General features: G+C 66.8%; 46 protein-coding genes (2 of these 46 only partly in view). 16 read left to right on the top strand and 30 right to left on the bottom strand.

What is annotated here, in order from left to right; all coding sequences use genetic code 11:
• Positions 1 to 435 carry the 3' portion of an oligopeptide:H+ symporter gene (locus tag ROV93_RS20580; protein ID WP_180890469.1) on the top strand. 1,320 nt of this gene lie to the left of the window's left edge, so the window shows 435 of its 1,755 coding nt (coding positions 1,321-1,755); its start codon lies off the left edge, out of view; it ends in the stop codon at positions 433 to 435.
• A 56-nt stretch (positions 436 to 491) separates the two neighbouring features.
• On the opposite strand, the gene ROV93_RS20585 is transcribed toward ROV93_RS20580, so the two are convergent.
• Together ROV93_RS20585 and ROV93_RS20590 are read right to left on the bottom strand one after the other, a co-directional pair.
• Positions 492 to 2,480, bottom strand: a complete 1,989-nt coding sequence (locus ROV93_RS20585; RefSeq protein WP_072168686.1) for a prolyl oligopeptidase family serine peptidase — start codon at positions 2,478 to 2,480, stop codon at positions 492 to 494.
• A gap of 163 nt (positions 2,481 to 2,643) precedes the next feature.
• Positions 2,644 to 3,279 (bottom strand): LysE family transporter, encoded by a 636-nt coding sequence (locus ROV93_RS20590; protein ID WP_072168685.1) that lies wholly within the window; start codon positions 3,277 to 3,279, stop codon positions 2,644 to 2,646.
• Positions 3,280 to 3,417: 138 nt separating this feature from the next.
• On the opposite strand from ROV93_RS20590, the gene ROV93_RS20595 reads away from it, so the two are divergent.
• The 5 genes from ROV93_RS20595 (at position 3,418) to ROV93_RS20615 (ending at position 11,015) form a co-directional block, all read left to right on the top strand.
• On the top strand, positions 3,418 to 4,323 hold the full coding sequence (locus ROV93_RS20595; protein ID WP_072168684.1) for a LysR family transcriptional regulator ArgP: 906 nt from the start codon (positions 3,418 to 3,420) through the stop codon (positions 4,321 to 4,323).
• A gap of 166 nt (positions 4,324 to 4,489) precedes the next feature.
• Positions 4,490 to 5,074, top strand: coding sequence for a hypothetical protein (locus ROV93_RS20600; RefSeq protein WP_072168683.1), 585 nt, complete (start codon positions 4,490 to 4,492; stop codon positions 5,072 to 5,074).
• A gap of 257 nt (positions 5,075 to 5,331) precedes the next feature.
• Positions 5,332 to 7,023, top strand: coding sequence for a malate dehydrogenase (quinone) (mqo, locus tag ROV93_RS20605; RefSeq protein ID WP_072168682.1), 1,692 nt, complete (start codon positions 5,332 to 5,334; stop codon positions 7,021 to 7,023).
• Positions 7,024 to 7,353: 330 nt separating this feature from the next.
• The gene (locus ROV93_RS20610; protein ID WP_180890467.1) at positions 7,354 to 9,561 is read left to right on the top strand and encodes a TonB-dependent siderophore receptor; all 2,208 of its coding nucleotides are present in this window, start codon (positions 7,354 to 7,356) and stop codon (positions 9,559 to 9,561) included.
• Positions 9,562 to 9,794: 233 nt separating this feature from the next.
• The gene (locus ROV93_RS20615; RefSeq protein WP_072167162.1) at positions 9,795 to 11,015 is read left to right on the top strand and encodes a multifunctional CCA addition/repair protein; all 1,221 of its coding nucleotides are present in this window, start codon (positions 9,795 to 9,797) and stop codon (positions 11,013 to 11,015) included.
• A gap of 81 nt (positions 11,016 to 11,096) precedes the next feature.
• Here the strand turns inward: ROV93_RS20615 and ROV93_RS20620 are convergent, their stop codons facing one another.
• Positions 11,097 to 11,531 (bottom strand): SseB family protein, encoded by a 435-nt coding sequence (locus tag ROV93_RS20620; protein ID WP_072167163.1) that lies wholly within the window; start codon positions 11,529 to 11,531, stop codon positions 11,097 to 11,099.
• 685 nt (positions 11,532 to 12,216) lie between these two features.
• Between ROV93_RS20620 and ROV93_RS20625 the strand changes: the two genes are divergently transcribed.
• Complete coding sequence (locus ROV93_RS20625; RefSeq protein WP_072167164.1) at positions 12,217 to 12,855, top strand: hypothetical protein; 639 nt, start codon at positions 12,217 to 12,219, stop codon at positions 12,853 to 12,855.
• Entirely contained in the window at positions 12,852 to 14,336 is a 1,485-nt protein-coding gene (locus ROV93_RS20630) for an XVIPCD domain-containing protein (RefSeq protein ID WP_072167165.1), read from the top strand. Before ROV93_RS20625 ends, ROV93_RS20630 begins: the two co-directional genes overlap by 4 nt.
• 91 nt (positions 14,337 to 14,427) lie before the next feature.
• On the opposite strand, the gene ROV93_RS20635 is transcribed toward ROV93_RS20630, so the two are convergent.
• Positions 14,428 to 14,754, bottom strand: coding sequence for a hypothetical protein (locus ROV93_RS20635; RefSeq protein WP_072167166.1), 327 nt, complete (start codon positions 14,752 to 14,754; stop codon positions 14,428 to 14,430).
• A complete protein-coding gene (locus ROV93_RS20640) occupies positions 14,751 to 15,794 on the bottom strand; it encodes a S41 family peptidase (protein WP_072167167.1) in 1,044 nt (347 codons plus the stop codon). The genes ROV93_RS20635 and ROV93_RS20640 overlap by 4 nt, the downstream gene beginning before the upstream one ends.
• A gap of 409 nt (positions 15,795 to 16,203) precedes the next feature.
• Between ROV93_RS20640 and ROV93_RS20645 the strand changes: the two genes are divergently transcribed.
• Positions 16,204 to 16,638, top strand: a complete 435-nt coding sequence (locus tag ROV93_RS20645; protein ID WP_072167168.1) for a hypothetical protein — start codon at positions 16,204 to 16,206, stop codon at positions 16,636 to 16,638.
• A gap of 102 nt (positions 16,639 to 16,740) precedes the next feature.
• On the opposite strand, the gene ROV93_RS20650 is transcribed toward ROV93_RS20645, so the two are convergent.
• The 6 genes from ROV93_RS20650 to ROV93_RS20675 form a co-directional block, all read right to left on the bottom strand.
• The gene (locus ROV93_RS20650; protein WP_072167169.1) at positions 16,741 to 19,767 is read right to left on the bottom strand and encodes an autotransporter outer membrane beta-barrel domain-containing protein; all 3,027 of its coding nucleotides are present in this window, start codon (positions 19,765 to 19,767) and stop codon (positions 16,741 to 16,743) included.
• A 262-nt stretch (positions 19,768 to 20,029) separates the two neighbouring features.
• Entirely contained in the window at positions 20,030 to 21,097 is a 1,068-nt protein-coding gene (locus tag ROV93_RS20655) for a heparan-alpha-glucosaminide N-acetyltransferase domain-containing protein (protein ID WP_072167170.1), read from the bottom strand.
• On the bottom strand, positions 21,097 to 22,245 hold the full coding sequence (nagA, locus tag ROV93_RS20660) for an N-acetylglucosamine-6-phosphate deacetylase (RefSeq protein WP_072167171.1): 1,149 nt from the start codon (positions 22,243 to 22,245) through the stop codon (positions 21,097 to 21,099). Before nagA ends, ROV93_RS20655 begins: the two co-directional genes overlap by 1 nt.
• A complete protein-coding gene (locus tag ROV93_RS20665; RefSeq protein WP_072167172.1) occupies positions 22,245 to 23,273 on the bottom strand; it encodes an SIS domain-containing protein in 1,029 nt (342 codons plus the stop codon). Before ROV93_RS20665 ends, nagA begins: the two co-directional genes overlap by 1 nt.
• Positions 23,274 to 23,280: 7 nt before the next feature.
• Complete coding sequence (locus ROV93_RS20670) at positions 23,281 to 24,348, bottom strand: LacI family DNA-binding transcriptional regulator (protein ID WP_005411045.1); 1,068 nt, start codon at positions 24,346 to 24,348, stop codon at positions 23,281 to 23,283.
• A 39-nt stretch (positions 24,349 to 24,387) separates the two neighbouring features.
• Positions 24,388 to 25,680 carry a sugar MFS transporter gene (locus ROV93_RS20675; RefSeq protein WP_072167173.1) on the bottom strand — a complete coding sequence of 431 codons (1,293 nt, stop codon included), beginning with the start codon at positions 25,678 to 25,680 and terminating at the stop codon, positions 24,388 to 24,390.
• Positions 25,681 to 26,055: 375 nt separating this feature from the next.
• On the opposite strand from ROV93_RS20675, the gene ROV93_RS20680 reads away from it, so the two are divergent.
• From ROV93_RS20680 to ROV93_RS20690, 3 genes are all read left to right on the top strand, one after another.
• The gene (locus ROV93_RS20680) at positions 26,056 to 27,072 is read left to right on the top strand and encodes a glucokinase family protein (RefSeq protein WP_072167174.1); all 1,017 of its coding nucleotides are present in this window, start codon (positions 26,056 to 26,058) and stop codon (positions 27,070 to 27,072) included.
• 143 nt (positions 27,073 to 27,215) lie between these two features.
• Positions 27,216 to 29,879, top strand: coding sequence for a TonB-dependent receptor (locus tag ROV93_RS20685; RefSeq protein ID WP_072167175.1), 2,664 nt, complete (start codon positions 27,216 to 27,218; stop codon positions 29,877 to 29,879).
• A 111-nt stretch (positions 29,880 to 29,990) separates the two neighbouring features.
• The gene (locus ROV93_RS20690; RefSeq protein ID WP_072167176.1) at positions 29,991 to 32,348 is read left to right on the top strand and encodes a family 20 glycosylhydrolase; all 2,358 of its coding nucleotides are present in this window, start codon (positions 29,991 to 29,993) and stop codon (positions 32,346 to 32,348) included.
• A gap of 118 nt (positions 32,349 to 32,466) precedes the next feature.
• On the opposite strand, the gene ROV93_RS20695 is transcribed toward ROV93_RS20690, so the two are convergent.
• Positions 32,467 to 32,859, bottom strand: coding sequence for a hypothetical protein (locus tag ROV93_RS20695; protein ID WP_072167177.1), 393 nt, complete (start codon positions 32,857 to 32,859; stop codon positions 32,467 to 32,469).
• On the bottom strand, positions 32,856 to 34,040 hold the full coding sequence (locus ROV93_RS20700) for an SAM-dependent methyltransferase (protein WP_072167178.1): 1,185 nt from the start codon (positions 34,038 to 34,040) through the stop codon (positions 32,856 to 32,858). The genes ROV93_RS20695 and ROV93_RS20700 overlap by 4 nt, the downstream gene beginning before the upstream one ends.
• 59 nt (positions 34,041 to 34,099) lie before the next feature.
• On the opposite strand from ROV93_RS20700, the gene ROV93_RS20705 reads away from it, so the two are divergent.
• Positions 34,100 to 34,837, top strand: coding sequence for a pteridine reductase (locus ROV93_RS20705; RefSeq protein ID WP_072167179.1), 738 nt, complete (start codon positions 34,100 to 34,102; stop codon positions 34,835 to 34,837).
• Between the two features lie 59 nt (positions 34,838 to 34,896).
• Here the strand turns inward: ROV93_RS20705 and folK are convergent, their stop codons facing one another.
• The gene (folK, locus tag ROV93_RS20710; protein ID WP_312541175.1) at positions 34,897 to 35,382 is read right to left on the bottom strand and encodes a 2-amino-4-hydroxy-6-hydroxymethyldihydropteridine diphosphokinase; all 486 of its coding nucleotides are present in this window, start codon (positions 35,380 to 35,382) and stop codon (positions 34,897 to 34,899) included.
• A gap of 89 nt (positions 35,383 to 35,471) precedes the next feature.
• Between folK and ROV93_RS20715 the strand changes: the two genes are divergently transcribed.
• On the top strand, positions 35,472 to 36,212 hold the full coding sequence (locus tag ROV93_RS20715; protein WP_061479677.1) for a 20S proteasome subunit A/B: 741 nt from the start codon (positions 35,472 to 35,474) through the stop codon (positions 36,210 to 36,212).
• 80 nt (positions 36,213 to 36,292) lie between these two features.
• Here ROV93_RS20715 and ROV93_RS20720 read toward each other — a convergent pair whose 3' ends face one another.
• From ROV93_RS20720 to ROV93_RS20735, 4 genes are all read right to left on the bottom strand, one after another.
• Positions 36,293 to 37,804 (bottom strand): hybrid sensor histidine kinase/response regulator, encoded by a 1,512-nt coding sequence (locus ROV93_RS20720; protein ID WP_005419354.1) that lies wholly within the window; start codon positions 37,802 to 37,804, stop codon positions 36,293 to 36,295.
• A 4-nt stretch (positions 37,805 to 37,808) separates the two neighbouring features.
• Entirely contained in the window at positions 37,809 to 38,249 is a 441-nt protein-coding gene (locus ROV93_RS20725; RefSeq protein ID WP_005411057.1) for a response regulator, read from the bottom strand.
• Positions 38,246 to 40,063 (bottom strand): ATP-binding protein, encoded by a 1,818-nt coding sequence (locus tag ROV93_RS20730; protein WP_072167180.1) that lies wholly within the window; start codon positions 40,061 to 40,063, stop codon positions 38,246 to 38,248. The genes ROV93_RS20725 and ROV93_RS20730 overlap by 4 nt, the downstream gene beginning before the upstream one ends.
• A gap of 231 nt (positions 40,064 to 40,294) precedes the next feature.
• Complete coding sequence (locus ROV93_RS20735) at positions 40,295 to 40,681, bottom strand: BON domain-containing protein (RefSeq protein ID WP_072167181.1); 387 nt, start codon at positions 40,679 to 40,681, stop codon at positions 40,295 to 40,297.
• 172 nt (positions 40,682 to 40,853) lie between these two features.
• Here ROV93_RS20735 and ROV93_RS20740 point away from each other — a divergent pair, with 172 nt between their 5' ends.
• On the top strand, positions 40,854 to 41,897 hold the full coding sequence (locus ROV93_RS20740; protein WP_072167182.1) for an oxidoreductase: 1,044 nt from the start codon (positions 40,854 to 40,856) through the stop codon (positions 41,895 to 41,897).
• A gap of 184 nt (positions 41,898 to 42,081) precedes the next feature.
• Here ROV93_RS20740 and gnd read toward each other — a convergent pair whose 3' ends face one another.
• The 7 genes from gnd to ROV93_RS20775 all read right to left on the bottom strand — a co-directional run bounded on the left by gnd (position 42,082) and on the right by ROV93_RS20775 (position 49,529).
• On the bottom strand, positions 42,082 to 42,987 hold the full coding sequence (gnd, locus tag ROV93_RS20745) for a phosphogluconate dehydrogenase (NAD(+)-dependent, decarboxylating) (protein ID WP_072167183.1): 906 nt from the start codon (positions 42,985 to 42,987) through the stop codon (positions 42,082 to 42,084).
• A 10-nt stretch (positions 42,988 to 42,997) separates the two neighbouring features.
• On the bottom strand, positions 42,998 to 44,248 hold the full coding sequence (locus ROV93_RS20750; RefSeq protein WP_072167184.1) for a hypothetical protein: 1,251 nt from the start codon (positions 44,246 to 44,248) through the stop codon (positions 42,998 to 43,000).
• 2 nt (positions 44,249 to 44,250) lie between these two features.
• Positions 44,251 to 44,841, bottom strand: coding sequence for a DUF2242 domain-containing protein (locus tag ROV93_RS20755; RefSeq protein ID WP_072167185.1), 591 nt, complete (start codon positions 44,839 to 44,841; stop codon positions 44,251 to 44,253).
• A gap of 234 nt (positions 44,842 to 45,075) precedes the next feature.
• Positions 45,076 to 47,253, bottom strand: coding sequence for a carboxy terminal-processing peptidase (locus tag ROV93_RS20760; RefSeq protein WP_072167186.1), 2,178 nt, complete (start codon positions 47,251 to 47,253; stop codon positions 45,076 to 45,078).
• Positions 47,254 to 47,523: 270 nt separating this feature from the next.
• Positions 47,524 to 48,534 carry a lipoyl synthase gene (gene lipA, locus ROV93_RS20765; RefSeq protein WP_072167187.1) on the bottom strand — a complete coding sequence of 337 codons (1,011 nt, stop codon included), beginning with the start codon at positions 48,532 to 48,534 and terminating at the stop codon, positions 47,524 to 47,526.
• Between the two features lie 18 nt (positions 48,535 to 48,552).
• Positions 48,553 to 49,263, bottom strand: a complete 711-nt coding sequence (gene lipB / locus ROV93_RS20770) for a lipoyl(octanoyl) transferase LipB (protein WP_072167188.1) — start codon at positions 49,261 to 49,263, stop codon at positions 48,553 to 48,555.
• On the bottom strand, positions 49,251 to 49,529 hold the full coding sequence (locus tag ROV93_RS20775) for a YbeD family protein (RefSeq protein ID WP_065196483.1): 279 nt from the start codon (positions 49,527 to 49,529) through the stop codon (positions 49,251 to 49,253). The genes lipB and ROV93_RS20775 overlap by 13 nt, the downstream gene beginning before the upstream one ends.
• Before the next feature lie 351 nt (positions 49,530 to 49,880).
• Between ROV93_RS20775 and ROV93_RS20780 the strand changes: the two genes are divergently transcribed.
• A complete protein-coding gene (locus tag ROV93_RS20780; RefSeq protein WP_080376906.1) occupies positions 49,881 to 50,939 on the top strand; it encodes a lipid A deacylase LpxR family protein in 1,059 nt (352 codons plus the stop codon).
• Positions 50,940 to 51,183: 244 nt separating this feature from the next.
• Here ROV93_RS20780 and ROV93_RS20785 read toward each other — a convergent pair whose 3' ends face one another.
• The 5 genes from ROV93_RS20785 to rodA (ROV93_RS20805) form a co-directional block, all read right to left on the bottom strand.
• Complete coding sequence (locus ROV93_RS20785; protein WP_061479685.1) at positions 51,184 to 52,404, bottom strand: D-alanyl-D-alanine carboxypeptidase family protein; 1,221 nt, start codon at positions 52,402 to 52,404, stop codon at positions 51,184 to 51,186.
• 100 nt (positions 52,405 to 52,504) lie between these two features.
• Positions 52,505 to 53,776 (bottom strand): septal ring lytic transglycosylase RlpA family protein, encoded by a 1,272-nt coding sequence (locus tag ROV93_RS20790; protein ID WP_053498246.1) that lies wholly within the window; start codon positions 53,774 to 53,776, stop codon positions 52,505 to 52,507.
• Entirely contained in the window at positions 53,773 to 54,918 is a 1,146-nt protein-coding gene (gene mltB / locus ROV93_RS20795; protein ID WP_061479687.1) for a lytic murein transglycosylase B, read from the bottom strand. The genes ROV93_RS20790 and mltB overlap by 4 nt, the downstream gene beginning before the upstream one ends.
• Before the next feature lie 1,094 nt (positions 54,919 to 56,012).
• Entirely contained in the window at positions 56,013 to 57,107 is a 1,095-nt protein-coding gene (gene rodA / locus ROV93_RS20800; RefSeq protein WP_072167190.1) for a rod shape-determining protein RodA, read from the bottom strand.
• Between the two features lie 130 nt (positions 57,108 to 57,237).
• Positions 57,238 to 57,671, bottom strand: partial view of a rod shape-determining protein RodA gene (gene rodA / locus ROV93_RS20805; protein WP_005419392.1) — the 3' portion only. 679 nt of this gene lie beyond the right edge of the window; the window shows 434 of its 1,113 coding nt (coding positions 680-1,113); its start codon lies beyond the right edge, outside the window; the stop codon is at positions 57,238 to 57,240.

The raw sequence follows: 57,671 nt of genomic DNA on the forward strand, positions 1-57,671 counted from the left end.
GTGAAGTCGGCCTGGGGCCTGGTGATCGGCGCACTGTCGTTCTTGCCGCTGGCACTGGCGGCGCAGCAGGTGGGCGCCACCGGCGAGATGGCCAGCGTGTGGTGGCTGGTGCTGGCCTACTTCCTGCTCGCCAGCGGCGAGATGTGCCTGTCGCCGGTCGGCCTGTCGGCAGTGACCCAGCTGGCCGTGCCGCGGGTGATGAGCCTGATGATGGGCACCTGGTTCCTCGCCACCGCATTCTCGGAGACGCTGGCCGCGCTGTTCGGCAAACTGGCCGCGATCGAGGTGCCGGAAGGCGAATCGCTGGACATGGTGGCCGCAGCCGGCGCCTACGCGCACCTGTTCTGGCTGCTGATGTGGATCGGCCTGGGTTGCGCACTGGCGGCCTTCATCGCCGCACCGCTGCTGAAGAAGATGATGCACGGGGTGAAGTAAACCCCGCGCTTGCGGAAAACCAGGGCGGCGGAACGTTCATCCGCCGCCCTGTCAGCTCAGGGCGCCTTGTCCTTGCCGGTCGCAGGCGCGGCCGTCGCGGTCTTGCCACCCAGGCTGCGCGCCAGGAAGGCCAGCAACTTGTCGTAGTACTCGCTGCGATGGGCCTCGGTGTAGAAGCCGTGGCCTTCGGTCTTGTAGTACAGGCTTTCCACCGGCGTGCCGGCGCGCTTGAGCGCCGCTTCCATGCGTTCGGTGTGCTGGATCGGCGCGCGCTTGTCCTCGCCACCGGCGGCCAGGAACACCGGCACCTTGATCCGTTCGGCCAGGTTCACCGGCGACACCGCACCCAGCTTGGCCGGATCCCCCAGCCATTCGCGCAGATAGGTCACGCCTGAACCCCGGTCCTGGATGTCGCCGCGGGTGTACATCATCGGCAGGTCGTAGACCCCGACATAGCCCGCCGCGCACTGATACAACCCGGGTTCGCGGGCGGCACCCATCATCGCCGAGTAGGCCCCGTAGCTGGCGCCGTAGATACAGATGCGACGGCCGTCGGCGATGCCTTCGCTGATTGCCCAGCGGGTGGCATCAGTGACATCGTCCTGCATTGCCGCGCCCCACTGCTGCGCACCGGCCTGGGTGTGGGCCCGGCCGTAGTTGCCCGAACCACGGAAGTTGACCTGCAGCACGGCATAACCGGCCGCGGCCAGCATCTGCGTTTCGCGGTCGTACTGGCCGGAATCGAAGATGTCGAACGGGCCGCCATGCGGCATCACCACCATCGGCAGGTTGCGCCCGTCGCTGCCGGCCGGCAGGGTCAGGAAGCCATGCAGCGGCAGGCCATCGCGGGCCTTCAGTGCAATCGGCTTCACGCTGGCACTACGGTCAACGTCGATCCAGTCGCTGCGGCTGATCAGGTGATCAGCCTTGCGCGCCACCGTGTCGTACACGTAGAAATCGCCCGGGTTCGAGCCCGACCAGGTTTCCACCAGCACGACACGGCCATCGCGGGTGCTGGAGGTGATGTAGACGGGCCCTCCGAAGGCGGCTTCCAGGCTGCGGTACAGGCGCGCCTCCGGCGACTTCTCGTCGAAGAACCGGGTACGCGGCGTATCGCCCAGATACAGCGCGCCCACCGGCACGTGGGTGCCGGGCCGATGGATGATGCGATACGGATTGACCACCTCGTCGCGCAGCAGCGTGGCACGCTCGCCGGTCTGCGGGTTCCAGCTGACGATCGCATCCGGGCCCTGGGCCTGCTCGACGTTGAGGTAGGCCAGGCTGTCATCGGCCGAGAAGCCGAGGGCGGTTTCGATGCGCTTGCTGACCGCCTCGTCGTTGATCAGCTTCCAGGTGTCGCCGCTGCGTTCGCGGAAATACAGCTTGTTGATGTTGTCGCTGCCCGAGCCGTGCACGAAGCGGACCTCGCCGGCGCCATCGGTGGTGAATTCGCCGCGCCGTACCGGCGAAGATGCCACCCGCGCACGGCGGCCGGTGGTCACATCCATGCGATCGACGCGGGTGAACGGATCCTCGGCCAGCGGCCATACGGTCACCAGCACGTTGCGCTCGTCGCCCGGCAGGTCGTCGGCCAGGAAGGCGGCCACTGCTTCGACTTTCTTCGGCTGGATGCGGGTCCCCGGGCCCTTGCTTTCGACGCGATAGCCGACCAGCAGCTCGCCACGGTTGCCGTTGGCGTCGACGGCATAGAGTTCGCCGGTGGGATTGGGTTGGTCGAGCGAGCCCCACTTCTGGGCCAGGCCGATCAACAGGCGTTCGTTGCTGACCCAGTCGAATTCCTGCGCGTGGTTGCGGCTGGGTGGCCAGAAACTGCCGACCAGCTGCTTGTCCTTCAACCGCAGGATCGCGATCGCGGTGCTGTCCTCCTTCGGCACCGTTGCCGCTACGTACTCGCCCCCCGGCGAAATCTTGATGTCGGTGAAGGTCTCCCGGCGCAGGTACTGCGTCAGATCCACCGCCCCCGCGCTGCCTGCGGCAACGCCCCCGATGACGGCCAGTGCGACCGCCAGAATCGTCTTGTGCATCCTTCCCCTGCTCCTGTGGACACCTTGTCCTGGTGGCCGATTCTAGGCAGGGCCATGCCTTTCCCGCCAGAGCCGGAAAAGACGACGGCACCGTTGCCGGTGCCGTCGTTGCCACTACCTTGGAGAGAGAGTCAGGACGTGGGTTCGGGGGGCGTGCGCCGGGTCAGTGGACCCCGCGCACCGCCAACATGAGGGCCAGGATGCTGAGGATCACGGCGATGGTGCCGTCGAGCACGCGCCAGGTGCTGGGCTTGGTGAACAGCGGCGCCAGCAGGCGTGCGCCGAGGCCCTGCGCGGTCAGCCACAGGCAGCTGGCGGTGACCACGCCGGCGGCGAAGGCCATGCGGGCGTTACCGAAGTTCTCGGCGATCGAGCCGATCACCATCATGTCCAGCCAGAAGTGCGGATTGATCAGCGAGAAGCCGACCGCGGCCATCAGCACCGCGCGGCGGCTGCCGTCGTCGCTGTCAGCCTCGCCCATGCCACCGCCCCCCGCGATTGCACGGCGTGCCGACTTCATCGCATACCAGGCCAGGAAGGCGACGCCGGTCCACAGCACGGCGCTGGTCAGCCACGGCAGCGCCGAGGTGAGCGTGCGCAGGCCGGCCACGCTGGCGAAGATGAAGATGGCATCGATGGCCGCGCAGGTGGCGACCACCGGCACGATGTGCTTGCGCAGGATGCCCTGGCGCAGAATGAAGGCGCTCTGGGCGCCGACCACGGCGAACAGGCCGATGCCGGTGGCTGCACCAGAGAACCAGGCACCGAGGCCGGTGCTGGCGGAGATGACCGAGAACATGGGATTCACTGCCTTGTATTGCTTGGGGGGACGGTGCCTCGCGAAGGCGGACAGCACCGGAACGGGCGCTATTGTCGCGCCGCAACATGAAAAAGACGAGCTAAACTTCCTAAATCAACATTAGCGGAGCTTAATTCGATGCGTATCGATCATGCCCAGCTGCGCGCCCTGGCCGCGGTGATCCGCGAAGGCAGCTTCGACCGCGCCGCGCAGTCGCTGAATGTCACGCCCTCGGCCATCTCGCAGCGGGTCAAGGCACTGGAGGACCGGATCGGCCGCCTGCTGGTCAAGCGCGGCACGCCGGCCACCGCCACCGCCGAGGGGCAGCTGCTGGTGCAGCTGGCCGAGCAGACCGCCCTGCTCGAACACGATGCGCTGCACCGGATGGGCCTGGCCGATGAGGATCTGCCCCAGGCCAGCATCCCGGTGGCGGTGAACCACGACAGCCTGGAAACCTGGTTTCCGCAGGCGGCCCACCAGTTCGCGCAGAGCACCGGCACCACCTTGGACCTGCGTGTGGAAGACCAGGACCACACGGTGGAGCTGCTGCGCCAGGGCACGGTGCTGGGCGCGGTGACCACCCTGGACGAGCCGGTGCAGGGCTGCCAGATCCATGCGCTGGGCAGCATCCGCTATGCAGCGACCTGCACCCCCGAATTCCGCGAACGCCACTTCGCCAAGGGCGTGACCGCGCAGGCGCTGGCGCAGGCCCCGGTGCTGGTGTTCAACCGCAAGGACGAAATGCAGTCGCGCTTCGCCCGGCGCATGGCCGGCGACGACCTGCCCAGCACCGCACCGACCTGGTGGATTCCCTCCACCCGGGCCTTCGTGCAGGCCAACCTCGGCGGACTGGGCTGGACCATGAACCCGCTGCCGCTGGTCAAGCGCCACCTGGACGCAGGCCGCCTGGTCTACGTGCGCCAGCGCGCGTGGGAAGACGTGCCGCTGTACTGGCAACACTGGAAAGGCGACGTGCAGACCATGGCTCTTCTGACCCGCGCGGTGCTGGATGCGTCCTCGGCGCTGATCCGGCGCAAGCGCTGAGCTGCACAGCGACAAGGGCGTGGAGGGATCAAGTCGCTTCCGCCGTGCAGGCCGTATGGCCTGATACGACTTGATCCCCGGCGTCCCTTTTTTCGGCGCGTGACCGGGGTCCGTTCCGGGGCGCCCGGTTGTGCCAGCATCGCAGCACCCGACACGGAGCGCCGCGATGCAGACCGATCCGCTGTTCCTGCACATCCGGGTGGTGATGGGCATCATCCTCGGCCTGTCGATTACCACCGTGCTCAAGGGCCTGGCGCAGATCATCGAGCATCCGCAGCGCCGCGGCTGCTCGGCCCTGCACCTGGGCTGGGTGGCGTGGACGCTGATATCGCTGGTGACCTTCTGGTGGTGGGAGTTCCGCCTCATCGAGGTGCACCGCTGGACGTTTGAAACCTACCTGTTCGTGATCGTGTACTGCGCGACCTGGTTCCTGCTGTGCGCGCTGCTGTTTCCCGACGACCTGCGCGAATACGGCAGCTACGGGAACTATCTCATGCAGCGCCGGCGCTGGATCTTCAGCGTGATTGCTGCACTGACCCTGCTCGACCTGGTCGATACCGCCATCAAGGGCAGCAGCCGCTGGAAGCTGCTGGGAGCCGCGTACCCGTTGCATGCCGTGTTGATGCTGGCGGTGGCGGTGCTCGGCTGGCGACTGCGCAGCCAACGCACACAGCTGCGCCTGGTGCTGGCAACGCTGGCGTACCAGATCGGCTATTTCGCCGTGGAATACTTCACCGTCGGCAGTGACTGACCCGGCTGCCTGCACTCCCGGGAAACGCCTTCGACGCCCCGCGGCCGGGCGGCATCGGCATCCGCAGGGACGGCCGCGTCGCCGGGCATGGCCTGGCGCTATGGTAGAGGACCGCCGACCGGATGCTGCGTTGCATCAAAAACGGACCGGATCCGGTTAGAATCGCACCTGGATGCGGCAAGGCGTTGTTTCTTCACGCCCTTTCCCTGCCCCACGCGCATCCTGACCCCTTCCCCTCCGCCAACGATCCCGCCCCCATGAAGAAATTTGGCAAGGCTCTTCTCGCCCTGCTCGTGCTGCTGTTGCTGGCCGCCGCGCTGTTCCTGTACTGGCCGCTGACCCAGCGCTCGGTGCCCGCCGCCAGCAACGACAAGCCCGTCGATGTGGTGCTGGTCGGCGCCGGCATCATGAGCATTACCCTGGCCACCTACCTGCAGGAACTGCAGCCGGACTGGAACATCCAGGTCTACGAACGCCTCGACGGCGTCGCCGGTGAAAGCTCCGACGGCTGGAACAACGCCGGCACCGGCCATTCGGCGTTCGCCGAACTGAACTACACCCCGGAACTGCCCGATGGCAGCATCGAGACCAAGCGCGCGGTCGGCATCGCCGAATCGTTCGAGGTCTCGCGCCAGTTCTGGTCGCACCAGGTGAAGGAAGGCCGGCTGAGCCAGCCCAGCGACTTCATCAACCCGACGCCGCACATGAGCTTCGTCTGGGGCGATGACAACATCGCCTACCTGCACAAGCGCCAGCAGGCGCTGGTGAAGAACCCGCTGTTCTACGGCATGCAGTACTCGGAAGATCCGGCACAGATCAAGCAGTGGGCGCCGCTGCTGATGGAAGGCCGCGACCCGAAGCAGAAGGTGGCGGCGACCTGGATGCCGCTCGGTACCGACGTCAACTTCGGTGTGATCACCCGCCAGCTGACCGCCGGCCTGCAGCGCAGCCCGAACTTCAGCCTGCACCTGAACCATGAAGTGACCGCGCTGCGACAGAACGCCGACAAGAGCTGGAACGTCACGGTGAAGGATCTCAAGGCTGGCACCGAAACCACCACCCACACCCGCTTCGTGTTCATCGGTGCCGGCGGCGCCGCGCTGAAGCTGCTGCAGATGTCCGGCATTCCGGAGTCGAAGGACTATGCCGGCTTCCCGGTCGGTGGCCAGTTCCTCGCCTTCCAGGGCCAGGACGTGACCTCGCGCCATGGCGTGAAAGCCTACGGCATGGCCGAGACCGGTTCGCCGCCGATGTCGGTGCCGCACCTGGATGCGCGCAAGCTGGACGGCAAACCGGTGGTCCTGTTCGGGCCGTTTGCGCTGTACAGCACCAAGTTCCTCAAGCACGGCTCGTGGTGGGACCTGTATTCCTCGGTGACCCACAACAACGTTGGCCCGATGCTGGAAGTGGGCAAGGACAACCTGGACCTGGTGCAGTACCTGATGGGCCAGGCGCGCCTGAACGATGCCGACCGCCAGGCCGAACTGGTCAAGTACTTCCCCAATGCCAAGCCGGGTGACTGGAAGCTGGTCACCGCCGGCCAGCGCGTGCAGATCATCAAGCGCGATCCGCTGAAGGGCCCGGTGCTGCAGTTCGGTACCGAGATCGTGACCGACAAGGACCACACCATCGCCGCACTGCTCGGCGCGTCGCCGGGCGCGTCGACCTCGCCGCCGATCATGCTGGACCTGATGGCCAAGGCCTTCCCGGACCAGATGAAGGCCGGTTGGGAAACCCGCCTGCGCGAGATCGTGCCGTCGTATGGGCGCAAGCTCAACGACAGCCCGGCGCTGGTGAACGAGATCCGTACGCTGACCAGCCAGACCCTGCACCTGCCGTACCTGGAGGTGCCGGTGGATGCGAACGCGGCGGTGCCGGCTCCGGCCGCTGCGGCTCCGGCTCCGGCGAAGGAAAAGCGCAATGCCAATGAGGAACTGCAGGCGCTGTAAGCCCGCGCGTTCCTTCGATGCAGACGGACGGCCACCTTCGGGTGGCCGTTCTCGTCTGGGCGGGCCACCGCCTGTAGAGCCGAGCCTGCGCTCGGCTGCTCTTCGCGGCTGCCAACAGCCGAGCATGGGCTCGGCTCAACAGGAAGCCTGCTGGATGCCGGAAAGCCTCTACGCAATGACGCGAATTGTAATCTTGTTAAGAATTATTTACATTTGCGTACTGCGCAGTGATCGCGCCTCTCCAGAAGGACCTGACCGTGCCCGAAGCCGCCGCCCCGGGTGCTGGACGACTGTTGCCGCCCTTCCCCGTTTCCAAGCCTCGAGCCCACCATGCCCCTGCCTGTCCGTAACCGCCTGCCCCGCCGCGCGCTGCTGCCGGCTGCCCTGCTTTCGTCGCTGACCCTGCTGGTCACGCCCGCCGCGTTCGCCGCCACCGATGCCGCCGCCGATGCCAAGACCCTGGACCGGGTCAGCGTCCGGGCCGAGCGGTCCGCTCCGCCGGCCAGTACCACGCGCCTGCCGATCACCCTGCAGGAAACCCCGCAGTCGGCCACCGCGATCAGCCTGCAGCGCCTGCAGGACGAATCACTGTTCAGCATCAACGATGTGATGCGCAACGTGACCGGCGTCAGCGTGTCCTTCTATGACACGCAGCGCCCGCTGTACTACGCGCGTGGCTTCGCCATCACCGACTTCCAGGTCGACGGCATTCCCACCTACAGCGGCTCCACCAACCAGGAATACGACACCGCCTTCTACGACCGCATCGAAGTGATCCGCGGTGCCAACGGCCTGCTCAGCGGCGCCGGCGTGCCGTCGGCCACGGTCAACCTGCTGCGCAAGCGCCCCGGCAAGGAATTCGACGCGTCGTTCGCGGTCAGCGCCGGCAGCTGGGACTACCGCCGCATGGAAGCCGATGTCACCGCGCCGCTGACCGATGACGGCCGTTTCCGCAGCCGCGTGGTCGCCGCCTACACCGATCGTGGCCTGTATTACGACCGTTACGACGAGAACAAGATGGCCGGCATGGCGGTGCTGGAAGGCGATGTCACCGACAGCACCACGCTCACCGTCGGCTACCAGACCCAGGACAACAACCCGACCGGTTCGACCTGGGGCACCGTGCCGTTCTTCGACAGCCAGGGCAATTTCGCCCATCTGCCGCGCTCGACCAACCTGTCGCCGAAGTGGAGCTACTGGAAGCGCGAGAGCAACACCGCCTTCGCCAACCTGGAACAGCGCTTCGGCGACAACTGGCTGCTGAAGATCAACACCGCCTACACCCGCGGCAACGTGCAGAACGTGCGCCTGTACGGCACCGGCAACCCGGACCCGGTGACCGGCTCGGGCATCTTCCTGCGTGCGGCCGCCGGTGATTCGAAAGACACCCGCCGCAATGTCGATGCTTACCTGACCGGCAGCTTCCCGCTGTTCGGCCGCGACCACGACCTCACGGTCGGTGCCCAGTGGTCGGATCTGGAAGGGACCACGAACACCGTGGCGCTGAACTTCCCGAGCGACTGGGCAACGTGTGTCAGCGCCACGGGTGCACGCGAGCGCTGCTACTACATCCCCAACGTATACAGCTGGAACGGCGATATCTCCGAGGTGACCTACCGCCGCACCGGCGCGCGCCGCGTGGCCAAGACCACGCAGAGTGGCGTCTATCTGGCCACGCGCCTGCACCTGGCCGATCCGCTGTCGCTGATCGCCGGTGCACGCCTGAGCCGGTGGGAAACCCTCACCCGCTCCTACAACGCCGCCGGCGCCTATACCGGCACCAGCGGTGCGTACAAGGTGAGCGATGAAGTCACTCCGTACGTGGGCCTGGTCTACGAGATCACCCCGAACGTGTCGGCCTATGCCAGCTACACCGAGATCTTCAATCCGCAGAACTACAAGGACCGCAACGAGAACCTGCTGGCACCGGTGCAGGGCTCGAACCTGGAAGCGGGCCTCAAGACGCAGTGGTTCGATGGCCGCCTGACCGCAAATGTCGCTGTGTTCGAGGCCAAGCAGGACAACTACGCGGTGCGTGACATGGGCGTGCCGGAGGGTTCGCTCAGCGACGGCAGCTCGGCCTACATCGGCGTCAACGGTACCAAGGCGCGTGGCTGGGAGATGGATATCAACGGCGAAATCCTGCCGGGCTGGACGGTCAATGCCGGCTACACCCACGTCAAGGTCACCCGCGCCGCCACCGACCTGCTGTACGCCAACCCGCCCAAGGACCTGCTGCAGCTCAACACGCAACTGCAGCTGCGCGGTGCGCTGGAACGCCTGAGCATCGGCGGTGGCCTGCAGTGGCAGAGCAAGGTGCAGGGCTACAACATCGCCTACCCGCTGGGCGGCACGGTGACCGTGAACCAGCCGGCGTACATGCTGGTGCAATTCAATGCCAACTACCGCATCAGCGACAGCTGGACTGCAACGCTGAGCGTGCGCAACGCGCTGGACAAGACTTACTGGGCCAACCTGGACTACAACAACTACGGCGAGCCGCGCTTCGTATCGGCCAGCCTGCGCTGGAAGTTCTGAGCCACCTGCGAACCGGTGGGGGGGGGCCCCGTGGGGGGGCCCCCCCCCCCCCCCCCCCCCCCAACCCCCCCCCCCCCCCCCCCCCCCCCCCCCCCCCCCCCCCCCCCCCCCCCCCCCCCCCCCCCCCCCCCCCCCCCCCCCCCCCCCCCCCCCGCCCGCCCCCCCCCCCCCCCCCCCCCCCCCCCCCCCCCCCACTACCGGAACATCTGCGCCTACCGTGCGATCATTCCCCCATGAAGATCTATCTTGTCGGCGGCGCCGTGCGCGACCGCCTGCTGCAGCGCCCTGCCGGCGACCGCGACTGGGTGGTGGTTGGCGCCACGCCTGCGCAGATGGAAGCGCAGGGCTACACAGCGGTTGGCCGCGATTTCCCGGTGTTCCTGCACCCGAAGACCGGCGAGGAATACGCACTGGCGCGCACCGAGCGCAAATCCGGCCGCGGCTATCGCGGCTTCGTGGTCGATGCTGATCCGGCGGTGACGCTGGACGAAGACCTGCAGCGCCGCGACTTCACCATCAACGCGATTGCCTGTGACGAAGACACCGGCACGCTGGTGGATCCCTATGGCGGTGTGCGCGATATCGAGCAACGCGTGCTGCGCCACGTTGGCCCGGCCTTCGTTGAGGATCCGCTACGCGTGCTGCGCGCGGCCCGGTTCATGGCGCGCTTTGCGCCGCTGGGCTTTACCGTCGCCGAAGAGACCATGGCGCTGATGCGCGAGGTCGCCGCCAGTGGCGAGCTGGACGCGCTGGTGCCCGAGCGCGTCTGGCAGGAACTGCGCAAGGCGCTGGTCAGTGAGCGGCCCTCCGCCTTCCTGCGCACACTGCACGATGCGCATGCCCTGGGCCCGATCCTGCCCGAACTGGAAGCGCTGTACGGCGTGCCGCAGCGTGCTGAGTTCCACCCGGAAGTCGATACCGGCATCCACCAGGAAATGGTCAGCGACATGGCCGCGAAGCTGGCCCCCGGCGATGACCTGGTCGGCTTCGCCGCGCTCACCCACGACCTCGGCAAGGGCCTGACCCCGCCGGAGGAATGGCCGCGCCACATCATGCACGAGCAGCGCGGCATCAAGCCGCTGAAGGCACTGTGTGCGCGGTTGAAGATTCCAGCCGAGCACCAGCAGCTGGCTGAAGCGGTGTGTCGCGAGCACTTGAACGTGCACCGCATCGACGAACTGCGCGATGCCACCGTGCTGGAACTGCTGGGCCGCTGTGATGCGCTGCGCCGGCCGGAGCGCGTGGCGCGCATCGCACTGTGCTGCGAAGCCGACAAGCGTGGCCGTCTCGGCTTCGAGGACGCCGACTACCCGCAGGGCGAAACGCTCAAGCGACTGCACCAGGCGGCGTTGTCAGTGCAGGCGCGGGATCTGGATACCACCCATCTGAAGGGCCCGGCCATCGGTGAAGCGCTGGCCAAGGCGCGGGTGAAGGCGATTGCCGCCGCCCGCTGAAGCACCTGGTAGTGGGGGGGGGGGGGGGGGGGGGGGGGGGGGGGGGGGGGGCGGGGGGCCGCCACCCCTATATCACTGGCTTCAATGCGCCATCCCACGGGTAATCGCCGCCGCACGCTGCTTCAGCTGGGCCACGGCATCGGGAATCATCTCCATGCCCACGTCCAGGCCCGGGTTCAGCACCAGGCCGACGCCCTCGCCGATGCCGGCCAGCAGCGCGTGCACCGCGATCGGCATGGCATGCGCGAACTGCGGCAGCTGCTCGTGCCACAGGCCCGCGCGCTCGGGGGCAGTGAACACCGCGAACATCGGCTCACCGCTCTCGCTGGTCAGCACCAGCGGCGAGATGCTCTCGTCCCAGGCGCCATCTTCGCCGATGGCCTTGTCCAGCAGCACGAACGCCGTCGAGGTCAGCAGGCCGTCGAGGAACTGCGCTGCGGTCAGCGTACCGTCCTGGGCCTGCAGCAGGCGCACCTCGAGGTCGTTGAGGGGTTCGAACGGGGTGTCGTGGTCCATGGTCGGTTCCGGTACGTGGTTGCAGGGCAGACTTTAACAGGCCTAGGGTGAGGCACGACAGCGCATTGGCAGGGACACGCAGGGCGTCGGCGACCGTTATTCCAAAGCGCCCAGCGCTCACCGGTCTGGATCCAGCCAAAGGGAATCGGGGCCGCGGAAATCTTGATGGCCTTGGGAGGAAAGCACGGCGGGCAGGATACGGCCGGCCGCTGATTCTGCGAACGCTGCTCCCCCCTGAGCCGTTCGACGAGGTAATTGTTAAGACCCTGCTCCAACAGTTTGACGAAATCGTCAATGTGTCCGATTCGCTTCTGACCCTGTGCCGGCGTCGCTTCACTCAATCCTGGAAGGACGTTGAGACTGGCATGACCGAGAGCTTTGAGCACGGCTGGAGCGGATCGTATAGTCGGATGACGTAGAGCAACGGAACGCCGATGAACGCTACCTCGCAAGGCCTCGCGCCACAGGCATGCATGGATGAAGGCCAAGGAAGCTGGCAGCACGAGCAGCGCAACCTGTCAGATGTGCACCGTAGCGCGGTACATGGCGCCGTCTTCCTCGGCCTTCCCTCCTGTCCAGCCGATCAAGGATCAGGGCAATCCTGCCGGTATCGTCACGCGCAGAGAACCGTGCCCCGTAGTAACCCTGAAGAGGCGCCTACCTCAATCAGCGACATGGACCGCTCATGCTGAAACCCTCCCCCCCCCTCACTCACGTGGCGTTGATCGCCTTGATCACACTGGCCGTTACTGGATGCAACAAGGAACGCTCATACCCGGTCTATCGCGAGAATCCTGCACCCAAGGATGCACTACCGATTGTGATCCGGGTCCACGATGCGCCTGTGGAGCTCACCCTCCCGAAGGTTTTCGTCTCCTACGAGATAGATCCGCTCTGCCTCCCACCGATCAACAACTACGAGGGTGTGCAGTACGCCCCCCAACGGCAGTCAGTAGAGTTCCCAGTACAACGCGTCAGTGCAACCGAGTTCAGCAGCACCGTGTTCGAGGACGGCATGGCAGTCGCTGACTATTACGGGCGTGGGCCATGCGAATGGAAACCCAGCATCATTCGAGCTTCATTCCCAGTCATTTCCGAGGGACGCGAAGGCTTCATATCAGTTGCCGTCCACCATCTCGAACTGAAGAAACTACTCACATCGATTTCGTACGCAGACAGTCAAATGACCCTGCAAACAAAGAGTTCGACGCCTGGGTGGGTGCGAACGCAGTCCCAGTATAGCTACAACAGATTGTCTGATATCGAGAAGCAGAAGTACTTTGCCATAGAGATATCGTCTCCTTCGAAAGGAATCGTCCCATGAGACCTCTAACCAATGCAGCCCTGGCCAATGCAGCCTACTCCCCACCGTCACATCCAGCTCCAGGCGATAAGGAATCGCTGCGCGTTGATGGTGAAGACTTCGAAGTTCTAGGGCGACGTGACGCAGTCAGCGGCTATCAAGGCGTTGTGTACCGGAACATCAAGACCAACGAGATCATCATCGCCCACCGAGGCACCGAGTTTGATCGCCAGGCCATACTTGATGGCGGCGTCGACGCAGCGATGGTCAGCGCCAGAGTCAACGCACAGATTAATGATGCCCTCGTACTGACCAAGCAGGCAATCAAGCAAGCTGAGGAAAACGGATATGGCCCGGTGTACGTCACTGGACATTCCCTAGGCGGCGCACTCGCGCAGATCACTGCCCACCACTACAATCTTCCTGGCGACGCCTTCAACCCCTACGGCGCTGCCGGGCTGGCGTATCGCCTGCCTGAAGGCCAGCCGGCCAATGCGGCGCCCTTCACCAACCATGTGATGGCGGGCGACCTGGTTAGTGCGGCCGGCCCTCATTACGGCAAGGTTGAGATGTACGCACTCCCCAAGGAACTGGGAGTCTTGCGCGATGCCGAGCAGGGCCAGCGCATCGCCTCGCTCGTATCGCTTGGGATGAAAAGCGGCCATGTCATGTCCGCTGCGGTTGCGGTCCAGTTGGGTGATTCCCATCGAATGGTTCACTTCATTGACCGTATGACCGACAAGGGCCCAGTGCAGTCCGTACTGGACGACCCCGAGGCGCGGATCACTGATGCCGAGGACCTACGCCGGATAGCGGAGTATCGCAAAGACATCCACCAGTTGCGGCTGGGGGCGACCGTACTTGTCGGCGGTGGCCCTGGACTCCTGCGCGACGGGGTCAATCACCTTCGCGGCACTGAGGAAGCCGGAGCGTACGCCCGTCGCGAAGCCGAAGCCGTGCAGCGCGCAGAAAGTGCATTGAAACCTGGGGAGCGTCTGGTCCATGAGACAACCGAAAAGGGCTCGCCCTCTCTAAGCCACCCAGGCTTTGCTCCCAAGAGTCCATTGCAGGAAAGCATCGAATCAACCTTGGACAAGGCAGGCCTGGATCCCCGAACGGACGGCCACCCCGACCATGCGCTCTACCGGCAGATTCGCGACGGTGTATCTGCCGTGGATGCCAAGCACGGGCGCAGCTTCGATGAAACCAGCGAGCGAATGACGGCCAGCCTGCTTGCAAAGGCCAAGCACAGCGGCCTGGAACGCGTCGATCATGTTGTCTTGGGCGATCCTCCCAGCGATGGTTCAGGCCCTCGCATGTTCGTCGTGCAGGGAGCGCTCGACAATCCGGCACACTTGCGGGCGTCGATCGCGGTCAGCGAGGCCGTCAATACACCCGTAGAACAGTCGCTCGCCAAGGCCGAGCAGACTTCGCAGGCACAGCAGGTCGCCCAGCACGAGCAAACCCAAGAGCAGATTCGAACCGCGATGCGCATGGGCTAGGCCAGCGTGATTGCTTGGCCCTACTTGAGGCCGGCGCCCGTTGGAACGACCTGCTGAGGCCATGTCGGCCCGCCCTCTCTCTCTAGGAGGCCTACAGGTGCCGCCACATCCATCCGGCCACCGCCAGCCCCGCCACCACCACCAGCATCAACGGCAGGCCGAAGCGGTGCCGCCACGGGATCGGCACCCCACCCAGCTGCTGGTCCATGGTCTCGGTATCCAGCACCCAGCCGTGCTCGCAACGGGTACAGGCCAGTTCGTAGCGGCGCTGGTAGGTGAAGCCGAACAGCAGGTCGATGCGCGCCATTTTGTAGCGCAGCTGCGGGGCGAATTCGGTTTCGGTCTGGCAGCGCAGGCAGTGGTGGGCTTCGGTGGGGCCGACGATCAGCACCCGTTCCTGTTGACCGATCAGGATCATGACCGGGTGCCTTGGCAGGCGGGCTGGGCCAGCAGCCAGGCTTGGGCGGCGGCCACGGTGGCGGCGTCCCCGTCGACGCGCTGGTCGGGCTCGATCTTCAAGCCATCACCACGATCATTGCGGTCCCGCATCACGCTGGTGGTCAGCAGCAGGCGACTGCCATCGGCAAGCGTGTGCACGACATTGCCAGTGGAGACACCCGCAGTAGGCTGACCGAAACTCCGCGTCTGCGGACGACCACGCCACGCCAGCACCGAGGCCTCGCCCGAACTGCCGGTGCGCGGCCCGAACAGCACCGCCACCGGCGCGCCGGGCTGCCGCAGCACATAGCCGGACTGGCCGAAGTCCAGCACCGACTTGCCTGCACGCTGTACAGCGGTCGCGGTCAACGTCCAGCGCTCCGGCCCCTGTGCGGCTTCGAACGCTCCCACATCTTCGTTGTTCACCACCGAGGTGCGCAGCAACGGTGCCATGCCCAGCAGCATCGGCCACATGTTGCCACCGCTGTTGTCACGCAGGTCGACGATCCAGCCACAGCGCATGCCGTCGTCCTTGCTACGGATTACCTGCTGCCACCGCGCGGCGCGCTGGATGTCCTGGCGGAATTTCTCCTGCGGCGTCGCGCCGGGCATAGGGGCATAGCCCTCGATGACCACCCAGCCGATGCGCGCATCCACCGCATCGACGGCCTTGGCCTGGTCCACGGCGGCGGCACCGGCCTGCTGCGCGCGCGCAAGGGATTCACGCTGGCGCTGGGTCGTGGTCCATGCACCATGGTGGCCGGTGCTGAGCGCAATGGCTTCGCGCAGAACGGCCAGCCGTTGCGCGGGGTCGCCCTGCGCCGATTGCAGGCGGATGCGGATGGCGGGCCAGTCCACCCGATCGCAATACAGCGCCTGGCGTTCAAGCAGGCTGAGGATCTCGGCCAGGGCCTCCGGCGAGGGCACCTCGACCGTGCTTGGCGTATCGGCCATGGCGCCGGTCGCCAGCAACACGAACATCAGCGCGCCGATGCGACGCACTCCCTTGCGAACCTGCATGCGACGCTTCCTTGTCGTTGAGTCAGGACCGCAGCATAACCGGGGCATGATCGCTTGCGCCACGCGCGAACCGTCGTATCCGGCCCGGTCGCTGGTTGCAGCAAGGCGGCTTGCGTGCAGTCACCACATTGCAACTTTGCCCATGTCATCGCGGCGCACAACGCGCCAAGGTGGCCCCCGTCGGCGCTTCCTGCGCTGACCGGGATTGGCGTCCCGAATCAAACATCGAAGCGATCGATTTGCCGCATCAGCGGCAGTCGCGACAATGCACCGGCTTGCCCATGGTGGGCGGTGCGTGGGGATCCTCGTGATCCGTCGGCTTTTTCGCTTTGATTTTGACCGGCACGCCAACCCGCACCGCCCGCCACCTTGCATCCCGCAGGTGGCCTTGCCTTGTGAGGTTGCTGCCATGAACACGCCCTACCCCACCTATCCGCGCCTGCAAGCACTGCTCGGTGCTGCATTGCCCGACCTGCAGCTGTCCACTACGGCAGCCGAAGCGCTGGAAGATGCGCTCACCGAAGCCGACGAACAGGCGCCGCAGTCGGCGTTCTTCGCCCGGTTGCGCGGCATCGCACACAGCCACGGAGCCGACGGCCAGGCGTGGCGCGAGCGGCAACTCAGCGAGGCGCGCGGCCGGGAACTGGCCGAGGCGACGCGCTGTCTTGCCGCATTGTCCGCCTGCGGCGGTGTGTTGCTGGCGGCGCAGTCGGCGCGCGAGATGGATGATGCGCAGGTGCAGTGTCCGCCACAGGTGGAGGAAGGGTTGCTGCATGCGGTGGTGGTGTTGGCCGATCATGCCGGGGCGTTGGTGGAGCCGGATGCGTGCGCGCCGTTGTCGTAGAGCCGAGCCTATGCTCGGCTGCACTGTGCTCGTGGCGTCGGTAGGTTCAGTGCCGACCAAGGTCGGCACCTACCAGAGCAGGGTCCCCCGAGCGCAAGGGCGCTACCAGTCCGCGCGCAGCCCGATGTTGCCTTCGATGATGCGGCGCTTCTCGTTGCGGTCGCCGCCCAGCTCGCGCGTGTAGTCGGCCACGGCGTACGCACTGATGGTGCGGTTGAAGCGCCCGACCACACCCACGCCGGCTTCCAGCGCGCGTGAACGCTGCGAATTGATGATCACGTCGTCGTCGAAGCGGATGCGATCCTCGCCGGAACGACCATGCCAGTAATTCAGCTTGAAATACGGTTGCCAGCCGTTGTCGGCCAGCTGGTAATCGCCGGCCAAACGCAGGCCCACACGGCCGGTCCAGGCGTTGTCGTTGTCGAAGCGCACGCTCGATATTTCATCGCGACGGTCATCCAGCGAAGTGCGTTGCCAGATCACCTGCACCTGCGGTTCCAGCCACCATGCGGACTGCCCGAAGTGCAGCAGCGGCTTGCCAGCCTCCACCGACACACTGGTGCCGTCGCCGCTCAGGCCGAAGCCGAGCCCGCGCGAGGAACGCGCGCGGCCGTCGTAGCGGCTCTGCATCGCCACGGCGTCGATGTAGGCACCGCTGCTGTCGGTGAACGTCCAGTACAGGCCCACGTGCTTGTCGTCCAGGCGGTTCTGGCCCACCTGTACGTTCTCCCAGCCCAGTGCCAGGCCGGTGGTCTTGCCCTGCGCGCGGGTGCGGCCGACGAACACGCCGATCTGGTTGCGGTGGTTGTCCGACGCCGCAGCCCATACGTCGAGGCCGGCCTGCAGGCCCATCACGTCGCCATCAAAGCCGGGCTGTGCATCGCCCTTCCAATGGATCTCGCTGCTCTGCCCCACCAGGCGACCCCAGGCGGTGCGGAATGCGCCCTGGTTGTACAGCAGGCGCTGTTCGCCCTGCCGCTCGTGGAAGGTACCGAGGCTGGCCAGCGAGGTCTCGCGCAGCAGCGGCGGCACCACCGCGTAGGCGGCGGTCTCCACGCGGTACAGCGGTACCACCGCGCCTTCGGCCGGGCGTGCACCCGGCGTCGGCGGCGCGCCGGTACCGGGCAATGCACCGCCGGCCACGGGCACGTCCGGCACCGCCGGATCGCTGGGCGGTGCCACCGGCGCCGGTTCCGGCGGCGGTGGTGGTGGTGCGGTCTCGCCTGCGGTCAGGTCCGGATCGGTGGCGCCTTCCGGCGGCGGCGGAGGTGCCGGGGCAATGGGGGGCGGGGGTGCCACCGGCGGCGTCAGCGGCGGCGGGGCGGCACTACCACCACCGTTGGGTGCCGGCGTCGGGCCGGTCACCAGCGTCGAACGCAGGTACCAGTTCTCGCTGGTACCGGCACTGACACCGCCCTTGAACAGGAAGTACTCGTAGGCGCCGGCCGCGACCGGTGCGAACAGCGAGAACGCGCCCGGCGAGGTGCGGCCACCATTCAAGGCCTGCACCACCAGGATGCCATCGGCCAGCGTGGCCGCGCCGCTGCCGCCGGCATTCAGCACGCCGATGCCGGTGGTTCCGGTGGCGGTACCGCCATCGATCACCAAGCGATCGCTGGGGGAGTTGTCCGCGCCCAGCACGGTGCGCAGGTACAGGCCACCACCGTCACCGCGATAGTTGCCGCGCACGGTGAACACGTCGCCGGCGCCGGTACCGGTCAGGTCGATGCGCCCGGCATTGACCATCTCCACCAGTGCAGCACTGTTGAATGGGCGGATGGCATGGCCGCCACTGCCCGCGTAGACGGTGCTGGTGTCGTCCACCGTGAGCGTACCGGTGCCGGTTGCGCTGTCGCCCAGCACCAGGTCGCCATCGAAGCTCAGCTCCGTGCTGTTGGCCAGGCTGATCGCCTCCCAGTTCTGGAAGCGGCCCACGCCTGCGGTCTTGACGTTGCTCAGGTTGAGCTGGTCGATGCCACTGCCCCCGTCGAACAGCGGCACCGCACCCAGGTTGCCCTGGTTGAGGTTGCTGAGGTTGGCCACGTCGTTGTCCGGGCCCATGTCGATCGCACCGTAGACGATGCCGCCGCCGTCCCAGTTGAAGGTGTCATCGCCGGTGCTGAGCAGTACCTGCCCGCGCACGGTGCCGTCGGTGATGGTCACGCTGTCGTTGCCGCCGCTGACGCTGATGTTGCCGCCGATGTAGGCCGTGCCCGAAATGATGATGGTGTCGGTGTCGAAGCCGGTCACCACGTTGCCATCCACGGTGCCGCCGGACTGGTCCCACAGGTTCTTGTCCAGCTTCATGTTGACGCGGCCGATGCGGCCAGCGGTCATCCAGGCCTGGTCGCCATCCTCGAACGCGCCGATGATGCGACCACCGCTCATGCGGAAGGTATCGATGTTGTCGCCCTGCTGCAGCGCGCCGATCGTGCCGCCACTCATGACGAAATCATCGCGGCCACTGTCCTGCGCTACCAGGCCGGTGACGGTGCCGCCGGTGACGGTCATCCGGTCATCGCCACTGCCCTGGTCGACGCTGTCGATGGTGCCATTGCCCAGCAGCAGCACGTCGTTGCCATCCCCTTGCAGGACACCGCCGCTGATGCTGCCGGCCTGCATGTCCAGGCGGTCGTTGCCTGAATCGAACTGTACGCCGGTACGCCCACTGATCGTTCCGCGGTTGACCAGCACGCTGTCGCCCGCACCGACGAACTGCAGCGCGGTGTTGTTGCCGGTGCTGATGCTGCCCGCATTTTCGACGCGGCTGCCACCACCGAGCTGGACCGCCACACCCCCCACCGAACTGATCGTGCCTTGGTTGGTCAACAGGTGACCACTTGCACCGACCAGGGTAACGGCCGACGCCCCACCGCTCTGCTGCAACTGGGCACCGCTGGCGACGTTGACGGTGATGCCCGCTTCGCCGCTGGCCGAGATGGGCACCGTCTGCGGATTCGGCGCGTTGGCGTCACAGGTGACCGTCTGGCCGGCGACCGGAGCGACGGTGCTGCAGCCGGCCCAGGCGGCGCTGGCGGTCAACAGCACCATGGACGGGACTGCCAGTGCCTGAAGCACGGAAACGGTGAGGCGGCGCGGACGGAAAGCGCGCGGGACGGCACGGGTCATACAGTCCTCCTGGACAGAGAATCAGGAACTGCAAATGCACGCTGCTGCGTATGCAGTCTGCCGTGATGTGAATCGTTTCGATAGATGAACTTGCGTGCGGAAAATCACATTTCGGATGTGAAATCGCCGGGCCCTCACGCCAATGTGATGTGGCTGAAATCGTTCATTTTTTCTGGGCGTTGGGAGCCGCACATGCGTGGATGCCGTTGGCGGATCGGGTCAGGGCCTTTTCCTGCGGAAAAGGGTCCGACCCCGGGACTGCTCAGATCTTCAGGTAGATCTTGCGACGGTCCAGCCACCAGGCCACGCCCCACCACAGCGCGACGAACACCAGTGCCTGCAGCATCGATGCCAGCTCGAGCGCCTGCGGCATCGCGTTGGCCAGCTGCTGCCAGATCCAGCCCCAGGCACCGCTGGCCATCAACGCCACCGACATCACCGAGGCCCCCAGATACGCGGTGATCGCGTTGACCCCGAAACGCCGGCCCAGCGGCGGCCATCCCTTCTTGTCGATCAGCACGTGGCCCAGCCACAGCGCCAGCGCGGCCAGGCCGCCGGTCCACAGCACGTAGCTGGGCGTCCACAGCGGCTTGTTCAACGGCAACACCCCGGCCAGCAACAGGCCCAGCACGGCGGTCGCCACGCCCAGCCCGGCCAGTGCCGTCGAACGCCCGCTGCGCAGCAGGCCACCGGCCAACAGGCCGAGCACGGTACTGGCCAGTGCACCCAGCGTGCTCAGCAATCCTTCCGGGTCATGGCCGAGGCCGGTATCGGCATGCCATTGATAGATCCACGGCGCGAACAGCGCGGTGTCCAAGCGGCTGGCCGGGTTGATCCACGGCGCCAGGTCACCCATGCCGAGCAGCAACATCGTGTATCCCACCAGCAATCCAACAAGCACGCCGGCCTGCATGCGCGGCTGTGCATACACCGCCAGCACGCCCACCAATGCCGCGCACACGGCGATCCGTTGCAGCACGCCCCAGATGCGGAAGTGGTGCGTATGCAGCGCCCACCAGATCAGCAGATGCAACAGCACGCCGGCCACCAGGATGCGCAGTGCGCGCTCCAGCACGCCGCGCGCCAACACCGGGCGTGCGGCGGCATCCAACGCGCGCGGTGCCACGCTGAAGGCCATCGACACACCCACCAGGAACAGGAAGAACGGGAACACCAGGTCGGTGGGCGTGCAGCCATGCCATTCCGAATGGCGCAGCGGTGCGAACACTGCACTCCAGTCGCCTGGGTTGTTGACCAGCAGCATCGCCGCCACGGTGATGCCGCGCAGGGCATCGATCGAGCCCAGACGGCGCGGCGGCGTACTGTTCATCAGGCGGCCTCGTACTGTCCTGCAATCCAGGTGCCACGCACCTGCAGGGCGTCATCCAGCAGCACCAGGTCGGCCTGGTAGCCCTCGGCGATGTGGCCCAGGCGGTCGTCGACGTTGAGGAACTGCGCCGGGTAGGTCGAGGCCATGCGCGCGGCCTCGGCCAGCGGCTGGCCCAGCAGCTGCACGGTGTTGCGCACCGCCGTGGCCATGTCCAGCGCAGAACCGGCCAGCGAACCAGCGGCATTGCGCACCACGCCATCGATGGCGGTGATGGTTTCGCCATACAGCACGTAGCTGGGATCGTCGGCACCGACCGGCGGCATCGCATCGGTCACCAGCAGCAGGCGACCGCGCGGCTTGGCCGCCAGCGCCACGCGCAGGCTGGCCGGATGCACATGCACGCCATCGACGATGATGCCGATCCAGCTGTCGCGGTCTTCCAGCGCAGCGCCCACTGCGCCAGGCTCACGGCCCTGCAGCGGCGACATCGCGTTGTACAGGTGGGTGAAGCCGCGTATGCCGGCATCCAGGCCGGCGCGGACCTCTTCGTACGTGCCTGCGGTATGGCCGGCGGCCACGATCACGCCACGTTCGACCAGCGCACGGATGGTTTCCAGTGGCACGCGCTCCGGCGCCAGCGTCAGCAGCGTCACGCCGTTGTCCAGCGACGCGGCCAGCGTGATCTCTTCTTCGTCAGGCACGCGGAACTTGCTGGCATCGTGCGTGCCCTTGCGCGCCGGCGCGATGTAGGGCCCTTCCAGATGGATGCCGATCACGCCCGGCACGCCCTGCGCGATGGCCTCGCGCATCGCACCGATGGCTTCGCGCATCACCGCCACGTCATCGCTGATCAGCGTGGGCAGCATCGCGGTGGTACCGAAGCGGCGGTGTGCCTGCGCGATGGTACGCAGCGAGGCAACATCGGGCGTGTTGTTGAACAACGCACCGCCACCCCCATTGACCTGCACGTCGATGAAGCCGGGCAGCAGCCAGCCGCCGCCCAGGTCCACCTGCTCGGCAGCGTGGCCCAGCTGCGGTGCGGCGTCGGGCAACAGCGCGCTGATGCGACCCTCTTCGATCACCACAGCCAGATCGTCGCGGAATTCATCGCCTGCCAGGATGCGGGCATTGCGCAGCACGGTTGCCATCACACCGTCTCCGTGACCTTGTTCAGGTGCGGCGGCAGGTCCGGGTTGAAGCCACGGCGCAGCGCCAGCGCGTTGATCGCGCGATAGAAGCTCTGCACGGTCAGCAGCGGTGCGCACAGCGGGTGTGGCGCGGGCGCCACCGGCAGGTTGCCGCCGGCACCGGCCAGCCACACCTGCGCGCCGCGTGCAGAAAATTCCTCGACCACCGCGCGGGTGCCGGCGCCGGTTTCATCGGGCTGCGCGAAGGCCAGCACCGGGAAGCCACGGTCGACCAGTGCCATCGGGCCGTGCTTGACCTCGGCCGAGCTGTAGGCTTCGGCGTGCAGGCTGCAGGTTTCCTTGAACTTCAGCGCCGCTTCCTGCGCCGCACCCAGGCCCAGGCCACGGCCGAGCACGAACAGGTTGGTGGCCTCGACCAGGCCTTCGGTCACCGCGCTCCAGTCGCACTGCCAGGCTTCACGCATCGCGTCCGGCAGCAGGTCCAGCGCGTTGCGCAGGCTGCTGTCCTGCTTCCAGTAGGCGGCCAGCTGCAGCAGTGCAGCCAGCGAGGCCAGGTAGCTCTTGGTTGCCGCCACGCTCTTTTCGGCACCGGCATGCAGCGGAATGACCGTGTCGGCCAGCTGCGCCAGCGGCGAATCCTCGACGTTGACCAGCGCGATCACGCGTGCGCCAGCGGCCTTGGCCGCCTCGGCGTTGCGCAGCAAATCCGGGCTCTTGCCCGACTGCGAAATGACGATGAACAGCGCACCGCGCAGCTGCAGTGGTGCGGCGTAGACCGAGCCTACCGACGGCGACGCGGAGGCGACCACCAGGCCCAGCTGGGTTTCCAGCAGGTACTTGCCGTAGGTGGCGGCATGGTCGGAGCTGCCGCGTGCACAGGTGACCACGAACGGCGGCGGCGCGGCGCGCAGGCTGGCGGCCAGGGTTTCCATGGTGGCGTGGTTGCGCGAGAACTGGCGGGCAACCACGTCTGCCGCTTCAGCGGCCTCGGCGAACATCAGGGTGGCGGTGGGGTCTGACAGCGACATGGCAGGCTCAGGCAGGATCGGAAGGAAGGGGGCGTGCGCCGGCCGGGCGCATCGGCGCGGTCGAACCGCGCACCACCAGTTGCGGCACGAAGCCCTGGTTGTGCAGCGGTGCCGGCGCATCGTCGTAGGCGTCGCTGCGCAGTTGTGCGATCAGCAGGCGCGCGGCGTGGCGGGCGATGTCCTCGGTGGCCTGCTTGGCGGTGGTCAGCGGTGGCCACGACTGGCGCGAGAACGGGCTGTCCTCGAAACCGGCGATGGACAGGTCGTACGGCACGTTCATGCCGGCCGACTTGGCGGCGGCCAGCACGCCGGCAGCGATTTCGTCGTTGGAACCGAAGATGGCGGTGGGCGGTTCGCGCAGCGCCAGCAGGCGGCGCGCCCCACGGAAACCATCGTCGAAGGTGTAATCGCCCTGCACCACCAGGTGCTTGTCCACGGTCATGCCGTAGTCCTTCAGCGCGGCTTCGTAACCGGCGTAGCGTTCGCCCGAGGAGCGGTGCGAGCTGCCGCCCCAGAGGAAGCCGATGCGCTGGTGGCCCAGCTGGATCAGGTGCTCGGTGATCTCGTAGGCCGCCTCGCGGTCGTCGACGAACACGCAGGCGCCGTCGGCCGGGTCTTCAGTGGCGGCGATGATGCGCACCAGCTTGATGCCACGCGCGGTCAGCGCCTGGATCAGGTCGCGGCGCTCGGACATCGGCGCGGTCAGCACCAGCCCCGCCAGCCGCGAGCGCTGCACCCAGTCGGCCAGTTCATCGGCCAGCAACGGCGAGCTCGAATCACAGGGATGGATCTGCAGGCCGAAACCGGTCTCGCGGCACGCGGCCAGCACGCCGTTCTGCACGCCGATGATGTGGTACGGGTTCGGGTTGTCGTAGACCAGCCCGATCACGAAGGTAGTGCCGCTGCGCAGGTTGCGCGCGGACGGATCGGGCTCGTAGTCGAGCTCGGCGATGGCACGCAGCACCCGCGCACGGGTGGCCTGCATCACCGAGGGCTCGTTGTTGATCACCCGCGAGACCGTCTTCAGCGAGACCTTGGCCTTCTCCGCAACGTCCTTGATGGTCGCTCTGCGCATGGGTTTTCCCTGGGGTTGGCTGCCGTCCATCATCGCCGATCAGGCCTTGTCCTGCGGCAGGCCGGCACGATGGCCGATCACCGAGTAGAACAGGATGTACAGGTAGCACGGCACCATCAGCAGCACGAACACCAGCTGGAAGTCGATGTGCTGCTTGAGCACGGCGAACAGCTGCGGAATGATCGCGCCGCCGGCGATGCCCATCACCAGCAGGGCCGAGCCGGTCTCGGTGAAGCGGCCCAGGCCGCGGATCGCCAGCGGGAAGATGGCCGGCCACATCATGGCGTTGGCAAAGCCCAGCAGCGCCACGAAAGCCACCGAGACGTAGCCGTGCGTAGCCCAGGCGCCCAGGCAGAACACCACGCCCATCACTGCCGAAATGGTCAGGTAGCGCGACTGCGAGACCAGGCCAGGGATCGCCAGCAGGCCGACCACGTAGCCGGCCAACATCGCACCCAGCGTCAGCGAGGTGAACATCTTGGTCTGGTCCAGCGGCAAGCCGAAACCGTGGCCGTAGGTGCCGATCGCATCACCGGCCATGACTTCCACGCCTACGTACACGAACAGGCACAGCACGCCCAGCCACAGATGCGGGAACTGGAAGATGCTGCGGCGCTCGGCCGTTCCCGGTGCCCCTGACGGCGTTGCATTGGCTTCGGAGGACTTGATCTCGGGCAGAGGCGAGAACAGCACGGCCACCGCCAGCACCACCAGCAGCGCGGCCATCGCCAGGTACGGCGCATGGATCTTGGCGGCGAATTCGTTGAGCAGCGCGGCCTTGGTGACCGCGTCGGCAGCCTGCACCTGCTTGTCCAGATCGCCGATGCCATGCAGCACCAGAGTGCCGATCAGCACCGGCGCCAGCATGCCGGCAATCTTGTTGCAGATGCCCATCAGCGCGATGCGGCGTGCCGCGGTTTCAATCGGACCAAGGATGGAGATGTAGGGATTGATCGCGGTCTGCAGCAGCGCCAGGCCGCTGCCGATCACGAACAGGCCGCCGAGTGCGCCCGGGTACCAGCGCTGGGTGGCGAATTCACCGAACAGCGCGGCACCACCGGCCATCACCAGCAGGCTCAGGCTCAGGCCCTTCTTCATGCCGGTGCGGCGCAGGATCCAGGACGCCGGCAGGGCCAGGAAGAAATAGGACAGGTAGAACACCATCAGCACCAGGAAGGCGCCGACCTCGCTGAGTTCGAAGGCCAACTTGACGAAGGTGATCAGCGGGCCGTTGAGCCAGGTGAAGAAGCCGATCAGGAAGAACAACACGCCAACGATGGCGATGGAGGTGGCCACGTTCGGGCGCGCGCTTGCAGCGGGGACGGCGGACATCAGGAGGGCTCCTGCGGCGACGGCCGCAGAACGCGGCGTCGGAGAGTGGCTGGGAACAACGTTGTCACATTCTTTCGATGGACAACGGCGGTTTGTCAACTTCCATGCACGCCTGCCTGAACCTTGTGCTGCACTGCGCAAGTCCGCCGCGGTACGCCCCGCTGAATGCGCGGCAGGCCTAGAGCCCCGTGCGCCAATGGTTCCCATGTGAAACCCGCACTCACACCGTGTAAACGTTTACTGCGCGCCGCATTCGTTGCGACGCAGCAACGAAAGTGTCACGAACTCGTTGACATCGTTGTCAGCGCGGTTACAGACTCCGCCCCAATCGCCGCCCCCGATCCCCGGGCCGGCCCACCTGCAGCAGGAGCCCGCGTGACCGCCAGCCACCCCGCCCCGTCGCATGTCCTGTCCCGCGTCGCGCCCTCGTTCCTGGCCGCCGACGTCGGTGGCACCCATGTGCGCGTGGCCCGGGTCCAGGCCAGCGGTGACGCCGCCCATCCGGTGCAGGTGCTGGAGTACCGCAAGTACCGCAATGCCGACCATGCCGGCCTCAGCGCGATCCTGTCCGACTTCCTGGGCGAAGGCCCGCGGCCCACGCATTGCGTGGTCGCCAGCGCCGGCTATGCCCGCGAAGACGGCACGGTGATCACCGCCAACCTGCCGTGGCCGCTGTCGGCGCGCCAGGTGGAGGCCGATGTCGGCCTGCAGCGGGTCTACATCGTCAACGACTTCGAAGCGGTGGCCTATGCCGCTGCGCAGGTCGACGCCAGCGGCGTGCTGCACCTGTGCGGGCCGGAGACCGCCGCGCGTGGCCCGACCCTCGTGGTCGGCCCCGGCACCGGTCTGGGCGCCGCGCTGTGGATCCCCACCGCGCACGGCCCGGTGGTGCTGCCCACCGAAGCCGGCCAGCCGACCCTGGCGGCCAGCACCGAACTGGAAATGGCCATCGTCCGCCACATGCAGCGCGACCGCGCGCACGTGTCGATCGAGCATGCGATCTCCGGCCCCGGCCTGATGAACCTGTACCGTGCGGTGTGTGCACTGCAGGGGCAGGCGCCGACCCTGGCAAGCCCCGACGCAGTCACCGCCGCCGCCATGGCCGATACCGATGCACATGCGCGCCAGGCGCTGGACGTGTTCTGTGGCCTGCTCGGCAGCACCATCGGCGACATGGCGCTGTTCTACGGCGCCCACGGTGGCGTCTACCTGGCCGGCGGCATCCTGCCGCAGATCCGCGAATACCTGCACGCCAGCACCTTCGTCGAACGCTACCTGCAGAAGGGGCCGATGGGCGAAGCGCTGGCACGCATCCCGGTGAAGGTCGTCGAACACGGCCAGCTGGGCGTGGTCGGCGCTGCCAGCTGGTACCTGCAGCAATCGGCCGCCTGACACCGCAACAGGCTTCAACGCAATCGCAGCACGCAGTACGTGGCACGCCAACGCAGGGGACTTCGCCGCCGCCCCGCGCATGTCATCGCAACCGTAACCGAACACCGCCGCCGGCACCCAATCGAGTGATGAGGAGAGACATCATGAACACCCGCAAGACCCTGCTTTCGGCCGCCATCGTAAGCTGCATCGCCTTCAGTGCGCACGCACAGCAGGCGGCCCCGACCGCCACCGATCTGGACACCGTGACCGTTACCGGCATCCGTGGCTCGATGGAAAAGTCGCTGGACACCAAGCGCGAAGCCAATGCGCGCGTGGAAGTGGTCACCGCCGAAGACGTGGGCAAGCTGCCCGCGCACAACGTTGCCGATACCCTGCAGCGCCTGCCGGGCGTGAACATCAGCTCGTCCAGCGCCGACGAAGGTGGCTTCGATGAAGCCGACCGTGTCAGCCTGCGCGGCACCAGCCCGAGCCTGACCCAGACCCTGATCAACGGCCACACCGTCGGCTCGGCCGACTGGTTCGTGCTCAGCCAGGGCAACAACGTCGGCCGCAGCGTCAGCTACTCGCTGCTGCCGTCGGAACTGGTCAGCTCGGTGGAAGTGAACAAGTCCTCGCAGGCCAAGCTGCAGGACGGCGGCACCACCGGTACCGTCAACATCATCACCCGCAAGCCGCTGGAATTCTCCAAGCCGTTCACCGCGGAAGGCTCCATCGGTGCGGTGCGTTCGGACCTGGCCAAATCGACCGATCCGCAGTACTCGGCATTGTTCAATTACAAGAACGACGAAGGCACCTTCGGCGTGATGGTGCAGGGCTTCAGCCAGAAGCGCGAACTGCGCCGTGAAGCGCAGGAAATCCCGGGCGGCTTCTTCAAGATCGGCGCCGGCGACCCGGTCGCCAGGACCAATCCGGACCTGATCGGCGTCAACGTGCCGGGCCTGCTGGGTTCGACCCTGTTCGAACAGACCCGCGAACGCAAGGGCGGCCTGGTCTCGCTGCAGTTCAAGCCGAGCGACAGCCTCACCCTGGGCCTGAATGGTTTCAGCTCCGAGCTGAAGGCCAACAACTACAACCGCAACTTCATGATGTTCGGCAACAGCTTCGCCAAGTCGCAGGCGCCGGATCCGGGCTATGTGGTCAAGGACGGCGTGCTGACCAACGCCACCTACAGGGGCGTGCCGGGCACCGACTATGCGGTGTACGACATGATCTACCGCGAGTCGAAGGCCAAGTCGAGCTATGTCACCTTCGATGCCGACTGGCAGATCAGCGACAGCCTGACCGCCACGTTCCAGGCCGGCAGCACCAAGGGCACCGGCGAGACGCCGCGCCAGTACATCGCCGAGGTCACCCTCGCCAACGGCGGCGGCGCCAGCTGGGCCACCCACGGCAATGGCTCGCCGATCGACTGGAACGTCGGCGGCGACCTCTCGCCCAACGGCGTGACCGGCTTCGGCACCTGGGGCAACCAGCAGGTCACCGCTGAAGACAAGGAGAAGTGGGCCACGCTCGACTTCAACCAGTACTTCAATGATGGCGGCGTACTGAGCTCGATCGACTTCGGCCTGCGTTTCGCCGACCACAAGCGCGAAGCGCTGTCGCCGGAAGGTGCAACCCCGGGTGACATCTGGAGCGCGCTGAAGAACGGTGCCACGGCCAACTATCCCAGCGGCTTTGCCGGTGACATCGGCGGCACTTTCCCGCGCAACCTGTGGTACTTCACCCCGGGCGCGCTGAAGGACGCGGTGACCAACAACTCCACCTGGCTGGCCGGCAATGACGGCCCGACCGGTCGCCACAACTATGGCGCCGAGTGGAAGGTGAAGGAAAAGAACTTCGCCGGCTACGTGCAGGCCAACTTCCGCGGCGACTGGTGGAGCGGCAACGTCGGCCTGCGCTACGTCAACATCAAGCAGGACATCGACACCTACAACGCCGTCAGCAAGGCCGCAGATGCCGATGTCAGCAGCCTGTTCGGCATGTGGGAGCGCCTGGCCTTCCAGAACAAGCGCAACCGTGTCCTGCCCAGCGCCAACATCAAGTTCGACCTGGACGACTCGCTGGTGCTGCGTGTCGCCGCCTCGCAGACCCAGACCCTGCCGGACTACTCGGCACTGGGCGCGTCCTCGTACGGCTCGGACCTGAACCGCACCGGCGGCGGCGGCAATCCGAACCTCAAGCCGACCCTGTCGACCAACCTGGATGCCAACCTGGAGTGGTACTTCATGCCGCGCGGCCTGCTGTCGGTGGGTGCGTACCACATGAAGCTGAAGGACTACATCGCCTTCGACGTGGTCTCGCGCCAGCTCTACAGCGAACTGACCAACCAGCTTGAGACCTACCAGATCTCCACCCCGATCAATGCCGACGGCAAGGTCACCGGCGTGGAAGTGGCCTACGAGCAGCCGATCGGCGAGTACTTCGGCATCAACGCCAACTACACCTACGCCAACGGCACCACCTCGCACACCTGGTCGGATGGTTCGCACAACCTGCTGGGCACCTCGAAGAACACCTACAACGTGGGTGCCTACTTCGAGAACGAGCGTTTTGGCGCCCGGGTCAGCTACACCCGCCGTTCCTCGTTCCTGATCAGCCTGTCGGGCACCAACCCGTACTACCAGGATGATTTCGGCACGCTGTCGGCATCGCTGAGCTACAAGGCCACCGATTGGCTGAGCATCAGCCTGGATGGCCTGAACCTCAACAACCCGACCTACAAGTACTACCAGACCGCGGCCATCCCGACCTCGTTCTACAGCAACGGTCGCCAGTACTACCTCAACTTCCGCTTCAAGTACTGATCCAGCGGCAGCAACATCGCCGAGTCGTGCACGCACGCCGGGCCTGGGTCATTCCGGGCCCGGCGTTTTTCATGTATAGCGTTCATCGCACCGTTCCAAGGAGTCGTTCCGATGGTCAAACCTTCCCGCGCCCGGATGCGCAGCGCAGTGCTGCTGGGCAGCCTGCTCGCCCTGTTGCCGGCACTGCCCGCACTCGCCGCCGATCCCACGCCGGCCGCTGAAGCACCGGGTCCGCAGCTGCGTGCCGGCAGCCTGATGCTGATTCCCGCGCCCGCTACCGTGCAGCACGGCCAGGGCAGCGGCATCACCGTACGCGCCGATACCGCGCTGCACGCCGAAGGCGAAGCCGCGCAGCGCGTCGCCACCCAGTTCGCCGACCTGCTGGCCCGCAGTGGCGGTCCGCGACTCATACCGGCCAAGGGCAAGGCGGCAGGCACGTCGGGCAGCATCCGCTTCCAGATCGTTCCGACCTTCCGCGACAGCGGTGAGAGCTACACGCTGGAAAGCACCGCGCAGGGCGTACTGGTGCAGGCCGGCAACGAAACCGGCCTGTTCTACGGCGCAACCACGCTTGCCCAGCTGGCCACGGGTGGCAGCAACGGCGTGCTGCCGGCGGTGCAGATCCAGGACGCGCCGCGCTTCGGCTGGCGCGGTTTCATGCTCGACTCGGCGCGGCACTTCCAGAGCCTGGATGAGATCAAGCGCGTGCTCGATGCGATGGCCGCGCACAAGCTCAATACCTTCCATTGGCACCTCACCGATGACCAGGGCTGGCGCATGGAGATCAAGCGCTACCCGAAGCTGACCGAGGTGGGCAGCTGCCGCCTGCCGGCCGGCGACGGCGGCATCGACCCGGCCAGTGGCCAGCAGCATCCGTACTGCGGCTTCTACACGCAGGAGCAGATCCGCGAAGTGATCGCCTATGCCGCCAGGCTGCATATCCAGGTGATTCCAGAAATCGATGTGCCCGGCCATGCCACCGCGGCGATCGCCGCGTACCCGGAACTGGGTTCGATCAACACCCCGCTGAAGCCGATCAGCGAATGGGGCGTGTTCCCGAACCTGTTCAACGTGGAGGACAGCACCGTCACCTTCCTCGAGAACGTCCTGGAAGAAGTGATCGCGCTGTTCCCTGCGAAGTACGTGCACGTCGGCGGCGACGAGGCGGTCAAGGACCAGTGGGAAGCCTCGAAACAGGTGCAGCAGCGCATGCGTGCGCTGGGCATCAAGGATGAAATGGCCATGCAGAGCCACATCATCAAGCGCCTGGAGACCTTCCTGGAGCAGCACGACCGGCGCCTGATCGGCTGGGACGAAATCCTCGAAGGCGGCCTACCACCGCAGGCCACGGTGATGTCGTGGCAGGGCACCGAAGGTGGCCTGGCTGCAGCCGGTGCCGGCCATGACGTGGTCATGTCCCCGGTGGGATACCTGTACCTGGATTACCTGCAGACCGCCTCGCCGAACGAGCCACCGGGTCGCCCGGCCCAGGTCAACCTCGGCAAGCTGTACAACTTCGAGCCGGTGCCGGCCGAGCTGGCGGCCGACAAGCGCCAGCACATTCTCGGCCTGCAGGCCAACATGTTCACCGAGCACACGCGCACCTACGCGCGCCTGCAGCACAACCTGTTCCCGCGCCTGGCCGCCGTGGCCGAGACCGGCTGGAGTACGCCGGAACATCGCGACTTCCGCGATTTCCTAGCGCGCCTGCCCGCGCAGCTGCAGCGCTACCGTGCCTGGGGCCTGGCCTACGCGCAGACCCCGTTCGAAGTGGGCGTGGACTACACCGATGATCGCGCGAAAAACTCCGTGACCCTATCGCTGGCCAATCCGCTGGGCTATGAAGTGCGCTACAGCACCGATGGCCAGCCGGTGACCGGGCAGTCGCCGTTGTACCAGCAGCCGCTGACCGCGACGCTGCCGACCACCGTGCAGGCCGCCGCGTTCTACCAGGGCCAGATGCTGGCCGCGAAGCCGACCATCGCCACGTTCACCGCGCAGTCGCTGCTCAGCCGCCGCAGCGATGCGCTGCTCAGCTGCGTGGGCAAGAAGGGGCTGGTGCTGCGCCTGGAAGACGACGGCCCGCGCGAGGGAACGCGTGCGGTGTTCAACGTCGACATCTTCCAGCCATGCTGGCGCTGGCCGCAGGCGCAGCTGGACGGCATCGGCAGCGTGGAGGTCCGCGCGGGCCGCATTCCGTACTACTTCCAGCTGGCCCACGATGAACCCAAGCGTCGCTTCGAAAAGGCCCGGAGCGCACACGGCGAAATGCTGATCCGCCGCGGTGATTGCACGGGCAAGGTGCTGGCTCAGGTACCGCTGCCGGCCACGCCCGATGCCGATGGCTTCGTGACCCTGCGTGCGGCGCTGCCGAAGGGCACGCAGGGCACGGGTGACCTGTGCATCAACTTCACCGGCGATACGCGCCCGGCGATGTGGGTGCTGGATGAGGTCACGCTGAAGAAGTAACCGCAAGCCTGTCCTGGCGCAATCCATCCACGCATGGCGTGGATCTACTGTACAGCCGAGCCCATGCTCGGCTGCCTTTCGGGAGGGAGCCGAGCACGGGCTCGGCGCTACAGGAACCTCAGCCCCGCCAGCGCATCAGCAGATCGCGCAACGGGGTCAGTGCCGTGGCCATGCCGGCCAGCACGCCGATCGTGTTGGCCAGCGCATCCATCGGGTCAGCAGTGCGGTTGCTGGTCAGCGTACCCTGCGCGAACTCGATGCCGACGCCCATCAGCACCAGCCCCACGCCCACCCACAGCAGCGGGCGCCCCGGCCGGAACAGCTGCACCGCGCTGCCGGCCAGGAGGAAGTAGGCGAGGAAGTGCTCGCCCTTGTCGCTGTTTTCCGGCAGCGGGATCGGCGGTGGTGGGATCAGGCAGACCACGATCACCAGCAACACCGCCAATGTCCAAAGCGCGGTCCAAAGCCGCGGCCGCCGCAGCGGCTTGATCAGCGGCAACGCATTGCTCACAGGCGCCAGCTCAGGTCGCCCAGTTCGAACGCCGGCTCGAAATCGACACCACGCTGCAGGCCGATGGCCTGGAAGCGCTCGCCCATCTCGGTCGGCAGGGTCAGCTTCTTCACCTGGTCACGCAGCTGGATGCGGCCGACCTCATCCGTACGCTCTTCGGCCAGCAGCAGCACCTGGTCCAGGCCGTTGCCGAGCAGGAAACTGGCCTGGCTGCAGTACCCCGCCAATTCGAAACCACCGTGCATGCCCGCCTCGGCCATCGCGGTGAAATCCACCGACGCGGTGATGTCCTGCAGGCCGGGCCAACGATGCACGTCGTTGTGCACGTGGTGGCGGTAGAACGCGCGGACCGTGCCATCGTCGCGGTCGTGCTGGTAGAACTCGCTGCGGCTGTAACCGTAATCGACAAACAGCATCGCACCACGCTGCAGGCCGCCAGCCACTGCCTGCAGCCAGTACGGCAGCTGCGGCAGCACCTCGGAGCGGTAACCGTCGGCAAAGGGCTTTTCCAGGTAGCGCTCGATGTGGCGCACCGCACCGTTGAGCAGGATGTCAGCCGGCTGCGCGCCACGGATGAAGTTGCCTTCGCCATCAAGCTCGACGGTTTCCTCATAGACCTCGCCGTCCCGGATCAGGAAACGCGGGGTCGGCAGCGCGTCGATCACCTCGTTGGCGAACACCACGCCCTCCCAGTCCTCCTCGAACGGGCGGTCGATCCAGCCCACGCGCGCGGCCAACTCGGCCGGCAGGTTCTGCTGCAGGCGCTGCTGCTGGCGCTCGCGCAGGTCGGCGCTGGGTTCGAGGATGGCGTAGCGCGATGGCAGCGCGTCCAGTTCGGCCAGGCGCAGCAGCACGGCCTCGGCGAAGGCGCCGGTACCGCCGCCCAGTTCCAGCATGCGGGCCTGCGCGCCCAGCTGGGCGAACACTGGCGCCAGCGCATTGGCCACGCTGCCGGCGAACAGGCTGCCGAGCTCGGGTGCGGTGGTGAAGTCGCCGCTGCCTCCGAACTTGCTGGCGCCGGCGCTGTAGTAGCCCCAGCCTGGGGTGTACAGGCACAGCTCCATGAAGCGCGAGAACGGCATCGCCCCGCCCTGCGCAAGGATTTCGGCGCGCAGGGCGGCCGCCAGCTGGTCGCTGTGGGCCAGGGCATCGGCGTCGGGCAGGGGGAAGGTGGGCTGCATGGCGTCTTCGAATGCGGTGACAATGGTGCACAGGATAGCCGAGCCTTGGAGGACCCTCGATGAGCGATACCCACCCCGTGGTCCTGATCACCGGCAGCGCGCGCCGGATCGGTGCGGCCATCGCCCGCCAGTTCCACGCCTGTGGCTGGTCGGTGGTACTGCATGCCAACACCTCCAGCGCCGAACTGCAGCAGGCCGCGTTCGATTTCGACAACGTGCGCCCCGGCAGCGTGCTGGCCCTTCAGGCCGACCTGCGTGACGCCGACGCCCTGCCCGACCTGGTGGAACAGGCCGTTACCCACTTCGGCCGCCTGGACGCTCTGGTCAACAACGCCTCCAACTTCTATGCCACCCCGCTCGGCCAGATCACCGCCGAGGCGATGGACGAGCTGTATGCAGTCAATGCGCGCGCGCCACTGCTGTTGTCACAGGCGGCCGCGCCCTACCTGCGCCGCCAGCAGGGCTGCATCGTCAACCTGACCGACCTGCACGGCACCGACCCGATGCGCGACCACATCGCCTACACCATGGCCAAGGCCGCGCTGGAGATGGCCACCCGTTCGCTGGCGCTGGAGCTGGCGCCCAAGGTGCGGGTCAATGCGGTGGCGCCCGGCGCGATCCTGTGGCCGGAACAGGGCAAGGACGATTTCGCCCGCGAGGCCCTGCTGGCGCGCACGCCTTTGGCGCGGATCGGTACGGTCGAGGAGATCGCCGAAGCGGTGTACTGGCTGGTGGCCGAAGCCAGCTTCGTCACCGGCCACACGCTGCGCGTGGATGGCGGGCGCACGGTCAGCTGAGAGGTTGCCGGCCAGCGGCCGGCGCTACCGGTCATGCCGGCCGCTGCCGGCAACCTCCATCAATCCAGGTCAACCACCTCGAACGCCTCCCCAAACTGCGCGTGCGCGCGCCACAGCGTGGCCAGGTCCAGCCCGCTGACCGGATCGATGAAGTCGGGCGCGATGTCGGCCAGCGGCTTCAGCACGAAGGCATGCTTCAGTTCGGGACGGGGAATGCGCAGGTGGCCGGGACCTTCCACCACCAGGTCGCCGTAGAACACCACGTCGATATCCAGGGTCCGGTCGGAGAAGCGCGGCCCACTACGGTCGCGGCCGTGCGCGTCTTCCAGCGCATGCAGCCAGTCGTCCAGTTCCTGCAGCGGCAAGTCCGTCTCGATCGCCACCGCGTTGTTGAGGAAGGCCGGGCCGTCGAAGCCGACCGCGGCGGTACGGTAGGCCGGCGAGACCTGCAGCGCGCCTAAGCGCTCGCGCAGGGCCGCCACCGCGGCGTGGAGGTAGCGGCGGGGCTGGACATTGCTGCCCAGGCTCAGGAGCACGGTCGTCATGCGGTTCAGGTGGCAGCGAGGGGGGCGTGGACATGCCGTCGTCACGGCGGCCTGCCTACAATCCGGGACGCACATGATAGGGCACCGACATGACCTATTGCGTTGGAATCGAGGTGGACGAGGGCCTGGTCTTCGCTGCCGACACCCGGACCAATGCCTCGCTGGACGATGTACGCGTGCATCGCAAGCTGCACGTGTTCGAATATCCCGGCCAGGCAGCCTACGTGCTGATGGCGGCTGGCAACCTGGCCACCACCCAGCTGCTGGTGTCGCGCCTGGGCCGCGACGCCGCAGAGCGGCGCGTGCCCAACCTGCGCGACATGACCCACCTGTTCGAAGCCGCCGCGTATGTGGGGCAGCTGCTGGTGGACAGCCAGGTGCACAGCAGCCACAGCGAACACGGCCATGACGGGGTCAACACCCAGGCCACGCTGATCTTCGGCGGCCAGATCGCCGGCGAGCGGCCCGGGCTGTACATGATCTACCCGCTCGGCAACGCCATAGCCGCCTCGCCGGAGACGCCCTACCTGCAGATCGGTGAATCCAAGTACGGCAAGCCGATCCTCGACCGCATCCTCAGCCCCGCCACGCGCCTGGAGGATGCCGCCCGCACGGCGATCGTCTCGTTGGACTCCACCATCCGTTCCAACCTGTCGGTAGGCCTGCCGATCGACCTGGCGCTGCTGCGCGACGGTGAACTGCGCATCGGCCAGCAGCTGCGGCTGGGCGCGGATTCCACGCTGTATGCCGACATCCACCAGAACTGGTCGCGGCGGCTGGAACAGGCGGTGGACGCGCTGCCGCGGTTCCCCTGGGAAACCGCCCTGTAGAGCCGAGCCCATGCTCGGCTGTCGAGGTCAATGCGAACAGCAGCCGAGCATAGGCTCGGCTCCACAGAACCCCAGCGGCATCAGCCCAGCGCCTCGGCCACTGCCCGGAACACCTGCTGCATCTGCAGCGGCTTGCGCAGTACATGGACGTCCACGCCGGCCGGGAAGGCATCGGCAGGCACCGCCACCGCCGCGTCCTCCAGCACCAGCGCCGGGCCGCGATAGCCCAGCGCAGCCATCTCGCCCAGCAGCTGGCTGGCCGGCAGCAGCTTTGAGCCGGCGTCTGCAATCACCAGCGCCGGCATCGCCTCCTGCTGCATCCAGCGCAGCGCCGCCGGGCCATCGGAGGCCAGCTGCAGCTGATACCCCTGGCTGGACAGCGCGTTGCCGAGCAGCGACAGGCGCGTGGCTTCGCCGTCGACCACCAGGATCGACTGGCCACTGCCCAGGGCCACCAGCTGCTCGATCGGCTCGCTGCCGTCGCTGGCTTCGTGCATCGGCAAGCGCAGCTCGAAGCAGGTGCCCTGCCCTGGTTGGCTGCTGACATGGATGCTGCCGCCGGCGCCTTCGACGATGCGCTTGCAGGAAATCAGGCCCAGGCCGGTGCCATCGGCCTTGGTGGTGAAGAACGGATTGAACAGGTGCGACAGCGTGTCCGCATCCATGCCGATGCCTTCGTCGGACACGCAGATCTGCATCCAGTCCACGCCATCGCGCTGGCCGGCATGGCTGGCGGTCAGGCTCAGGCGGCCACCGTTGGGCATCGCCTGGATCGCGTTGAGCGCCAGGTTCAGCATTACCTGCTGCAGTTCGGTGTAGTTGGCGTCGACTACCAGGCCTTCATCCAGCACCTGCAGTTCCAGGCGCACGGCATCGGGCACGTTGCTGCGCAACAGCAGCGCCACCGCATCGAACAGGCCATCGATCTCGATGCGCTCGCTCGGCTTGCGCGAACCACGCACGAACGACAGCATCGACTCGGCCATCTCATGGCCGCGGCGGCCACACTCGGCGATGACGTCGGCCAGGTGGTGCAGCTGCGGATCCTCGGTGCGGGCCTTCAGCAGGTCCGGCATGATCAGCAACGGCTGCAGGATGTTGCGCAGGTCGTGGCTGAGCCCGGCGGCAAGCAGAGACAGGCTTTCCAGCCGCTGCGCACGCATCAGTTCGGTTTCCACGCGTGCGCGCTCGACAGCACTGCGTGCATCGCGGATCGCACGCGCGACCGCCGAAGGCAGGCGCGCAGGCTGGTGCTTGATGATGTAGTCGTTGGCGCCCTTCTGCAGCGCCGCCACCGCATTCTCCTCACCCATCGTGCCGGAGACGAAGATGAAGGGCACCTCCGGCGAGGTCTCGCGCACGATGCGCAGCGCGTCGTCACCGGAGAACCCCGGCATGCTCAGGTCGGACAGCACGATGTCCGGCTGGAACACCGCCAGTGCCTGGCGCAGTTCCGCCTCGCTCTCGACACGCTCGAAGCGGGCCTCCAGGCCCGCGTCGAGCATCTGTTCGGACATCAGCTCGGCATCTTCCGGTGAGTCTTCCACCAGCAGGATGCGCAGCGCCCCCAGGGCGGGACCGGTCAGGGGCATGGGCTCACTCGAGTTCCGGTGCCTGGTTGATCAACGCCCAGAACTTGCCCAGGGTCTGCACTGCGCCGAAGAACTGGTCCACGTCCACCGGCTTGACCACGTAGGCGTTCACGCCCATGTCCCAGCTGCGGGCCAGGTCGCTTTCCTCGCGCGAGGACGACAGGATCACCACCGGCAGCCGCTTGAGTTCTTCGTGCTCGCGGATCTGCCGCAGCACTTCCAGGCCATCCATGCGCGGCATCTTGATGTCCAGCAGCAGCACCGCCGGCAAGCCTTCCTCGCGGTTGGCGAAGGCACCGCGGCGCAGCAGGTAGTCCATCACTTCCACGCCGTCCTCGACGTGCACGATGGGATTGGCCAGACGCGCTTCTTCCAGGGCGTCGATCGCCATTTCGGCGTCCGCCGGGCTGTCTTCGGCGAGAAGAATGGTGCGCAGAGTCGTCATGCAGAGGGACCTTGTTTGTCCGCGTCGGTCGCGGGAGGCAGGTAGAAGTGGAAAGTGGCGCCGACGTCCGGTTCGGCCTCGGCCCAGATACGGCCACCATGGCGGGTCAGCACGCGGCGCACGCTGGCCAGGCCGATGCCGGTCCCCGGATAGTCGCTGGCCTTGTGCAGGCGCTGGAACACACCGAACAGCTTGCCGGCGTAGGCCATGTCAAAGCCTGCACCATTGTCGCTGACCGTGAACTGATGGCCGCCGTCGGGCTGCTGCTGGTAGTCAACGCGGATCTTCGCCGGCTCGCGGTTGCCCGAGTACTTCACTGCGTTGCCGAGCAGGTTGAGCCAGACCTGGCGGATCATGTTCTCGTCGCCCACCACGATCGGCAGCGGCGCGATGTTCCACTCCACCTGGTGCACATGGCCGCTGTTCTCGGCCTCGGCCTGCAGGTTGGAATCGAGCATGGCCCGGGTGTCGGCCACCAGCGACTGCATGTCCACCGCCTGCTGCCGCATCGCCGCACGGCCAAGGCGCGAGTAGACCAGCAGGTCGTCGATCAACGCTGCCATGCGCCGGGCCGAACTGGAAATCACGTCCAGATAGTGGCGGCTCTTGTCATCGGCCTGATCGCCGAGGTGGCGCGACAGCTTGTCGGAGAATCCGGCCACGTGGCGCAGCGGTGCACGCAGGTCATGCGAGACCGAATAGCTGAAGGCCTCCAGCTCGCGGTTGACCTCGGATACCTGCGCAACCTTGCCTTCCAGCTGGCGGTTCAGCTCTTCCACGCGCAGCTGCACTGCGCGCTGCATGGTGACGTCGCTGATGGTCAGCAGCACTACCTCGTCATCGCTGTCGGGCAGCGGCATGCGCCGCGCGTTGAGCAGCATGTAGCGCACCACGCCGTCAGCGGTGCGCTGCTCGTGCTCGAAGTCCCACAGTTCGCGACCGCGCGACAGTACGTCGGCCAGGCGCTGCCGGACCACCGGGTCCTGCCATGCATTGTCGCCAACGTTTTCCAGCAGCAGGCCGTCGGCACGCTCGTCCTGCAGGCCGTACAGCTCAGCGAATGCTGGATTGTGCAGCTGCACGCGCAGGTCGCGGTCGAGCAGCACGATCGGTTCGCGCACGGTCTGCAGCACCGACGCCGCACGTGCAGCCGAGCGCAGCGATTGCCGCTCCGCATGCAGGCGACGGCCGATCTGCCGCTGCAGCAGCCACAGCACCAGGCCGAGCAGCGCCAGCTGGATCATCAGCGAACTCCACGACACCAGTTCGGTCTGCTTGCGTTGGCGCGCCGCCTGCTCGGCGCGCAGCGCCAGCAGCTTCTGCTCGCTGGCCTGCAGTTCTTCCACCAGCCCGCGGATGGGATAGCGCGTACTCAGGTCCTGCACCAGCTCGCGCTGGTCGCTGTTCGGCTCGGACCTGGCCAGCTCGCGGGCGAGTGTCATGCGGCCTTCCAGCATCGATTCGATCCGACCGATGCGGATCAGCTGGTCGGGATTGTCGCGGGTCATCCGGCCCAGTTCGGCCAGGCGCCCGGGAATTTCATCGGCGCGGGCCATGCGCTCGCGCAGGCCGGGGGCATCCACGCCCTTGGACAGGGTCAACGCGGCCGATTCAACGTCGCGCACATCTGCCTGCAGTTGCTGCAGTGCCACGCCCACGGCCTGGGTGTGGTTGACCCAGGCCATCGCTTGTTCGCTGTCCTGCTGCAGTTTACGCAGGGTCAACCACGGCACCACGATGATCGCGGCGGCGGCCAGCGCCAAAGCCGGCAACCGCCAGCGGTCCCAGATGTCGTCACTGAAAACCAGCGCCATAGTTCCTCTTCAGCTCTGCCGCGACGCATTGGCCGGGCCGAACCCGGTTGCGGCGGAACCGGCAATATAGCGCAGGCGGTCACAACTCTGGAATTTCCAGCGCGGTCGGCTGAACGGGTTGGCAATCAGACCTGTAGGGCCAAGCCCATGCTCGGCTGCCTTGGAGTTCCAGCCGAGCGTGGCTCGGCTCTACAGGTCAGCGGGCGCCCCACGCGGGGGCGCCCAACCGGTTCAGCGCTTGGCGGCAGCGCTGACCTTCAATGCGGCGGCATCGACGCGGGTCACGCCCTTGATGCCCTTGGCGGTGGTGACCGCCTTGTCCTTCTCGGCCTGGGTGGCCACGGTGCCGCTCAGGCTGACCACGCCGTTCACCGTTTCCACCTTGATCTCGGTGCCGGGGACGTTGCTGCTGGTCAGCAGGTCCGCCTTCACCTTGGTGGTGATCCAGCTGTCGGTCACCGGTTCGTTGGAATCATGGCGATCCGCATGGGTAGCCGGATGTGCGCTGGTGGCCGGCGGGCTCTTCGCGGCCGGGTCCTTGGCGAAGGCGGCCGAGGAGGACAGTGCCAGGCCCAGCGTCAGGGCAGAAGCAATCAGCGTGCGAGTGGTATTGCTCATCGTGTCGTTCTCCTTCGGGATGTGCTGCCAGTCTGGACAAGCGCACGTAGAGCAGGCGTGGCGTCGCGGTCATGCCGCCGTGAATCGAAGCGTTTCCAACGGCAACGGTTCAGTTTTGGGCTGTCCGCATCCGTCGTTTACCCTGCCCTTCCCCCCCAGCCGGAGCTCTGCCATGCGCCCCGACCTGCACCTGGCCCTGATCGGCTACGGCCTCGCCGGCCGCGTCTTCCATGCCCCTCTGATCCAGCACACGCCCGGCCTGGTCCTGCACAGCATCGTCAGCTCGCAGCGCGACACGTTGCTGCGCACGTTCAGCAACGTACACGTGCGTGCAACGCCACAGGACGTGTTCGACGATCCAGCGGTGGATGCGGTGGTGATCGCCACGCCGAACGAACAGCACGTGCCACTGGCGATGGCCGCGCTGGCCGCCGGCAAGCACGTGCTGGTCGACAAACCCTTTGCGCTGGATGTAGCCGAAGCGGAAACAGTACTGGCCGCAGCACGCGACGCCGGCCGCATCGCCACCGTGTTCCAGAACCGGCGCTTCGATGCCGACTTCCTCACGCTGCAGGCGCTGCTGTCAGAAGGCACGCTGGGCGAGGTGGCCGAATGCCATGCGCATTTCGACCGCTACCGGCCGCAGGTGCGCGACCGTTGGCGCGAACAGGACGGGCCAGGCAGTGGCCTGTGGTACGACCTCGGCCCGCACCTGCTGGACCAGATGCTGGTGCTGTTCGGCTGGCCCGACGCCATCGATGCGGATCTGGCCGTGCAGCGCCAAGGTGGCGCCGGCATCGACTACTTCCACGCCGTACTGCACTACCCGCGGCATCGCGCCATCGTGCATGCCGGTTCGCTGGTGGCTGCCCCTGCCCCGCACTTCAGCGTGCATGGCAGCAAGGCCAGCTGGATCAAGTACGGCCTGGATGTGCAGGAGGCCCAGCTGCGCCGCGGCGTAGCGCCGGGTGCGCCCGGTTGGGGCATCGATCCCCGGCATGGCGAACTGGTGCGCTGTGATGCAGAAGACAATGTTCTGCGCAGCACCGTCGACAACCTGCCCGGCGACTATCGTCGGTTGTATGCGCAGTTCGCAGCGGCGATGCACGGCGACGGCGAAGCGACGGTCAGCCCGATGCAGGCATTGCAGTTGATGCGGCTGCTGCAGGCCGGCATGGACAGCGCGCGCGAAGGGCGGCGGATCGCGTTGGACTGACCAGTAGATCCACGCCATGCGTGGATGACGTGGCAACGATCAGAGACGGCTTTTGTAGAGTCGAGCCATGCTCGACTGGCTGCATGGGGTCAGAGCCCTTTCCTGCGGAAAGGGATCCGACCCCGATCTGCCCGGGGTCGGATCCCTTCGGCAACGCCGAAGGACTCTGACCCCACCGCAGTGCTTACGACTTCTTGATGGCGTGGCCGCCGAATTCATTGCGCATCGCCGACAGCAGGCGATCGGTGAACGAATTCGATTCGCGCGAACGCAGGCGCTCCAGCAGCGACAACGTGATCACCGGTGCCGGCACGTCCAGCGCGATGGCTTCGGCCACGGTCCAGCGGCCTTCGCCGGAATCCTCCACGTATGGCGCGATGCCATCCAGCGACGGATTGCGCTTGAGTGCTTCGGTACTCAGGTCCAGCAGCCACGAACGCACCACGCTGCCGTGGCGCCAGACTTCGGCCACCTGGGCCAGGTCCAGTTCCATTTCCTGCTTGCGCTCCATCAGCGCGAAGCCTTCGGCATAGGCCTGCATCATTCCGTATTCGATGCCGTTGTGGACCATCTTGGTGAAATGGCCGGCGCCGGATGGACCAACACGCGCCCAGCCGCGATCCTCCGCCGGAGCCAGCGTGCGCAGCAGCGGTGCGATCTGCTCCACCACCGGCGCTTCGCCACCGACCATCAGGCTGTAGCCTTCCTGCAGGCCCCACACGCCGCCGCTGGTGCCGCAGTCGACGTAGCCCAGATCGTCCTCCGCCAGCGCCTTGGCGCGACGGATCGAGTCCTGGTAGTTGGAGTTGCCGCCGTCGATGACGATGTCACCCTCGGCCAGGTGCGGGGTCAGCTGTCCCAGCGTCTGGTCGACGGTTTCACCCGCCGGCACCATCAGCCACACCACGCGTGGCACCGGCAGCGCGGCCACGGCGGCGGCCAGCGAATCAACCACTTCCAGGCCGGCCTCTGCAGCGCGCTGGCGCGCACTTTCGCCCGGGTCGTAGCCGACCACGCGGTGGCCGCCGCGATGCAGGCGCTGGGCCATGTTGGCGCCCATGCGGCCGAGGCCGATCATTGCAATATCCATTGTTTCACCTTCAGTTGGGGTCTAGGGTCAGGCTGCCTGGCCTGCCGGTAGCCGCGCAGTGGCGCAGTTGCGCCTCGCGCCAACGCCGGTAGAGCGTGGTATGCAGATTGTGCACCGCCAGGTCGATCGAAAACGGCGTTCTCGGGTTGCGATCGAGCAGGCGGACGATGTGGTAGCCGATAGGACGTATACCGCGCGGATGCACGTAGATCACGAACTGCTGGTAGAACGGATCGTCCAGCAGCTGATCCATGCGCACCAGAGCCGCGTGGTAGCGCGGTGCCAGGCGTGCGCGCAGCTGTGGATCGCGCTCGAACAGCAGGCGCTCGAAATAGCGCTGGCCGGCGCGCGGAATGTCCTGCGCCAGTTTCCAGAGCTCGGCATTGCGCTGGTCGTACCAGGCCAGGCCGGCGTGCAGCGCCAGCGCCTGCGCAGCGCCCTCGCCCACCTCGACCACCACGAAGTTCTCGGCCTGGTTGCTCAGGTCGTCCAGCGTGCCTTTGTCGTACACATGTTCGATGAAACCGGGCACGCCCACGAACGCCTGCCGCCCCATCGCCGAGGTGCGCACCGCCTTGCCATCGGCGAAGAGGTCGCCCGCATGCGCGCCGAGCAGGATGCTGTCGGTGTCGTGCAGCGCGAGGAAGGTGCCGATCGACAGTTCCTCCGCTGCGAACCCGGTGTCGAACGCAGCATCGCCATACAGCTCGCGCTGGGTGGCCAGCTGTGCGACCTGGCGGCCGACACCGCATTCGGCACGCACGGCACCGCTGTAGAACGCCTGCAGCGCATGGCTGTTGCCCGCGCGGGGCACGAAGCCACGACCGAAACTGCGCGTACGCTGCCAACCCTGTGCCGGTGCGCCCTGCAATCCGAAGCCGATCCATCCCAGCTGCGGGCCGGAGAAGCGGAACGTGGGATTGCCCTGCAATGCCGAAGTCGCGCGCCGCGTGGCCGCCCCCAGCTCGAAGGCATAGGCGCAGACGGTGGCGGGGTCATCCAGCAGCTGCTGCAGCAGTGCCTGCCGAGCGGCAGCGGGCAGCGCCGCCGGCCACCGCACCTGCAGGTCGCCGGCCGCCTGTGAATCAGCCAGCGAGGCACGCGTACATACGGGACCACCGCGCACCTGCGGCGCGGTGAGGGACGCTTCTTCGAAGCGCCACCCCAACCGCTGCAGCAGGCCCTGCGTACAGTCCGGGGATGGCGCTGCCACGACCCACGCGGGCGCCAGCAGGGCTGCAATCAGCCACCTGCCGCGCACACTCAGCCCTGGTCCGTGACCGCCGGTGCGGGTTCCGGCGCCGCTGCCGGCGATGGCGATGGCGTGCCAGCCGCGGCCGGCAGATACTGCTGCAGGCGCTGGAAGAAGCGACGATAGAACTCGGCATCCGTGACCGTGCTGCTGGCCACCTTCACCAGCGAGTCGTCGTTGCTGCCGAACGGCAGCGACACCGAGCCCAGCGCACCCACACCGACGCTGGCCGAGGTCGGGCTCTTCTTCAGCGCGTAGCGGTCCTGCACGGCACTGACGAACACCAGCGTCTGGCTGCCGCGCGGGGCGCAGGAGATGCGCAGCACCAGCTGCTCATGGTCATCCTCGCGCGGCTGGAAGTTCTTGTTGCCCTCCACCTGTGCGTCATCGGAGCGGGCGATGGCATAGCCTTGGCTGAGCAGCGTGCGGCGCGCGGCCTCGCAGGCTTCGCCGGGGCGTCCCTCAACGGTGCGCGAGAAGGTATCGCCGGAATCGAAAGACTCGCGCAGCACGGTGCTGTCGGCGGCGCGGCCACCACAGGCCGAAAGGATCAAGGCGCTGGCGCAGGCCATGGCAGCGCGGGAAAGACGGGAGGCCCGCATGGGTACTCCTGCGAGGACGGAAGCACCAAGGGTAGTCCCGCCCCCGTGTGCGGCAGGTCGATATGCCCCCCCACGTTGCTCCCGGTTCATGCACGTAAAAGGGGACGGAGGGGATCAAGTCGTTTGCGGCACTTCATTGGCCCGGGCATGGCCCGGCGCGACCGGGAATGGGCTTCCCAAACAGATAGGGGCCGGCAATGCCGGCCCCTGCGGATGTCGTGCGCCGCCTCCGGCTCAGTCCGCCCAACGCCCCGCGCCGGTGGACTGCGGCAGCACCTGGGCCGACAGCGGACGGTCATTGGCCAGCAGGTTCACCGCGTCGGCCAGGATCGAGGCCGACTCGCGCAGCAGCGGGTCCGGACGCTTTTCGGCGGCCTTCTCGCGGGCGGCATCCTTCACGATGTCGCGTTCGTTGCCGGTCAGGCCATCATCACTGCTGTCATCGGCCAGCGGGTCCAGGGCCAGGCCCAGCTCCTTGCGCTGCAGCTGGCGTTCCTTGCGCTGGGCGTCCTGGCGCTCGCGTTCGGCGCGACGGGTGGCCTCGTTGAGCGAGATGTACTTCTTCGCCGCCTCGGTCCGGAACTGCTGCACGTCCTCGTTCCACCACTGGAATTCCTTGTCGGTGGCGATTCGCGCGTCGTGGCGGACCTCCAGCTTCGGCAGCAGCGGCGCGAAGTTGCCGTACTGGGTGTGCGGCACGGCGGCGATGCGGGTCCACGGCAGGGCGTTATCGTAGGTGCTCTCGCCGAACTCGGTGGCATCGACGCTGGCCGGGAAGGCCAGGTCCGGCACCACGCCCTTGTGCTGGGTGCTGCTGCCGCTGATGCGGAAGAACTGGGCGATGGTCAGCTTGACCTGGCCGAAGCGCTGGGTCTCGCCACTCGGCCAACGGTCGAGGTCGACGATGTTCTGCACGGTGCCCTTGCCGAAGCTGGTTTCACCGATCACCAGGCCACGACCATAATCCTGGATCGCACCGGCGAAGATCTCCGAGGCCGAGGCCGAACCGCGGTTGATCAGCACCGCCAGCGGGCCATCCCACGCCACACCCTGGTTGCGGTCGCTGTTGACGGTGACGCGGCCACCAGACTCACGCACCTGCACCACCGGGCCCTGCTCGATGAACAGGCCGGTCAGTTCGATGGCTTCATCCAGCGAACCGCCGCCATTGTTGCGTAGGTCCAGCACCACGCCGTCCAGCTTGTCGTTCTTGAAACCAGCCAGCAGCTTGGCCACGTCGCGGGTGGCCGAAGCATAGTCGGCGGCGTTGCGGCGACGGCCTTCGAAGTCCTGGTAGAAAGTCGGCAGCTTGATCACGCCGATCTTCCGTGCCGGCTCGCCGTTGGCGGCCGGAATGGTCATGGTCTCGCCCTTGGCGGCCTGTTCGGCCAGGCGCACCTTCTGCCGGGTCAGTACCAGGGTGTGGTGCTTGCCGTCGGCACCTTCGGCAGCCGGAATGAACTCCAGCTTGACCTGGGTGTCCTTGGCGCCGCGGATCTTGGCCACCACATCGTCGATGCGCCAGCCGATCACGTCCTCGACCTGGCCAGACTTGCCCTGGCCAACGCCGACGATGCGGTCACCCGGCTTCAGCGTGCCGTCCACCGCAGCCGGGCCGCCGGCGATGATCTCGCGGATCACCACCACGTCGTCCTGGCGCTGCAGCTGCGCACCGATGCCTTCCAGCGACAGCGACATCGCTTGGTTGAAGTTCTCGGCCGTGCGCGGGGTGAAGTAATCGGTGTGCGGATCAACCGCGCTGGTGTACGAATTCATGAAGAACTGGAAGACGTCTTCGCCCTTCAGCTCATTGACCGACTTCTCCAGCGTCGCGTAGCGCTTGTCCAGCGTCTTGCGGATATCGTCCGGCTTCTTGCCTGCGAGCTTCAGGCGCAGCCAGTCGTTCTTCACCGACTTGCGCCACAGCTCATCCAGCTCGGCGCTGCTGGCCGCCCACGGCACCTTCTTGCGGTCGTACTCGAAGCGCTCGTCGGTGGTGAAGTCCGGCTCCTGCTTGAGCAGCTTGCGCGCAAAGGCCACACGTTCGCCGACACGCTGCTTGTAGACCGCGAACACCTGGAACGCCGGTTCCAGTTCGCCGCCACGGATGGCCGAGGAGATGTTGGCTTCGAAGGGCGCGAAGCGCGCCACGTCGGCCTGGGTGAAATACTGCTTGGCGCCGTCCAGCGTCTCCAGATAGCGCTTGAACACGTCCTTGGAGGTGGCCTCGTCCAGCGCACGCGGGCGGTAGGCGTAACGACTGTCGGACAACAGGCCATATACCAGCTTGGAGGTGGTCACCTGATCGGCAGTTGCCGCAGCGGGCAATGCAGGCGAGTCGGCCTTGGCCGCCAGCGCCAGCGGCGCGACCAGCGCCAGGGCCATCAGGAATGCGGGGGCTTTGAATTTCATTGACGTGCTCGAAGGCGCCTTGCCAAGGGGGAGACTGCAGGGTGTTCAGACACCCCGACAGTGCCGAAAGTTGCCGGGTTTGTCACCCGGCCGCGCTCGGTGGAAAACCAGCCTAGCCGGGCCGGTGTAGCAAATTGTGAATGCATGTAGAGGCCGGGGCCCCGGGGGGGGGGGGGGGCCCCGCCCCCCCTCGGCTCTACCGCAGGCAGAGGTGTGCGGACCAACGGTCCGCACCCACAGGAGAAGCAGCTCCCACCCACCGGGAGGGTGTCAGGAAACCCCTGCGCCCTTGGCCTGCACGTCGGCGTGGTACGAGGAGCGCACCATCGGGCCGGACGCCACATGGCTGAAGCCCAGCTCGTAACCGTAGTCTTCCAGCGCCTTGTAGTCCTCGGGGGTCCAGTACTTCAGCACCGGGTGGTGGTGCGCGGTCGGCTGCAGGTACTGGCCGATGGTGATCATGTCCACGTCGTGCGCGCGCAGGTCACGCATCGTGGCCTTGATCTGTTCGAAGTCCTCGCCCAGGCCCAGCATGATGCCGCTCTTGGTCGGCACGTCCGGGTGCTGCGCCTTGAAGTTCTTCAGCAGGTTCAGCGACCACTGGTAGTCCGCACCCGGGCGCACGTTGCGGTACAGGTCCGGCACGGTCTCGATGTTGTGGTTGAACACATCCGGCGGGTTCTGCGCCAGGATCTCCAGCGCACGTTCCATGCGGCCTTTGCCGCGGAAGTCCGGGGTCAGCACCTCGATGCGGGTACCCGGCGACTTCTCGCGGATGGCGGTGATGCAGTCAACGAAGTGCTGGGCACCCCCGTCGCGCAGGTCATCGCGGTCGACGCTGGTCACCACCACGTACTTCAGGCCCATGTCGGCCACGGTCTGGCCGAGGCTGGCCGGCTCGTTGGCATCCGGCGGCTTCGGGCGACCATGGGCCACGTCGCAGAACGAGCAGCGCCGGGTGCAGACCTCACCGAGGATCATGAAGGTGGCGGTGCCATGACCGAAGCACTCGTGGATGTTCGGGCAGCTGGCTTCCTCGCATACGGTCACCAGGCGGTTCTCGCGCAGCTTGGCCTTCAGGTTCTGCACGGCATTGCCCGAAGGAATGCGCACGCGGATCCAGGACGGCTTGCGCAGTACCGGCGCGTCGGCGAACTGCACCGGCGAACGGTTGATCTTGTCACCGCCCAGCTGCTTGACCCCGGCCTGCAACGGCGCGGTGGACGGAGAATCGCCCTGCACGATCTGCAGGGGAATGGAACGGGCGGTGGTTTCAGTCATGGCAGTTCCGGGGGGCGGTCAGGCGGCCGCAGAAAGATCGGGCCGTTCGGGCGTGTGCTGCAGCAGCAGGCCAAACTGGCGGGCCAGGTGGTCCAGCAGCACTGGCTTGACGGCGTCCATCCCGGAGGGGCCGCCCAAGTCCAGCACCGAGGTCACCTGCAACCCCTGATAGCCACAGGGATTGATGCGGTGGAAGGGTTCCAGGTCCATGGCCACGTTGAAGGCCAGCCCATGGAAGGTGCAGCCGCGGCGCACGCGGATGCCGAGTGCGGCAATCTTGGCACCACCGACGTAGACGCCCGGGGCGCCCTCGCGGCGTTCGGCGCCGATGTTCCACTCGGCCAGGGTATCGATGAGCGCCTGCTCGATGCGGCACACGTAATCGCGTACACCGATGCCCAGCCGTGGCAGGCGCAGCAACGGATAGATCACGATCTGGCCGGGACCGTGATAGGTCACCTGGCCGCCGCGGTCCACGTGCAGCACGGGGATGTCGCCCGGCGCCAGCACATGCTCGTCCTTGCCGGCCTGGCCCAGGGTGAACACCGGATCGTGCTCGACCACCCACAGCTCGTCGGCATCGGCGTCGCTTCGCTGGTCGGTGAAGCGCTGCATGGCGCGCCACACCGGTTCATACGGCTGGCGGCCGAGGTCACGGACCAGCGCCGGACGCGGCGCACGGTCCTCCGGGGCGGCTTCGGCCGGGCAGGAGTCGGCTACAGCGTCCACTTCACTTCCGGGTGGTCACGCAGCGCCTGGTGCGCCAGGTCGTACTGTTCGCGGCTCCCGGCCTTGAACACGATGCGGACGGACACGTACTTGCCGTTGGAGGAGTGCTTCCAGCTGATGCGTTCGTTCACCACATCGATGCCGGCGGCCAGCAACAGGCGGGGAAGCTCATGCTCCAGGCCGCGGTTGGCCGGGCCCATGGCGCTGAGCTCGAACTGGCCGGGGAACTGGAAGCCGTGGTCGGGGTTGTCGGACTTGATTTCCATGGCCCCATTATCGGGCCGCAGGGCAACAAACCCAAGAGTATTCATCAACGCCAGGACCGCACCGGCGGTCTGCTGCGTTGCAGGCGGCCCAAAGGGACGGGCCTGAGGCCCAACGGCAGCTGACTGCAATCTCCTGACCGTCACCAACGCGAACATCGTACGGGCGGCCCGCGACCGCCTTCACGCCCGGCCTGCGGCGCGTACGCGGGTAACAAATTGTGCCCGCCGGACAATGTTGTTTTCGGAACAGACAAGTGATCCGGACGTGCTCGTTCCGACGCGCGGGCACGAGTACCGTAGCGTTGCAGAAAACGACTGAAAACCGCCCCCTTCCCCATGAGCATTCCATCCATGCGTAGTGTCGCAGCTCTCGGGCTCGCCGGCCTGCTGGCCTCTGCCCTCCCCCTTGCCGCCCAGGCGGCCGAACAATGTGGCCCGGACGCCATGCGCGACCACCCGCCGCAGGTCAATTTCCGCGTCGACAACGACCTGTTCGGCGGCCGCCACCAGGACCAGGGCTATACCAACGGTGCGCTGTTGACCCTAGTCTCCCCCAATCTGGTCGATTACACCGACGACCCCTGCCTGCCGCGTATGGCGCGCTGGGTGAACCGGTACCTGGAAGGGCTGCATCCGGGCAAGTTCGAACAGCAGAACATGATCTTCAGCATCGGCCAGGGGATCTTCACCCCGACCGATTTCACTCGCAGGGACCTGATCGAGGACGACCGCCCTTACGCCGGCGTGCTGATCGCGAACTTCGGTTTCAATGCGCGCAGCGGCGACCGCCTGCAGACCACCCAGCTGACACTGGGCGTGGTCGGTCCGTGGGCACAGGGCAAGCAGGTGCAGAATGCCGTGCACGACGTGCTGGGCGACGAAAAATTCAAGGGTTGGGACAACCAGCTGCACAACGAACCACTGTTCATGCTGACCCATGAGCGCATGCGCCGCTGGCCGGGCGATGCCAGCGTCAATGCCGACGGTTGGGGTTGGGACGCGATCAGCCACTACGGCGGGTCGATCGGCAACCTGGAAACCAAGGCCAATTTCGGCGGTGAAGTGCGCTTTGGCTGGAAGCTGCCAGACGACTTCGGCAGCACGCCGCTGCGCCCGGCCGGCGAGAACACCGCGCCGACCCGCCGCGGCCGCCCCAGTGGGTGGTCCTGGCACCTGTTCGCGACCTCGGACGCTGCCTGGGTGATCCGCGATATCACCCTCGATGGCAACACCTTCCGCAACAGTCACAGCGTGGACAAGCGCCATGTGGTGGCCTACGGCGGGTACGGCGTGGCGGTGATGTACGGCCGCTGGAAGTTCGCCGCCGCGCGCTACCACAGCACGCGCGAGTTCAACGGCCAGCGCGAGGCGCCGGTGTTCGGCAGCTTCACCATCAGCCGGTCGCTGTAGGCGAGGGGCTGATGGTGAAGCGGGTAGGTGCCGACCGTTGGTCGGCACACCGGTTATTGCATCGCTCGCTGTAAGCGAGCGGCTGAGGGTAGTGCCGGCCGCTGGCCGGCTGTTGGCACATCCGGATGGGTTCAAGCGGAGCCGGCCAGCGGCCGGCACTACCCGCATCCGCACGCAACCGGCATCCCGAAACAGAAAAGGCCGGCATTCGCCGGCCTTTTCGTTCACCACGCCGGGGCGTGGATCATTCCGATTCCCACCACATCCAGAAGCTGTCCCACAGGCGCTTGAAGAAGCCGGCCTGCTCGACGGCGGCCACGGCCACCAGCGGCGCTTCGGCGACGACCTTGCCATCCAGGGTGACCTTCACGGTGCCGATCTGCTGGCCGGCGGTGAACGGTGCTTCCAGGGTCTTGGGCACATCGATGCTCGGCTTCAGGTCGTTGTAGCGGCCGCGCGGCACGCTCACCAGCATCGGCTGGGCCACGCCCAGCTGCACCTTGTCGGTGGTGCCCTTCCAGACCTTGTGCTCGGCAACGGCCTTGCCCGGCTCGTACAGGCGGTGGGTCTCGAAGAAGCGGAAGCCCCAGTTCAGCAGGGCCAGGCTGTCATCGGCGCGCTGCTTTTCCGACGCACCGCCCAATACCACGGCGATCAGGCGCTGGTCGCCACGCTGCGCCGAACTCATCAGGCAGTAACCGGCTTCGGAGGTGTGGCCGGTCTTGATACCGTCCACGCTGCCGTCGCGCCACAACAACAGGTTGCGGTTCGGCTGCTTGATGTTGCCGACCTGGAATTCCTTGATCTTGTTGTACGCGTAGGTTTCCGGGTAATCACGCACCATCGCGCGGCCCAGCAGCGCCAGGTCGTAGGCGGTGCTGTGGTGGCCTTCGGCAGTCAGGCCGTGGGCGTTGACGAAGTGCGAGTTCTTCATGCCGATCTTGGCGGCGTAGCTGTTCATCAGCGACGCAAAGGCTTCTTCGCTGCCGGCCACGTGCTCGGCCAGGGCGATCGCGGCGTCATTGCCGGACTGGATCGCCATGCCCTTTTCCATGTCTTCCAGGCGTGCGGTCTGGTTGACCGGGAAGCCGCTGTAGCTGCCATCGGTGCCGGCGCCGCCTTCGCGCCAGGCGCGCTCGCTCATCATCACCTGGTCATCCGCACGGACCTTGCCGTTCTTGACCTCGGCGGCAACCACGTAGGACGTCATCACCTTGGTGATGCTGGCCGGCGCGAGCTGCTCGTGGATGTTCTCGCCGGCCAGCACCTGGCCGGTGGCGTAGTCCATCAGCACCCAGGCCTTGGATACGCTCGGCACCGGCGCCGGCGGGGTGGCAACGGTGGCCGGGGCGGCAGCGGCGGCGGCGGGCGCCGGCGTGGCCGGGGTCGGCAGCGGGGTCTGGGCGGAAGCCAGGCCCACCACTAGGGTGGCGGCCAGGGCGGTGGCGGCGGAACGGAAATTCATTGGACAGCAGGCTCCAGGGGACGGCCAGGAATGGAGGGTGGAACGTAGTGGCCATTGTAAGGCCGGGGCGGCATGGGCCGGCAGCACCGGCCCGGGCGGGTCAATCCTTGACGATCTGCGGCGAACCCAGGCCCAGACCGGCAATGCGGCCGACAAGTTCCGCGGCACTGGCATGGTCGCTGGCGGGAACGCGCAGGCGGAACAGGGTGCGGCCACCGGCGGCGATGTCGCTGATGGTCGCGCCAACGATGCCGGCGGCGTTGAGCTGGCCCATTGCGCGGTTGGCATTGTCGCGGCTGGAGAAGCTGGCGACCTGCACCATCACTGCGCCTACCACCTGCTGCGACAGGCTGGGGGCCGTCGGTGTGGCCGGCGTCGTACGCGCCGGCGCCGGCGTGACCGCGCGCGGCGCCGCGCTGGCGACGGCAACCGGTGCCACAGGGGCGCTGCGCGCCGGCGGTGCGCTCGGCGGCAGGCTGCTGACCGCCACGTCCGGCACGGCGCTGGCCACGCCCTGGGTGGTGGCCGGCTGGCCACGCGCAGGCATGGCGTCGGCCGGCAGGCGCTTGACCAGGCGATCAATGTCGCTGTCGGCGGTGGCACGCGCAGCCGTTACCGGGCGCGTACTGGCCGCCGCGACAGCCGTTTCGGCGGCACGGCGCTCGCGGCGCGACGGCTTTTGGGCCAGCAGGTTGCTCTCGCCCGGTTGCAGCGCACGCACTTCCACGTTGCCGGTACCGCGCTGGGTGATGCCCAGCCGCACCGCGGCGGCATAACTGAGGTCGACCACGCGGCCATCATGGAACGGGCCACGGTCGTTGACGCGCACGATCACCGACTCGCCGTTGTCCAGGTTGGTGACGCGGGCGAAGCTGGGCAGCGGCAGCGTCTTGTGCGCGGCGGTGAACTGGTACATGTCGTAGACCTCGCGGTTGGAGGTCAGGCGGCCGTGGAACTTGGCGCCGTAGTACGAGGCCGTACCGCGCTCGACATAGTTGCGGGTGTCGTCGAGCACCTTGTACGACTTGCCCAGCACCACGTACGGCGACTTGTTGCCGATGGCCGAACGCTCTTCGGCGGTCACTTCCGGCTCGGGAATGCAGGCGACGTTGGGAATGTAGTCCGGGGTGCTGTCACGCACGCCGGGCTTGTACAGCCCCCCGGCGGTGTAGTTGCCGCGCGTGTTCGGGTCTTCCTTGGCCGCGGCATAGGGCGAGCCCTCCGGGCAATGCGCCGGGCGCGAGCCGCGACCCTGCACCACCGTGCCGCTGGGCTTGCCACCGTGGCCGGCCGTGGCCGGCTTCTTCGGCGCACTGCTGCAGGCAGCGAGCGCGAGGACGATCAAGCTCGGGACCAGCCATCTGATGTTCATGCCGGGGGCAGCTCCTGTCCGGCGATGGCCTGGGACAACTGGAACACGGCCATCGCGTACATCTTCGAGAGGTTGTAGCGGGTGATCGCGTAGTAATTCTGGAAGCCCAGCCAGTACTGCTTGCCGGTGCTGCCCTCAAGCGTGATCGGCGTTGCGGTGGCGCCCGGCTGCACCGCAGCGCTGGGCTGGTAGCCGCGCTGCGCCAGGTCGGCCAGCGACCAGGTCGGCATCCATTCGGTCGGGTTGAACTCCTCGCGCCCCGGCGCCAGCGTGGCCGGTACGGCCACCTGGCCACCACGGACCCAGCCGCCCTTCTTCACGAAATAATTGGCGATGGACGAGAACACATCGTCGTAGCTGGTGAACAGGTCGCGACGGCCATCGCCATTACCGTCCACGGCGTAATCGAGATAGCTGGACGGCATGAACTGGCCCATGCCCATCGCACCGGCATAGCTGCCCTTGAGCGTGGTGATGTCCAGCTTTTCCTCACGGCCCAGCTCGAACAGCTTGGCCAGCTCATCGCGGAAGAACAGCTCGCGACGCACTTCGCGTTCCAGCTTGGCCGGGTCGCCACTGCGCGGGTAGTAGAACGCCAGCGTGTACAGCGCATCGAGCACGCGGTGGTTGCCGGCATTTTTCCCGTAACTGGTCTCCACGCCGATGATCGCCACGATCACTTCGGCCGGCACGCCGGTGCGCTGCTGCACGCGATCCAGTTCGGCACGATGCTGGGCCAGGAACGCACGGCCGCCATCGATGCGTGCCTTGCTGATGAACATCGGCCGGTATTCGTTCCACGGTTTGACCCGTTCGGCCGGGCGCGACATGGCGGCGATGATCGGCTGGCGCACCTGCGCCTGGTCGAGCACGCTGCTGATCTGCTCTGGCTTCAGGCCATAGCGCTTGGCCGTATCGGCAACAAAGCGGGCCCGTGCGACCTCGAACGGCACCGGGGTGAGATCGACCGGCGGCGCTGTAGCAGCGGCCGCTTCGGGCGCGGCCTCGGCCGGGCCGTGGGCCTTGGTGGCGGGCTGGCGCGGCGTACTGCTGGCCTGGGGCGGAGACGGTGGGGACTTCGGCTGGGTCGCGCAGGCGACCAGGCCGAGGGTGAGCATGCAGGCCAGAGTGCGTCGAATCATCGTCGCAGGTTAGCAGGTCATGGATGAATTAAAACCCCTAACACTATGAATCACAACGATTTGCCCACGTTCAGCGGGAAATGTGAAGACGTCGTGATCGAGCTTCCCCATTCAGATAGAGGTGGCCGGTTGCGTCCCCATCCCCGCAGACGCAACCGGCGACCGGATCCGGTCGGTACCTGCGCGGCTGCCGCTCCCCAGTGGCAGTTCCCCGCGCTCCCTGTACCCGTTGGATCAGTACTGCTCCCGCCCGACGCCCCCTCGCGCTGCGTCGATTGACGGCGCGCCGTGCCGAACGGGCCGCCATTGTGCAGGCCGATTACGACAAGTCCATTGATCAAGATCAACGCGGTGTAAAAATGTGAACCAGCTAACGTTTTTCGCGGACTTTGGTCGGAGAGCGTGTTGCGTCGCATTGTTGTGAGAACGCTTCCACAACGGGCATTGCGCAGCGCCAGGAAGTCTCCGGCCAACGGCGCAGCCCCTCGTGGGTCGCCTCGACAGGCAGCTCACGGGTGAGGCCAGGTGGATGGGCTGCGCAGGGGCCGCTGCAAGTACGTCCATGTAAGCTCGGCCGCCGCATCCATGCGGCTCACGCCCCTGCGCAGCCCATCTACCCGGCCACGGACAGGTTCCGGGCGCGTCCACCCACGGAGAAGAAGAGAAGATCAAAATCAAAAGCAGCCTGGCCTGGCTGGCCGCTTTCTGTAGCCGAGCCCGCGCTCGGCTGCTTTCCGGCCTGTCCGGGAAGCCGAGCATGGGCTCGGCTCTACGCGAGCAAGCGCAGCGCTGCGATCCGCTGTTGACCTTCTTTTTCTTCTCCGTGGGTAGACGCGCACAAAAACTGTAAGGGGGCGGGCGCGGTGGGTTCGCGGGACCGTTGGCGCCATGGATGGCGCCGTCGAGCCCCCAGGGGTGAGGGCGCTTTGCTTGCGAAGCACTGCTTCGCAAGCGCCCGAACGCACAGCCGCCAGCGGCTGGGCCGGACCCCAGAGGGGGGTTTACGGCGTGTCCCGCGAACCCACCGCGCCCGCCCCACACATGAGCCGCGTTACACGACAACCCACGAGGGGCGGCGCCGTTGGCTGGAACTCCTATCCGCCGTGCACGGGCCGGTGCCCGCGTACCGCCATCACCAACCCGACGCCGGCCAGCAACGAGACAGCGGATGTCCCGCCATAACTGATCAGCGGCATCGGAATGCCAACCACCGGCAGCAGGCCGGAAATCATTCCGCCGTTCACCAGCACGTAGACGAAGAACGCCAGCCCCAGGCTACCGGCCAGCAATCGCGCGTGCGTGTCGCGCGCGTGCACCGCAATCCACAGGCAACGCCCCACCACGAACAGGTACAGCGCGAACAGCGTCGCCACGCCGATCCAGCCAAACTCTTCGGCCAGCACCGAGAACGCAAAGTCGGTGGTGTACTCGGGCAGGAAATCCAGCGTGGCCTGCGTGCCCTGCCCCCAGCCACGTCCTTGCCAGCCCCCGGAACCGATCGCGATGCGCGATTGCAGGATGTTCCAGCCGGTACCAAGCGGGTCGGCCGCCGGGTCGAGGAAGGTCAGCACACGATCCTTCTGGTATTGCCGCAGCAAGCCGAACCACGCCAGGGGTGCAGCCACTGCCAGCCCTGCCGCCCCGGTCGCCAACCAGCCCCAGTGCAAGCCCGCCAGCAACAACGCGAACACGCCACTGGCAGTGACCAACGTGGCGGTGCCGAGGTTGGGCTGCATGAGGATCAGTACCGCCGGCATGCCGATCAGCAGCGCGGCAGTCAATACCGTGCGCGGCGAGGGCGGCAGTGGTTGCCGATGCAGGTACCACGCCATCATCAGCGGCAGGCTGAGCTTGAGCAGTTCGGACGGCTGCAGGTAGAACACGCCGAGGTTCAGCCAGCGCTGCCCGTACTTGCCGGTGCCGATGACGTACACCGCCATCAGCGGCAGCATCGACAGCGCGTAGATCGCAGGGGTCCATGCACGCAATCGCAGCAGCGAAACACGCGACAGCAGCCACATCGCCAACAGCCCACCGGCAAAGCGTGCCGCCTGCCCGGCCACCGGGCCGGACACGCTGTGCAGCACCGCCAGGCCGGCGCCCATCAGGATCAACAACGCGCCCAGCAACGGCAGATCGATCGTGCGCAGCGCCTCACGGCAGCTGCCAAGCAGTCGTTTCCATTTCACGCGGGCACGGTAGCAACGGGTGCTTGCGTGAAGCTGTCATTGTGGTTCTGCGTTTGTAGAGTCGAGCCATGCTCGACTGCATTTCCGGCAGTCGAGCATGGCTCGACTCTACAGAAGCGCGCAGCCGGTGTTACCCGTACCCCCCGTGCACCGGGTTGTGGCTGCGCACCGCCATTACCAGGCCGAAACCGGCCAGCAGCGACACCGCCGAAGTACCTCCGTAGCTGATCAGCGGCATCGGCACGCCTACCACCGGCAGCAGGCCGGAAATCATCCCGCCATTCACCAGCACGTAGACGAAGAACGCCAGGCCGGTGGCACCCGCCAGCAGGCGCGAATAGGAATCGCGCGACTGGCTGGCGATCCACAGGCAACGCCCGATCACCACAAGGTACAGCGCCAGCACGGTGGCCACGCCGATCCAGCCGAACTCCTCGCTCAGCACCGAGAACGCGAAGTCGGTGGTCTGCTCGGGAATGAAGTTCAGGTGCGACTGCGAGCCTTCGCCCCAGCCCTTGCCATCGAAGCCACCGGAACCGATCGCGATCTTCGACTGGATGATGT

Origin of the sequence: Stenotrophomonas maltophilia group sp. msm4, from assembly GCF_032025605.1 — a bacterium.
Taxonomy (GTDB): domain Bacteria; phylum Pseudomonadota; class Gammaproteobacteria; order Xanthomonadales; family Xanthomonadaceae; genus Stenotrophomonas; species Stenotrophomonas sepilia.

Coding starts and splice junctions, on each gene's coding strand:
- ROV93_RS20655 (WP_072167170.1), bottom strand. CDS start 21,097: ATGAACAGTACGCCGCCGCGCCGTCTGGGCTCGATCGATGCCCTGCGC.
- ROV93_RS20635 (WP_072167166.1), bottom strand. CDS start 14,754: ATGATCCTGATCGGTCAACAGGAACGGGTGCTGATCGTCGGCCCCACC.
- mltB (WP_061479687.1), bottom strand. CDS start 54,918: ATGATTCGACGCACTCTGGCCTGCATGCTCACCCTCGGCCTGGTCGCC.
- ROV93_RS20610 (WP_180890467.1), top strand. CDS start 7,354: ATGCCCCTGCCTGTCCGTAACCGCCTGCCCCGCCGCGCGCTGCTGCCG.
- ROV93_RS20595 (WP_072168684.1), top strand. CDS start 3,418: ATGCGTATCGATCATGCCCAGCTGCGCGCCCTGGCCGCGGTGATCCGC.
- ROV93_RS20625 (WP_072167164.1), top strand. CDS start 12,217: ATGCTGAAACCCTCCCCCCCCCTCACTCACGTGGCGTTGATCGCCTTG.
- ROV93_RS20690 (WP_072167176.1), top strand. CDS start 29,991: ATGGTCAAACCTTCCCGCGCCCGGATGCGCAGCGCAGTGCTGCTGGGC.
- ROV93_RS20585 (WP_072168686.1), bottom strand. CDS start 2,480: ATGCACAAGACGATTCTGGCGGTCGCACTGGCCGTCATCGGGGGCGTT.
- ROV93_RS20740 (WP_072167182.1), top strand. CDS start 40,854: ATGCGCCCCGACCTGCACCTGGCCCTGATCGGCTACGGCCTCGCCGGC.
- ROV93_RS20630 (WP_072167165.1), top strand. CDS start 12,852: ATGAGACCTCTAACCAATGCAGCCCTGGCCAATGCAGCCTACTCCCCA.
- ROV93_RS20675 (WP_072167173.1), bottom strand. CDS start 25,680: ATGTCCGCCGTCCCCGCTGCAAGCGCGCGCCCGAACGTGGCCACCTCC.
- ROV93_RS20735 (WP_072167181.1), bottom strand. CDS start 40,681: ATGAGCAATACCACTCGCACGCTGATTGCTTCTGCCCTGACGCTGGGC.
- lipA (WP_072167187.1), bottom strand. CDS start 48,534: ATGACTGAAACCACCGCCCGTTCCATTCCCCTGCAGATCGTGCAGGGC.
- ROV93_RS20785 (WP_061479685.1), bottom strand. CDS start 52,404: ATGAATTTCCGTTCCGCCGCCACCGCCCTGGCCGCCACCCTAGTGGTG.
- ROV93_RS20725 (WP_005411057.1), bottom strand. CDS start 38,249: ATGACGACTCTGCGCACCATTCTTCTCGCCGAAGACAGCCCGGCGGAC.
- ROV93_RS20645 (WP_072167168.1), top strand. CDS start 16,204: ATGAACACGCCCTACCCCACCTATCCGCGCCTGCAAGCACTGCTCGGT.
- nagA (WP_072167171.1), bottom strand. CDS start 22,245: ATGGCAACCGTGCTGCGCAATGCCCGCATCCTGGCAGGCGATGAATTC.
- ROV93_RS20620 (WP_072167163.1), bottom strand. CDS start 11,531: ATGGACCACGACACCCCGTTCGAACCCCTCAACGACCTCGAGGTGCGC.
- ROV93_RS20730 (WP_072167180.1), bottom strand. CDS start 40,063: ATGGCGCTGGTTTTCAGTGACGACATCTGGGACCGCTGGCGGTTGCCG.
- ROV93_RS20700 (WP_072167178.1), bottom strand. CDS start 34,040: ATGCAGCCCACCTTCCCCCTGCCCGACGCCGATGCCCTGGCCCACAGC.
- ROV93_RS20705 (WP_072167179.1), top strand. CDS start 34,100: ATGAGCGATACCCACCCCGTGGTCCTGATCACCGGCAGCGCGCGCCGG.
- ROV93_RS20715 (WP_061479677.1), top strand. CDS start 35,472: ATGACCTATTGCGTTGGAATCGAGGTGGACGAGGGCCTGGTCTTCGCT.
- ROV93_RS20775 (WP_065196483.1), bottom strand. CDS start 49,529: ATGGAAATCAAGTCCGACAACCCCGACCACGGCTTCCAGTTCCCCGGC.
- ROV93_RS20670 (WP_005411045.1), bottom strand. CDS start 24,348: ATGCGCAGAGCGACCATCAAGGACGTTGCGGAGAAGGCCAAGGTCTCG.
- ROV93_RS20760 (WP_072167186.1), bottom strand. CDS start 47,253: ATGAAATTCAAAGCCCCCGCATTCCTGATGGCCCTGGCGCTGGTCGCG.
- ROV93_RS20650 (WP_072167169.1), bottom strand. CDS start 19,767: ATGACCCGTGCCGTCCCGCGCGCTTTCCGTCCGCGCCGCCTCACCGTT.
- ROV93_RS20790 (WP_053498246.1), bottom strand. CDS start 53,776: ATGAACATCAGATGGCTGGTCCCGAGCTTGATCGTCCTCGCGCTCGCT.
- ROV93_RS20590 (WP_072168685.1), bottom strand. CDS start 3,279: ATGTTCTCGGTCATCTCCGCCAGCACCGGCCTCGGTGCCTGGTTCTCT.
- ROV93_RS20600 (WP_072168683.1), top strand. CDS start 4,490: ATGCAGACCGATCCGCTGTTCCTGCACATCCGGGTGGTGATGGGCATC.
- ROV93_RS20665 (WP_072167172.1), bottom strand. CDS start 23,273: ATGTCGCTGTCAGACCCCACCGCCACCCTGATGTTCGCCGAGGCCGCT.
- ROV93_RS20755 (WP_072167185.1), bottom strand. CDS start 44,841: ATGCGGGCCTCCCGTCTTTCCCGCGCTGCCATGGCCTGCGCCAGCGCC.
- ROV93_RS20780 (WP_080376906.1), top strand. CDS start 49,881: ATGCGTAGTGTCGCAGCTCTCGGGCTCGCCGGCCTGCTGGCCTCTGCC.
- gnd (WP_072167183.1), bottom strand. CDS start 42,987: ATGGATATTGCAATGATCGGCCTCGGCCGCATGGGCGCCAACATGGCC.
- folK (WP_312541175.1), bottom strand. CDS start 35,382: ATGACGACCGTGCTCCTGAGCCTGGGCAGCAATGTCCAGCCCCGCCGC.
- ROV93_RS20615 (WP_072167162.1), top strand. CDS start 9,795: ATGAAGATCTATCTTGTCGGCGGCGCCGTGCGCGACCGCCTGCTGCAG.
- ROV93_RS20640 (WP_072167167.1), bottom strand. CDS start 15,794: ATGCAGGTTCGCAAGGGAGTGCGTCGCATCGGCGCGCTGATGTTCGTG.
- mqo (WP_072168682.1), top strand. CDS start 5,332: ATGAAGAAATTTGGCAAGGCTCTTCTCGCCCTGCTCGTGCTGCTGTTG.
- ROV93_RS20720 (WP_005419354.1), bottom strand. CDS start 37,804: ATGCCCCTGACCGGTCCCGCCCTGGGGGCGCTGCGCATCCTGCTGGTG.
- ROV93_RS20685 (WP_072167175.1), top strand. CDS start 27,216: ATGAACACCCGCAAGACCCTGCTTTCGGCCGCCATCGTAAGCTGCATC.